Below are 57,671 nucleotides of genomic sequence, written 5' to 3'. Positions count from 1 at the left end.
CGTTGGGTCATGCCGCCTCGGTCATGTTCGGGTCGACACCTCGACGAGCGCCTCGACCATCGCGGAAATGTCGGCTTCCTCGACGTTGAGCGTCAGGGAGATGCGCAGGCGCGATGTGCCCTCGGGCACGGTCGGCGGGCGGATGCCGCGTATGTCGATGCCGCGCGCCTGCAGTGCCGCCGCCACCGCCATGGTGCGCCTGACGTCGCCGATGACAAATGGCTGGATCTGCGATCCGCTGGGTGTCACACCGCAGCGCTCAGCCAACTGGCGGCCCGCGAACGCGATACGCTCATGCAACTGAACACGGCGCATCGGCTCGTCAGACAGCATGGCGAGCGCTTCGCGCGCCGCGACCGCCATCAGCGGCGATGGCGCGGTGGCGTAGATGAACGGCCGGCAACGGTTGACGAGATAGTCGCACAGGATTCGCGGTCCGGTGACCAATGCGCCGGACGCGCCAAGCGCCTTGCCGCATGTATGAAGCGCGACGATGTTGTCGCGTCCCCCGAAAGCGCCGGCCAGCCCCCGGCCGTCCAGACCCCAGACGCCGGTGGCATGCGCCTCGTCGACGACGATGAATGCCTCATGCCGATCAGCGAGCGCGAGCAGGCTCTCCATAGGCGCGCAGTCGCCATCCATGCTGTAGAGGCTTTCGACCGCAATCCAGACGCGCCCCGTGCCGCTGTCGGCGCGCCAGCGCGTGATCGCATCCTCGACAGCATTGACGTCGTTGTGTGCGGCCAGCACGAACTGGGCGCGGCCGGCCTGGGCGCCTTCATGCATGCTGGCATGGGCGAGTTCGTCGAGGACCAGCAGGTCGCCCTTCTGCGGCAGCGCCGTCAGGAGAGCGAAGTTGGCGATGTAGCCGCTGCCGAAGAACAGCGCGCGCTCGGCTCCGAAGAACGCTGCCGCGTCCGTCTCCAGGGCCTCGTGTTCGGGCGCGTTGCCGCGCAGCAGCCGCGACCCGGTGGCGCCAACCGGCGTGCCTCGCGCAATCGCCGCCGCGACCGCATCGCCCAGTCTCCTGGAGGCGGCAAGCCCGAGATAGTCGTTCGACGAGAAGTCGAGCCCGGCGCGCGGCGACAGCGTCCGCAGCCGGTCCTTGCGCTGCAGTCCCTGCAAGGTCGCATCATAGCGGGCGAGGGGTGCCCCGCTCATTGCGCCTCGAGTTCCATCGGCTCGATGCCGAGGCGCCGGAACAGCAGAGTATCCTTGTCCTCGCCGGGATTGTCCGCCGTCAGCAGCGTGTCACCGACGAAGATCGAATTGGCGCCGGCAAAAAAGCACAGGGCCTGCATCTCGTCGGTCATAGCGGTGCGGCCGGCGGAAAGCCGGACATGCGATTTCGGCATCATGATACGCGCCAGCGCGATCACGCGCACGAATTCGATCGGCTCGATGGGCCTGGCGTCGGCCAGCGGGGTGCCGGCGATCGGGATAAGCATGTTGATCGGAACGCTTTCGGGATGCTCCGGCAGATTGGCCAGCGTGACCAGCATGTCGATCCGGTCGATTGTCTCCTCGCCCATGCCAACAATGCCGCCGCAGCAGACCTTGATGCCGCTGTCGCGGACATTGGCGAGCGTGTCCAGCCGGTCGGCAAACGTCCGGGTCGAGATGATCTCGCTGTAATAGCGTTCCGACGTATCGATGTTGTGGTTGTAATAGTCGAGACCGGCCCCTTTCAGTCGCTGCGCCTGGCCGAGGTCGAGCATGCCGAGGGTCATGCAGGTCTCCATGCCGAGCGCCTTGACGCCTTCGACCATCGCGACCACCGCATCCATGTCGCGCGCCTTGGGATTTCGCCAGGCCGCGCCCATGCAGTAACGGGTGGCGCCGGCATCGCGCGCCTTGGTCGCCTCGGCGATGACGCGCCTGACCTCCATCAGCTTCGATGCCTTCAGGCCGGTTTCGTGATGTGCCGACTGGCTGCAATAGCCACAATCCTCCGGACATCCGCCTGTCTTGATGCTGAGAAGCCGGCTGAGCTGGACCTTGTTCGGATCGAAATTCTGGCGGTGAAAGGTTTGTGCCTGAAACAGAAGGTCATTGAAAGGCGCGTCGTGGAGCGCTTGGGCTTCCTCCAATGTCCACATCCTGTGGTGGTCGAAGGATTGAGCCTCGGGCATTGTTTCTTTCGAAATTGCTGCGCGCATTTCCATCCTGTTCCTTGCGTTGTGGCGATACGGGCGCGCCTTTGAAAAGGGCGGATCACGGTCGAGAGAAGCTGGGTAGGCAGGGTCAGCCTCGACGATCAAGGCTCATGGCAGTCGAGACCGATATCGAGGATCGGCGCGCTATGAGTCAACCAGCCGATGGAGATCAGGTCGACACCGGTCGCGGCGACGGCTGGCGCAGTCGTTGCGGTGATCCTTCCAGACGCCTCGGTGATCGCCCGACCGGCGACCATCGCCACGGCTTGGCGAAGCTCGTCGACCGACATGTTGTCGAGTAGGACAGCGTCAGGGGCGAGCGCCAGCGCCTCTTCCAACTGGGCCAGCGTGTCGACCTCGACTTCGATCTTGACGAGATGTCCGACCGTGCTTCGCGCCCGCTCGATTGCCGGGCGAATGCCGCCGGCGATGGCGATGTGGTTGTCCTTGATCAGGATGGCGTCATCAAGGCCGAAGCGGTGGTTGGAGCCACCACCGGCGCGCACGGCGTATTTTTCGACGGCTCGTAGACCGGGCGTCGTCTTGCGCGTGCAGACGATCTTTGCACCATGGCCGCGAACCGCTGCGACGACCGATGCCGTCGCCGTGGCGATGCCGCTCAGATGGCTGAGAAAATTGAGCGCGGTCCGTTCCGCCGTGAGCGTGGCCCAGGCCGGGCCGTTCACCGAGGCAATGATCTCGCCTTGCGCGACGTCGCTGCCGTCCGGCCGATGCACGGTCATTTCGACATTCTGGTCGATCAGGCGGAAGGCGAGCATCGCCAGGTCGAGGCCGGCGATTACTCCCGGCTGGCGTGCCGAAAGCACGGTCGTTGTCCGATGGTCCTTTGGCACGATGGCATCGGTGGTCAAGTCGCCGGCCCTGCCGAGATCTTCGAGCAGAGCCGCCCGCACCAGAGGCTCGAGCATGATTGCGGGAAGCGGCGAGAGGTTCATCATGCGACGCTTTCCAGTGCTGGGGAGGATGCGAGTTCCCGCGCTGCGGCAATGGCCACGTCGAACGTGATTTCGGAACGGCGAGCGACGGTTGCATGATGCGGAAAGTCGGTCCGGAAATGAGCGCCGCGGCTTTCCCGGCGCAGCAAGGCGGCAATCGTGATCATCAATCCAACGGCGGCGGGATCGGACGTCGCATCCTTGCGCTGGGCGACCGGCAACAAGGCGCGTGCAGCCTCTTTCAACGCTTCGCCATCTCGCGTGACGCCGAGCGCACGCGACAGGAGAGGACGCAAAGGCCTTGGATCCGACGCGGTCGGGTCAGAGGCCAACGCTGGCTTTCCGCCGCCGTCAGGTGACCCGGCGACGCTTTCGGCAACCCAGCGCGCGCAAACGACGGCCTCGGTCAGCGAGTTGCTGGCGAGCCGGTTGGCGCCGTGCAGGCCGGTGGAGGCAACTTCTCCGCACGCCCAAAGTCCTGGTATCGATGTGCGCCCGGCCAGATCCACGGCGATGCCACCCATGTGGTAATGCTGCGCCGGGCGGATGGGAATGAGATCACGCGCCGGATTGATGCCGGCCTTGCTGCAGGCTGATGCGATCGTCGGAAACTGCCGCGCGAATGTCGCACCGGGCTTTTCCCGTACATCGAGGAAGACGCGATGGCCGTCGGCAAGATGTCTCCAGACGGCGCGCGCCACGATGTCGCGCGGTGCGAGTTCCGCCTCACGCACGCCGTCGAGAAAACGCCGTCCTGTCTCGTCGACGATGGTTGCGCCTTCGCCGCGAACCGCCTCGCTGATGAGCGGCATCGGACGGCCCGGCCCGTCAAGCGCGGTCGGATGGAACTGGATGAATTCCAGGTCGGCAAGGACAGCGCCCGCGCGCGCCGCGAGCGCCAGGCCCTGTCCGCGGCTGCCCAATGGATTGGTTGAGTCGTGGAACAGCCCGCCGATCCCGCCGGTGGCGAGAATGACCCGTCCGGTGGCGAGGAACACCGGACCCGTCGAACAACTCGCCAGCACGCCGGTGATCCTGCCGTCCTCCACGGCCAGCCGGCGCGCTTCGATGCCCTCGACGACTGCTATTGTCGGCGTGGAGCGCACGGCGGCGACAAGTCCGCGCATGACCTCCCGTCCGCTGCCATCACCTCCGGCATGAACGATGCGTCGCCGGCTGTGCGCGGCTTCCAACCCGAGACGCAGAGCGCCTTCGGGCGTGCGATCGAAGCGGACCCCGAGCCGCGCCAGATCCTCGATCGCGGCGGGCGCGGCGTACACGATGCGCCTTGCTGCTTGCGCATCGCAAAGTCCGTCACCTGCGGCGAGCGTGTCGGCAAGATGGAGCGCCGGTTCATCATCGTCGCCCAGGCTGGCGGCCAGCCCACCTTGCGCCCACGCACTCGATGCGTCCGCGCCAAGCGGGGACCTTGAAAGGAGGACCACCGGCTCCGGTGTCAGATGCAGCGCGGTCATCAGCCCGGCTATGCCGCCGCCGATGATGACCGGCCGGCCGCCGAGATCGCGGACGTCCATGCTCATACGGCCAGCATCCGCTCGACAGCCAGCCGCGCGCGGCCGGCGATCTCGGGTGCGATGGTGACGACATGCCGGTTCTGCTCGAGCGCGGTGCGGATGTTGGCGAGCGTAATCCGCTTCATGTGCGGGCACAGATTGCAGGGGCGGATGAACTCCACATCGGGATGGTCCACCGCGACATTGTCGCTCATGGAACACTCGGTCATCAGTACGACCCGCGTCGGTTTTTGCTGCCCGACATAATCCGACATGGCGGCAGTCGAACCCGAGAAGTCAGCTTCCGCGACTACTTCAGGCGGGCACTCGGGGTGCGCCAGCACCGTCACGCCCGGATGACTTTCGCGCAACTCTCTGATGTCGGCGGGCGTGAAGCGCTCATGCACCTCGCAATGCCCTTTCCAGGCGATGATCTGCACGTCGGTCTGGGCGGCGATGTTCTGAGCCAGATACTCGTCCGGCAGCATGATCACCCGGGGGACACCCAGCGACTCTACAACGGCCTTCGCATTGCCTGAGGTACAGCAGATATCGGACTCTGCCTTCACTTCAGCCGACGTGTTGACATAGGTGACGACCGGCACGCCCGGATAGCGTTGCCTCAGCAACCGGATGTCCTCGGCGGTAATCGAGTCCGCCAGCGAACAGCCTGCGCGCAGATCGGGAATGAGCACCGTCTTTTGCGAATTGAGCAGCTTCGCCGTCTCGGCCATGAAATGCACGCCAGCCAGCACGATCACATCCGCTTCGGTCGACATCGCCTTGCGGGCAAGGGCCAGGCTGTCGCCGACGATATCCGCGACACAGTGAAAGATCTCCGGCGTCTGGTAGTTGTGCGCCAGGATGACGGCGTTTCGCTGCCGCTTCAGATCGAGAATGGCATCGATATCGCCGGCAAATGCCGGCCATTCGATCGGGGGGATAACGCGCCGGACGCGGTCGTACAAAGACGCGCTCGAAGGCAGGATGGCGCTCATCGAGCCTCCGATTATAGTCTGCAAGAATATAAGGCATATATCCTTTATGACTATAAGAGATGTCAAGCCCGCATAAGCGGCAATTTTGTCCCGGCCACCGGCCTCTCATCCAGAATGTCGTGGCGGAAGCGGTAGAGCTGCGCTGGCCGGCCGCCGGTCTCAGTGGTCGTCTCACCGGTCTTTTCAACCAGCTCCTGCTGTTCGATGAGCCGGCGAAAGTTTGGTTTGTCGATGAGCCTGCCGGAGAGTGCTTCCACGGTTCGCTGCAGCTGCAAGAGCGTAAAGAGCGGCGGCATCAGTTCGAACACGACGGGCCGGTATTTGATTTTGGACCGCAGCCGGGCAATAGCCGTTGACAGGATACGGCGGTGATCGGCGATCATGGATTTACCTGGAACCGCTGTAGGCGCGGCTGAATGTCCGCCGCGTACCGCTTCCTCCACCAGCATTGCCTCGTAGAGAAGTTCGTAGCGCTGCAGCGCGAACTCCTCGTTCCATGACCGGTCGTCGAAGCCGAAGGCGATAGCCGTGCGCCGCCGGCGATCGAGCCGGATGGCGGTTTCGTCAGCGCTATCCGCCCATTCCCTCAGGCGCGGCCGCACTTCCAGCACCGCCGCCGGCGCGCCGGAGCGATGATCCTCCCAAGGAAAATAGTCGTACCAGCTTGCCCAGGAAGCGGCGCCCGCATCCTCGATCTGCGTAAGCGCGAGATAGCTGATCGAGATCACGCGCTCCTCGGCGCCGATTCGGTCGCGATCGGCGAAGGTGTAGAGCTGTTCGATATAGCCGAGCGGGTGGCCGGTCTGTTGTTCGACCCATCCCCTGAGGCCGGACTGCAACGAACGGTGAGCGAGTTCGAACGGACCTGATGGCAGGGCATTTGCCTGCGGGATGGTCAGAACGCAGGGGACGTTGTTGTTCATGGCGACGACGACGGCGATCAGGTCCGCCTTGACGTTGTTGCCCTTGCCTCCAGATCTGCGTTGCCTGGTCGGCTTTTCCTGATGGTCCATGATTCCTGATCTGGCTGGGCTAAGTTCCGCTGCGGAAGCAGCTGAACCGATTTAGATTGGTTTTCTACGATAACTGCCGGCGCGTCAACATCACGCTAGGAGGCGGCTTTCCAGCATGACGCCAATCGAATGTTGGCGCGCTTCCCGACGACTTTAAAGGGTTCTGTCGCAAACATTTTGGTAACGGTTGACCGGCATGAGAACGGCGTGCAAGTCCGGAGTTGCTTCATGTTCAAAGGCCGCCACTTCGATCGGTCCGTCATCCTGCTCTGCGTGAGATGGTATCTGGCCTACAATCTCAGTCTGCGTGACCTGGAAGAAATGATGTCTGAACGCGGCATCACCGTCGATCACTCGACTGTCAATCGCTGGGTCGGGCGCTTCACGCGGCTCGCGGAACGTTTCAGCCGGCGGAAGCGAGCCGTGACAGGCAAGTGGCACGTGGACGAAACTTACATCAAGGTTCGCGGCCAGTGGATGTATCTGTATCGCGCCATCGACAACGTCGGCGATACCGTAGAGTTCTGGTTTAGCGAACATCGCGATCTGCTGGCCGCCAAACGCTTTCTGCGCAAGGCCCTGGGCCAGCATGGTCGACCAGACCGCATTGTCATCGACGGCAGCCAGACCAACCGGGAAGCGATCATAGCCTGCGACGGGGAGAATCGTCTGCAAGACAGGTCACAACGAACGGTGAAGCCAATCCGTATCCGGCAAAGCCAGTATCTCAACAATGGGATCGAGCAGGACCATCGCCGCATCAAGCGGCGTATCCGTCCGATGCTCGGCTTCAAATCGTTCCGGTCGGCAGCAGTTACATTGACCGGCATCGAGATGGTTCACATGATGCGAAAGCGACACGGGCGTTTTGCCTTCAATCCGGCGCCAACCCGAAAAGAGCAATTCGAAGCAATCGCCGCCTGAAAATCCGTCTGGCGTAAGACGCTTTCTGCGCGCGAGTAGAGTTTGCGACAGAACCCTTCGAACTCGTCGCGCAACGCGCTGAGCGCACTGTTCCGTTTCCTCTCTGTCCAACGAGGCAAAGCCAAGTACGAACTCCAAGGTCTCGTTCTGCGGCGATGTCACGTTAACTCGCGGCTGTCGCAACGAGGCGCAATTGGCTCTGTGACGGGCTCAGGCAGCGATGCCGGCCTCGGCTTTCCATTGTGCCATGCGCAGCAGATGAATCTCTGGGGGCCCCATGCCTTTTGATCTGAACCCATTCCACAAAGACGCGGATCGCCATGCGATTTGGCCGTGCCTGCATGGATAGCACTAAAAAGCCGCCATATGTCGTCGTCCCTAGGAGGCGAATCCCTAAAGACAGTCCGTGCAGATTTACTATGATATAAAAATATCATACAGTCGATAATATTATTGATGTATCATACGGCGTCATTGTTGGCTAGAGTAGGCGGATTGGAAAATTCAACAGACGAGGACACCAATGGAAACCACTCAGCGCTTGGCATTTGATCCTTCGACGAAGCCGCGGGCTCGCGACCTGGGGCTACCGTTTTCCGGAAAGACCGGTTCCTATAACGCCATAACCGATGTTGCCGGCGTAGAGGTAGGCTATTCAACTGTGATCAGCGACGCGGCGGCGTCAGGCAGAGGACCGGCGCGCACCGGTATCACCGCCATCCTTCCGCGAGGCCGCGCCGGTCCTCTTCGGGCGCCCGTCTGGGCGGGATTCCACTGTCTGAACGGCAATGGCGAAATGACCGGGACGCACTGGATCAAGGAGGCTGGCTATTTCACGGGACCGATCGCGATCACCAATACTCACAGCCTTGGAACCGTTCATCAGTCGATCCTGGAATGGATGATCGACAAGCCTGATACCGACGCCGGGCCCTACAAGTTCATGCTCCCGGTGGTTGGCGAGACATGCGATGCCTACCTCAACGACATGGACGCCTTTCACGTTAACGCCGCGCATGTGAAAGAGGCTCTGGATGAGGCTTCGAGCGGACCGCTGGCCGAGGGGAATGTCGGCGGCGGGACTGGAATGATCTGCTTCGAGTTCAAGGGTGGCACGGGAACCTCGTCTCGGGTCGTCGACGTGCTCGGTTCGGGCTATACCGTCGGCTGCCTTGTGCAGGCGAACTTCGGAATTCGACCCCTCCTCAAAATTCTCGGCGTTCCTGTTGGTGAACACCTCACATCGAGTCGGCTCTTTGCCGGTGAGCAGGGTTCGATCATCGCGGTAGTGGCGACCGACGCGCCACTCATGCCGACCCAGTTGGAACGGGTCGCTCGACGGGCGGGCCTCGGCATCGGCCGGACGGGCACGCAGGCGGGAGATGGATCCGGCGACCTTTGTCTTGCCTTCTCCACAGCAAACCTGACGACCAGTGAGTCAGCCACAGCACCCGCTGTCGGCGGTCTCGCTTTCTTACCGAACAACAGGCTTGACCCCCTGTTCGAGGCGACGGCTCAGGCGGTGGAGGAAGCGATCATCAACGCCATGGTGGCAGCCGAATCAATGGTGGGGCGCGAAGGCAGGCTTGTTGCCGCGATCGAGCACGATGCGGTAAGGGAGGTTATGCGCAACTATGGACGATTGAACGTATGAGCCGCAAGCAAGCGCCCCCGCCAGCGCCTGCCTCGTTTCCCTTCGTTGAGAAGATCAAGGAACGGCAGGCAACATTCTCGAAGGCGGAAAGTGGCATCGCCGCCTATCTCGTCACGAATGTCCGCGACATCCCTTTTGAAACCGCGGCCTCGATCTCGAGCAAGCTCAAACTCAGCCCTATGACCGTCGGGCGCTTCCTGCGTTCACTGGGCTATGAGAACCTCGCCGCTCTTAAGGAGGAACTCGGCAGCACCATCCATCAGATTGCTTGGCTCGTTGGAGAACGATATGAGCGCATGACGTCTGCCGAGCGGTCAAGGAATAAGACGGACAGTGCCGCGCGCGATCGCTCCGCCAGTCTCGATTTGGAATTGAAGGCTGTCATCAGCGCCTATGAGCAGGCTGGCACTGAACATTTCGGCGAAGCGGCGGAGATGGTCGCCAAGGCCGATCGGGTCTACGTGGCTGGCTTTCAGACTGTGCGCGGCCTGGCCATGGACTTTGCCGTGCGCCTCGAATATGCCCGCCCGAATGTCCGCTTTATAGACGGTGCCAGCGGCACCTACAGCGAGTTGTTCGCAGACGAAACCGGAAGGCCACTCCTCATTGTTGTAGACGTCCGACGCTACGCAAAGCAGGCAATGCTCTTGGCCCGGCAGGCGTCGCAGGCGAATATCACTCTTGTCATAATCACGGACTCCGTGTGCTACTGGGCGCAGGAACTCACCGACAAAGTGTTCCGAATTGCCACCGACGTCGATATGTTCTGGGAAAGTAACGCGCCAGTCACAACCTTCCTCGGTCTTTTTGTGGATGAGGTGATTCACCGTCTTGGCCCTTCGGTCAAAAAACGCAGCGAGCGGCTGCAAAAGCTGCAGGACGCCTTTGGAAGTTTTGCCGATTAGCAACCGGAATACGAGCGTCCTGTCGCTCGTCAAGCCGTCCGCTCACTAACGCAAGGCGTCTGTCAGCCAACTGATAACTTGGGGCAATGTTTATTCCCGCGTCCGATGTGGAGGGCGCTCCGATCTCGATCGCATCCTTCGCGATTGCGATCCGCGAAATACTCCCTCAGGCGAGGCTTCAAGCACCAGCCTAAAATTGCCAAAGCACTTGTGGCCATCCAGCAGCGGCCGGCCAACCGACCCCCAGGCGAAAGTGTAGACGAGAACGAGCATCCGAGACTCGAGCGTACGTGATGCCCAATGATACAGCGCCGAGTAGATGGGGCCGTGAGCCGAGCGGAAAGCTTAGACTGTATGTGTCGGCCGCCCCTGAGGACGGCGCAAGCCGATGGTCTCGCATCGTCATCGCGCAATATCCGGCTCTAGCCGGCAGAGCACGCCGTTGCCCCAAGGCTCGCATCGGTCCTGGTCGATACAGCGGAGGAGCTCTCGAACGGCTCTCCCGTCCTGCCAACGCTTGCCTGAGCGCGCGCGGCACTTCTGGCTGTTGGCTATCGCGAGGTCGAATACCTGGAACTTCGCGCCGAAACAGATCTGCAATCGTTGGCAAGCCTTGACCGACCGGCGCGTCTACTTGCGGCAGCTTGGCTCAGCCAAACGCGGCTCATTGACAATGTTAAAGCCTTCTGACGTTTCGAGTTGCAAGAGCCGCACGGTGGAACCACGTCGTCGCGTGAAGAGGATCCGCCAACTGGACGGGAAATCGGACAGGCGTAGCAGGGTTCGCAGATGCCTAATGGCAAGGTCCTGCGAGGGGGCAAGCTCTAGAAGGGACAAGCCCGGTGACAGCCAGTTGTCGAGCGCAACGACGCGCTGCGCGACGAGCTTGCGTATTGCGACTTGGGCAATTGAAATGCCGCCGTTTAGGCGAATCTCTCCCTCAAATACTCGTTCAGAAATATCCCCTCAGGGTCAAGGTTTTGCCTTTGCTTTACAAAGTCGCCATATCTTGAATAAAGCGCTTCGATGTCAGAGCGGTCGAGGGAATTGAGTTTCCCCCAGTGCGGGCGGCCTTTCACACAGGAAAATATCGCCTCGCAATCGCGGATGAACGGCCAGTAGTCTTCGCCCGCAGCACCCGAGACAGATATCATGGCCGTCTTCCTAAGGTGGTAAGGGCTGAGCAAAATTTCATCGGCCGCGACCGTTCTGTACTCGACGGGAAATATCTGGTCAGGGTATTTTGTTTGAATGAGTCTACGAATTTCGCGCAATACGTGCGGTCCTTCATCGTAGGGTACCGCATATTCGCATTCATTGTGATTAGGCATGGGAATGGAGCCTGGAAAAATCCGGTAGCTGGGGCCGATTCGTTCTCCGGGGTTCTCCGCGACCGACTCTGGCTGCGCCGTTGTCACATTGAGAGTTCGGATTTCACAGACGTCTGACTTTTTGCTCGTCACGCCGAACGTGGAGGTATCGGGCAGGCTATACAGGGAGGCTGAATGTTCCGTCGGACACCAAAAAATTCGAGCGCTACGATTGGCGCTGCACAAATCCTCCAGATGGGACATGCAATCCTCGAAGTCTTCTCTCCAAATTTTGTCGTGTAAATCAAACGAAGGCTGGAGCCTCATAGTGATTGCAAGGATGACCCCCGTCATTCCCATTGAAACGGCAGCAGCCTGCAATGCCGGGGCACTTGAAACATTATTCAATTCGACAATCGATCCGTCTCCGATCGCTAGCCGCATTCCTACGATGGGTCCCGCAAGGCATTGCAAGGTGTTGCCGCTGCCATGGGTTCCGGTAGAGACCGCGCCGCTAATGGTCTGGAGATCTATGTCGCCTTGGTTTGGCAGAGCCCATCCTGCTGCCCGCAGTTCCGGACCAATGTCACAAATTCGCGTGCCTCCGCGCATCGTCACAAGGCCGGTCTCGGAGTCTATCGATTCAATTCCAGTCAATCGTTCTGCCGAGATAAGGACGCCGTCTGTTGGTACAATCGGCGTGTAGGAGTGCCCGGTTCCCACGACGCGGACCGTCAGCTTTGTGGCTGCCGCAGCCTTGATTGTCAGCTCACCGCTGGCGAAAATAGGCTGCTGATTGCTCGGGTTTGCGGCCCGAGCTTGTCGGCCGCTCGATCCCCAGCGTCGTTTGCGGCGGAAGCTCACCCGCGTGCAATTGAAAGACTCGTTCATCCAGTTCCTTGTCTGCTTCCGTGAGCCGATGGTTCAGGCGAAGGTAATCCGTCCAGGTCGGGGTGCGGAATGTCTCTGTCCACCGCAAAGGGTCTTGGAGATCGCGCTGGAGTGTCCACTGCCGAGCACCGACGCGGCTATGTACATGCCGCCGCTCGCGCATGAGTCCCATGAAGGCCTCGACATTTTCAACCGAGACCAAATACTCGATCTTGACAACAATGGGACCGCTTCGTGGTTTCAGATCAAGCGCAACTGGCGGCGCGCTGAATTGCTCCAAAGGATCTGGCTCGGAGTCGCGTCGTTCGCGAAGAGGAAACAGCACGCCGACCGCAGCGACCATTAACAGAGCGCCGGCCGAGCCCTCTAGTGCCCAGCTCAGGGAGTGGTTCTCAGCTACCGTGCCCCAGATCCAACTTCCAGCCGCTATGCCGCCATCCACCAAAGCATAGTAGATCGCAATCGTGCGCCCTACCACCCATCGCGGGCTCGCCAGTTGCACGCTGATACCGAGCCCGGACCAAGCGGTCACCCAGCCCGCGCCGCCCAAGGCCAATCCAAATGCCGCAACTGGAATTGAAGAGGTCAGAGCAAGAAGGAGCGAGCACGCAGCGCAGGCGAGAGACGCCAGCCTTATCAGCTGCTCTTCAGACAAATGCCGTCTGAATACGCTGTTCGAGATGCCAGCGAGGACAGCGCCTGTCCCGAAACCGGCCATGAGGGTGCCATAGGCCAGGGGTCCTCCTCCCAACTGATCACGGACAATCAGCGGCAGCAGCGCGAGTATGGCGATGCTTGCCAGTCCAAATAACGTTCCGCGCGCGATCGCCGCTTTGATTTCCGATGACATCGCCGTGAAGCGCAGCCCGTCATAGATCGCCGTCCTCAACGGCTCACGCGGGAGGGGCGAGGAGCGAACCTTCCATTTGCAGCGCCATAGGGTGCCCAGGGGCACCAGGTAGCTGAGCGTGGTCAGCGCGAACGCCGTCAGCAATCCAAACGAAGCAACGACGATACCGCCGAGCGCCGGACCTACAGTCCGCACGGTGTTGAAGCCGACGGAGAGCAGGGTAACCGCGGCCGGAACATCGCGTCGCTCGACAATATCGCCAACCGATGCTTGCCAGGCTGGATCGTTGAGAGCCGCACCGCTGGCGATCAGGAAGCTGAAGCCAAGGATCATCCACGGATCGACAAAACCCAAAGCCACGGAAATGGTCAGCATGGCGGATGCTGTCGCCATAAGGCACCGGCCGGCGAACATGACTCTGCGGCGGCTGAAATTATCCGCAACCGCCCCGATGAAGACGGAAAAGATGAACGCCGGAAGGTTCGATGAAGCCTGCACAAGCGCAACCATCAAATCGGACGTCGAGATCGTTGCCATCAGCCAACTGATGGCAACAGTCTGCATCAGCCAGCCCAGACTAGAAACCTGCGTCGCGAGCCAAATAGAGCGAAAGGTCGAGTTCTGGAGCGGTGCAAACGTGGCCGGCGAAACTGCGTTTAGATCGCCGCCCGCTGTTGTGCTCATTGTTCAACCCTACCTTCAGTCTATTCACAGCTTCGCATGAGGCGGAATGGTTTGCCGCGCATTAATGAAACGGAGATTCCATTTTTGTCGGCTTTTCGATCTTGGTTCGCTGATCAAAGTGTTGAGCGGGCGGGAGTTTTCTTCCGTGATCCAGTTGCTATCCGCTGTTGCCAACGGTGACTTTGGGACAAACGAAACCTGCAGCTTGATCCAGCCCCGTCACGGGAACTCAAAGTTTAACCTGTAGCTTAGCTCGCTGTCTCGGCGGAGCGCTCGCGAAAAACGCCTCCCGACGCAGGAATTCTGCAAAAAGAGAGGAACGCCGCCGATTACGAACTTGCGTCGCATTAAGAGAAGCCTCTTCTAATGACGAATGCCCCGTCCGGCGTGCTCAAGGAGGCCGAAATCGAACGCCTGATGACGGACACGCTGATGGAAAGACTGGCCGCAGCGGACGCGCTGAGGAAGACCGCCGGGAAGAATGGACTCCGGGGCCAGAATCTCAAGGCTGCAGGATCAAAGCGATTCAAGGCCATAGTGAGGAAGGCGGTAAGGGACGTACTGGAGGGCGTGGCGCGCTCCGAAAAACTGGATCCCGCCGCCGTCACATTGCTGGCGTCAATCAGCGCCGTTGTTGCAAGGAAGAGACCCGAGTTGTCGGAGCGGAACATGGAACTCTTGGTGGAGGCCATGCTGCCCGCTAACGATCCCATGTCGGCAGTCCGGTCCAAGGTCGAAGCTGACAATGCCAGGGCGCGTGTGAGCCGAGGAAGTCCCCTGCCTCACGAGCGCCGAGCTAGCTGAACTGGCAGGCCATAGCGCCCGCAACAGGAGCGCGACGGGTTCCCGGTGGAAGGCCGAAAGGAAGACATTCTCCGTGCAGCTAGGCGGCCGCGAGGAAACGAAATTGTTCTGAAATTTGGCGGTAACTATTCCACGCAAAGCCCAAGCGTGACCGTCAAGGGAAAGGTCATCAGCATCGGCAAGAACGTCCCTGTCGTTTACGACGGACCGTCCGACGGCGGCACTAGGACATATATCGAAAAATACGCCGTTCTCAAAATTGGAAATATCAAAGTGCTGCTCACAAACCAGCCCTACGCCTATATCGATCCCGATTATTTCCGGGCCGCGGGGCTCGATCCCGAAAATGCGAAAATCATTGTCACCCGCTCTGGGTATCACTTCCAGCTTAATTTCGCGAAAATTGGCCGCGTCGTCACCGTCGATACGCCTGGAATGACCACGTACAGCATCGACCAGTTCCCCTGGCGCCACGCGCGGCCGTTTTACCCCTTGGACAGGATCGAATATAAGCCGCGCCAATACGTCCAACTTCCCAAGTGAGCTGGCTCAACAAAACCGCGCGTCCAAATTCACGAGCATGTTTGCACTGACGAGGGAAAACCCTGATCGACATGTCGACAACCACTGGCTCCTTCTCGTGAGGCTCAGGCGGGAAGGCGTTCGTGAACGACAAGAAGCTGTTCCGGCACGGGAGGAGAAGCTCGCCGTTCGCAAGCCATGGCGGTCGCAGGCCGGCGATCGGGAAGATGCTGGTGTCGCTAAGCGCTAGCGCTAGTTGCCCGACCGGCGTCGAGGATAATCCTTGCGCCACAGCACATTGCACCCATTCAGTGTCACGTCCGGCTCAATTTTGCAAAAGTCGGCCGCGTTGTCGCGGTGGATAGCTGGGTCACTTCGCACGACATTGACAGGCAATGCGCGGTCGCTTCTCAGGACCAGCTATCGATGGGTCTTACAGAACGCCAGGCCAAATCTGCCGGTTGCTGGTTACTCCTGGATAGGAAAGGAGAAGCTTGCCTTAACCCGGTCCATAACGACCATCGTTTTGAAGCCCTTGATATCATGATTTTCGTAGAAAAATCGGCGGGTAAACTGCTCGTAATCCTCCATGTTCTTCGCCGTCACGATCAAGATGAAATCAGCATCCCCCGTCACGTAATATCCAAGCATCACATCCTTGGTTTTGCGAATTGCAGCCTTAAATCGATCCACAATGTCTGCCCGCTCACGTTCGAGCGACACCAAAACGATCATCGTAAGTTGTCGCCCCACAGCCTTCGGCGACACGATCGACACATCGGCCTCGATTACGCCCGCCTCCCGCAATTTCTTCAGTCTGCGCTGGCACGCTGTCGGTGAAAGGTTTGCAATGTTTGCGAGCTCCTCGGAGGTCAAACGATTGTTGTGCTGAACGGCCTCCAGGAGTGCAAGGTCGGCGTTGTCGAGTTCCATCGGATCATTGTCCTGCGTTGCGGGCCATGTTCTGCAGGATTTCTGCTTAGCCGTGGGCAACTGCGCCGTCAACCGCGGTCTCGGATTGGCTAATTTACACCTTACCAAGTCTCAGCGGGCGACCACGGCATCCTAAGGAAGTTCGGAAGCTTCGCGACCCGCTTCCCACAGAACGGGAGAGACAACGCGCACGGCATTTGAAGGATTTACAATGACCATCAACATCAAAGACATCGCTGAAAAGGACCGCAACTCGGTCCTGCATCCTTTCACGCAGCTCAAGGACTTTGCCAGCGGCAAGCTTGGCGAGCCGACAATCGTCGAGACCGGGAAGGGGATCCGGATCCAGGATGCATATGGCAACCAGCTGATCGACGGTTTTGCGGGTCTGTACTGCGTCAATGTCGGCTATGGCCGCACCGAAGTCGCCGAGGCGATCTCGCGTCAGGCCTATCGTCTTGCCTACTACCATTCGTACGCAGCACACACGACCGACGAACTCGCAATTCTTTCCGACCGTCTGGTGAAGATGGCGCCGGGCAAGATGAGCAAGGTGTTCTACGGTATGTCCGGGTCGGACGCCAATGAGACGCAGGCCAAGCTCGTCTGGTACTATAACAACCTGCGCGGCAAGCCGACCAAGAAGAAGATCATCTCGCGTGAGCGCGGCTATCATGGCTGCAGCGTCGTCGCCGGCTCGATGACCGGCATGAGCTTTTATCATGACCATATGGACCTGCCGCTGCCGCAGGTCGTCCACACGGGCGCGCCGCATCATTATTGGGGTGCGGAGCCCGGCGAAACTGAACGGGAATTCTCTGCCCGCCGCGCCGCCGAGCTTGACCAGTTGATCGAGCAGCTCGGTCCCGACAATGTCGGCGGCTTCATCGCTGAGCCTGTGCTTGGTACCGGGGGCATCACGCCGCCGCCCGAAGGGTATTGGGCAGCCATCCAGCCTGTGCTGAAGAAGCACGACGTCCTGCTGATCGCTGATGAAGTCATCACCGGTTTTGGCCGCACCGGCTCCATGTTCGGCTCGCAACATTACGGCATCGAGCCTGACCTCATCACCGTCGCCAAGGGCCTGACCTCTGCGTACTTCCCGCTCTCGGCGGCGATCGTCGGCGAGAAGGTCTACAAGGTGCTGGAAGACGGCGCTGACAGGGTTGGCGCTTTCTCGCATGGCTACACCTATTCAGGTCATCCAATTGGAGCCGCCGCTGCCAACGCGGTTCTCGACATCGTCGAAAGAGAAGATCTCCCCGGCAATGCTCGCGACGTCGGTGCATTTTTCCAGGCGCAGCTGAAGCAGAAATTCGCGCAGTTGCCGATCGTCGGTGAAGTGCGTGGTGTCGGCCTCATGGGCGCGATCGAGTTCGTGGCTGACCGCAACAATCGAAAGCGTTTTGATCCGGCGCTCAAGGTTGGGGCGCGGATTTCCAAGGCTGCCCGCGACCGCGGTCTTATAGCGCGCGCTATGCCGCACGGCGACATTCTAGGCTTTGCCCCGCCGCTCGTAACAACCAAGTCAGAAGTCGAGGAAATCGTTGCAATTGCCGAAAGCGCGGTCCGCTTCGTGATGGATGAGCTCGTCCGTGAGGGCCAGCAAATCTGAACCTTGGCAGCCGGGGCATTCCCGGCCCAATTGCTTGAACCGATTGTCACCATCTGCCGCATCACCATGGAAACAGGGCAGGGGTCTAAGACCTGCCCTGACCAAAGAATACCGACCGTAAATGCCGGCGTCATCACAGAAGGGAAGGGTAGCCTATGACAGCTGCCAAGCTTCATATCAAAGCGGGCGTGCCGCCCAAATCTGTCTACAACCCCTTTGACGGGTCTTTGATAGGATCGATCGACGTCACGGATGCAGGCGATGCCGGCGAATGTCTCGCCCGTGCCCGGCGTGGTGCAGAGCTTTCGCGCGACCTGCCCAGGCACCGCCGCGCCGCTATTCTTGAAGGCGCTGCGCAGATTGTCGAGCGCAAGCGCGATGTCTTTGCCGAAACCATTGTCCGCGAAGCCGGAAAGACAATCGTTCAGGCACGCAAGGAAGTCAGTCGCTGCGTCAATACGCTGAAGCTGTCGGCAGAAGAAGCCAGGCGCAACGCCGGCGAGATCGTGCCCTTCGATGCTTTTGCGGGATCAGAACAGCGCCAGGGCTGGTTTACGCGCGAGCCGCTTGGCATCATCACGGCAATCACCCCGTATAACGATCCCCTGAATCTGGTGGCTCACAAGCTCGGTCCAGCGATCGCAGGTGGTAACGCTGTCCTGCTGAAGCCGTCGCATTTGACACCATTTTCCGCCATCAATCTTGTCGAGGCTCTTTTGGAAGCCGGCCTGCCTCAGGACGTCATCACCGTTCTTCATGGTGACAGGGAGTTGGTCACTGCCTTGATCTCTGCCCGCGACGTTCGCATGGTGTCGTTTACCGGTGGATTTGCGACCGGCGAGGCGATCAGCCGTTCGGCAGGACTGAAGAAACTCGCGATGGAACTTGGCGGCAATGCCCCGGTGATCGTGATGAATGACTGTGAGTTCGACAAAGCGGTCGAAGGCTGCGTATCCGGCGCGTTCTGGGCCGCTGGACAAAATTGCATTGGCGCCCAGCGCATTTTGGTTGAGACAGCTCTCTATGAGCGATTTCGTGATGCCTTCGTCGCTGGAACAAAAAAACTCAAGGCTGGAAATCCTACGCACGAGGACACGGATGTCGGTCCGATGATCTCGACACAGTCGGCCGAGCGCACCGAAGCGGCGGTCAATGATGCTATTGCCGCTGGAGCCAAGCTGCTGTGCGGCCATCGCCGCGATGGATCGCTTTATCATCCCACGGTGCTGGAAGGCACACCTCGAAACTGCGGCCTGTGGCACGAGGAGGTGTTCGCGCCTGTTGTCATGCTCGCCCCCTTCGACACGCTCGATCAGGCTATCGAGATTGCCAACGAGCCCGAATACGCCTTGCATGCCGGCATCTTCACCAGCAATCTCAATGTTGCACTCGAAGCGGCAAGCAGGATCGAAGCTGGCGGCGTTATGATCAACGATTCCTCCGACTACCGCTTCGACGCCATGCCTTTCGGCGGTTTCAAATACGGCAGCATGGGCAGGGAAGGCGTTCGCTTTGCCTACGAAGAGATGACGCAGCCGAAGGTCGTGTGCATCAACAGACGGTAAGCGGGCGTAACCGGGCTGAAGAGGACCTAGTGGTCGCAGGGAAGAGGCGTTGAAATCTTATGCTGAGGCGGTGCGCCAGCTCACATCAGCACGCGGTGGGTGGAATCACAACCCAAAGTGAAATCCACCTGAGTGCTTTCAAACAGGGGCATCGATAGCTGGGGGCGAGACGTGATTTGTGCCCCAAAATTGCTGATTGAGAGGGCGGTCCGAAGGCATTGAGTGTCCGACCGGCCCTAGGAGGAAACATCAGTGCATGCAAACCTGCTCCCCGAAACCGTCAATGGAAGTGGTGCTGTCCCAACGCCGCAGTGCGTGATGAAGGGCAACTCTGCTGGGTTTCTGGAAAGCGTTGACCAGCACTTCCGCCATGCCATGTCCTTCCTTGACCTTCCGGAGGGGCTATCGGAGCGGATCATTCAGTGCAACTCGACTTACACGGTCCGGTTCGGCGTGCGGCTGCGCGGCCGGATGTACAGCTTCGTGGGGTGGCGATCGGTTCACAGCGAACACTGCGAACCTGTGAAAGGCGGTATTCGCTACGCCTCAAATGCCGATGCCGAAGAGGTCGAGGCAGTGGCGGCCTTGATGACGCTGAAATGCTCGCTTGTAGACGTGCCCTTCGGCGGTTCGAAGGGCGCGCTCAAGATCGATCCACGCGAATGGACATCGCAAGAACTTGAGCGGATCACTCGCCGGTTCACGCAGGAACTCAACAAGCGTGGCCTTATCGGCCCTGGTGTCAATGTTCCCGCCCCCGACATCGGCACCGGTGAGCGGGAGATGGCCTGGATGATGGATGAGTTCCGTCGCGCCAATCCCACTGATGTCATCAACGCGCGCGCATGCGTCACCGGAAAGCCGCTTTCGAAAGGCGGCATCGCTGGCCGCACGGAGGCGACTGGCCGCGGGGTGCAGTTCGCCATTCAAAGTTATCTCCGTGATCCGCGTACGCCAGGGATTATTGGAGGGCGCGACCTGGTCGGGGCCACTGTCGTCGTGCAGGGGTTTGGCAATGTGGGCTACTATGCAGCCAAGTTTCTCGCAGAAGAAGATGGCGCGCGGGTCATTGTCGTTGCCGAGCGCGACGGCTATGTCGCCAACCCTGAAGGCATTCCCGTTGAGGCGTTGAAGCAGCACCTGATACGCACCGGCAGCATCCTTGGTTTTGCTGGTGCTAAATCGTTCGCCGGCGACACGACGGGCATCCAGGAGCAATGCGACATCCTCATCCCCGCGGCGATGGAAAATGCCATCGATAGCGAGAATGCTGAGCGCATCAAGGCGCATCTTGTCGTCGAAGCTGCCAATGGGCCGGTCACCTTCCAGGCCGATCAGATGCTGCGCTCCCGAGGGGTGACAATCCTTCCCGACCTCTATGTCAATGCCGGCGGCGTCGTTATCAGCTATTTCGAGTGGGTGAAAAACCTCACGCACATTCCCTTCGGGCTGATGGAACGGCGGCGACGCGAGCGGCGCAACCTGACGATCGCCCCAGCGCTTGAGCGAATGACCGGCAATCCATTCCCGGCCGACTTGCGCGACGAATTCCTGGAAGGGGGCGCTGAGATCGATCTTGTTCGCTCCGGCCTGGAAGACGTGATGCGCAGCACCTGGTTGAACATCGCCGATCTGCGTGAGGTACAGCCGGAGCTCGGCGACTACAGGACTGCCGCCTATGTGGCGTCAATTCGCAGGATTGCGGCCGCCTACGAGGCCATAGGGATTTGAGCGCCTTGCGAGAAGGTGGGTGCATTTAGCTGAGGTCACTGCTTGCCGCTGCCGTCCGGTCCCCTCCCATTGACCGCGACATTTGCGCGGCGCGCCCTGCCGGTCCAACTCCCGACCGGCAGGGCGCTTTTTGAGGCGCCGGACGGTCAAGGCTTATCACCTGGGAGCGAGAACCTACACAGCGAGGGCTTCGTATACATACGACCGGAGTTCACCGCATCGTCGAAAGGGGTATGGGGTCCGTCTGCGATACGCCTGAGCCTCGCAAAGCTGCGAACGTCGCAATCTCGTAGAGATGGCGATCAGAGCTTTCGACATGTCCGCTGGCCTCGATCCCCGCAGATAGTTGAATCTGCTTCGACAGGTTTGGGAGTCTCCATTCGATCAGATCGGGTCACGCTCTGGTGGTCGCAACGTTTGCCCTAAACTACGAAATATGAAACATATGTTGCACACTAGAGGCGTTTGCGCTAGAGCTATCTTTGTGACGGCCGGACCAACAAGGAGGCCGGTTGTTGCTCGTACGAGCAACCACGGTCTCGGAAGACGCCGCGCCACATGCCAAAGAAACCAACCACAGGGGAAAAGCATGATTAAGTTTGTGGCAATGACGACAATGATCGCATCCGTCGCGATTACGTCTGCCGGATTCTCAAATGTAGCCCGTGCCGGCGAAGTGCTTGACCGCGTGCTTGCCACAAAGACGCTTACTGTGGCGGTCGGGACCGATTGGGGACCCATGTCGCATTTGAATGAACAACACGAACTTGAAGGCGACGATATCGACGTTGCCAAGGGGATTGCAAAATACCTGGGCGTTAACGCGACATTTGTGACACCAAGTTGGGACATAATTGCTTCAGGCAAGTGGGAAGGTCGCTGGGACCTTGCAATGGGCCAAATGACGCCGACAAAAGAGCGGGCTGAAAAGTTCGACTTTGGGATTTACTTCTATGGACCGGTGGTTGCCGTTGTTCACAAGGATAGCAAGGCAGAAAAGCTTTCCGATCTTGATGGAAAAATTATCGGTGTTCCGTCGGGCAACGTCGCTGAATCCTATGCCCATCATGACTTTACTGCCGGCTGGTTGAACGCAAAACCCATAAGCTATCAATTTACCCCCGGTCAGGTGAAAACCTACGGGTCCAGCAATATTGCGCTCGACGATCTTCGCCTCGGAGATGGCGTCCGGCTAGATGCTGTTTTGGGCGACGATACAATTTGTCGCGGAGCGATGAAGGCGGGCTATCCTATCAAGGTGCTTGGCACTCTTTTCTCGGCGCCAGGTGCTGTCGCTGTTCTGAAAGGCGATAAAGAATTTTCACAGAAGGTCGAGGCGGCCCTCCAGAGCATGAGAGATAGCAGAACCTTATCCGAGCGTTCCATCAAGTGGTTCGGAGTAGACTACAGCGTGGATAAGTAAGTCCAGCAAACAGTAGCGGCGGCCCGGGTTGTTCCGGACCGCTAGCAGGCTGTTGAAAAAGTCGGAAATGCCGAGATCTACCATCCCAAACACACCACTTTCTGCGCTTTTGCCGAATTGATTTTCCGCTGGATCTATCGAAAGGGATCGATTTTGCGTGGTAACCATCTCCGGAATCCTATTTCAACAGCCTGCTAGAGGTAGAGGGTCCACATGCTTTATTCAGATACGGTTGAATCTGAGGTGCTCGTCCACAAGCCGTGGTTCGTCGCTTCGGTCTTCGCGGTCGTGCTGGCGATCTTTCTCATGTTCAACCTTGCTGGTACGACGTTCGGCGACCTCGTGCGGCCCGTCATCGGCGATCCTGCGCAAAGCGGATTCTATGGCCGTTTCGTAATCGCCTTCGTGATTGCCGTCATCTTTTGCGCCAATATCGTGCTGATCGGCTTTGCACGGTTGACGGTGCAAATCGGCATCGTGTGGCTCGAGCTACTGCTCCTGTTCGTTGCCTTCTTCAACTCCTTTCACCTCAGTATGCCGTTCATCGCGGAGAATTTACCGTACCTGATCACCCAAGGCGCGATGACAACGATCTACGTTTCGACAATTTCACTCGTCTTTGCATCTCTCATCGCCATCGTCGCTGCGGTAGCAAAACTTTCCAGCAATGGCTTCGCCTATGCCATCGCCAGCTTCTACACGTCGTTTTTCCGTGGCTTGCCGCTCCTGATACAGATCTACCTAATCTATCTGGGGCTGCCGCAACTGGGCATTGTAATTGATGCCGTTCCGTCAGGCATCCTGGCGCTGTCGCTTTGCGTAGGCGCCTATATGACAGAGATTTTTCGGGCCGGCATCCAGAGCATCGATCGCGGCCAGTGGGAAGCCTCCCGTTCCATGGGGTTCGGATTTGGCCTGACTATGCGCAGGATCATCCTGCCACAGGCCCTTCCGGTCATCATTCCTCCAATGGGCAACACCTTTATCGCCATGTTGAAGGATAGTTCGCTCGTCTCGGTGCTGGGCGTGTGGGAACTGACTTTCCTTGCTCGCACGATCGGCCAGCCAACCTTCCATCACATGGAAATGCTGATAACTGCCTCGATCATCTACTGGATCATGTCGGCCTGCCTCGAAGTGGGCCAGGCGCGGCTCGAACGTCACTTCGCAAGGAGTAAAGTGCGATGACCGCCAACAACGTGAGTCGGCTTGCAGGCTTTGCTGAAGCCAGTCGGACCCAGTCGATTGGCAATGTAGAGCTACCTTCACCTCAGCAGTCTTCCAGCCCAAAGCAGGGGGCGATGAATTCCGACAAAATTATCGAGGCGAGGAACGTCTCCAAATGGTATGGCACGTTCAGGGCCTTGACGGATATTAACCTAACCGTCCGCAAAGGCGAACGCATCGTCATCTGCGGCCCCTCCGGATCAGGTAAATCGACGCTGATCCGCTGCTTCAACAGGCTCGAAGCACATCAGGAAGGTGAGATCGCGGTCAACGGGATCCGCTTGCACAGCAAGATGCGTGACATCACTGAGGTTCGCAAGAATGTCGGCATGGTGTTCCAGCACTTCAATCTCTTCCCGCACATGACCGTGCTGATGAACTGCATGGCCGCCCCGATGTGGATAAAGGGTGTGCCGGAAGCCGAGGCAAGGAAAACGGCCTTGAAGTTCCTGGAACGGGTGCGCATCCCCGAACAGGCAAACAAATATCCGGTTCAGCTGTCGGGAGGACAGCAACAGCGCGTCGCCATTGCCCGCTCGCTGTGCATGGAACCTGCCATGATGCTGTTTGACGAGCCCACCTCGGCGCTCGATCCAGAAATGGTTTCGGAGGTGCTCGACACGATGACGAGCCTGGCGCGCGACGGCATGACCATGGTCTGCGTCACCCACGAAATGGGGTTCGCCCGCGCCGTCGCCGACCGGGTGATCTTCATGGACGTCGGCCGGATCGTCGAAGAGGCTCCGCCCAACGAGTTCTTCACAAACCCACAGCACGACAGAACAAAACTTTTCCTGAGCCAGATATTGAAGCATTGACGAATATCGTCGCTGAACGGCGGCCAGACAGGCCAGACTGCGCTGAACCAAGAGAATATCATTCATGCAAGATCGGCATACCTTCGGAATCCTCGAACTCGATGACGGCCTGCCAGCCGAGAGCCACCTGCGCGTGCCGCGACCGGGATCGCTATTCCACCCGATGACCTTCGGCCATCAAGTCCTGACTGAAATTGTTCACGGAGCCTGGCCCGATTTGATTATCCGGGGGGACACTTCGATTCAAGGTGCTTGCGTCGCCGCTGCTAGGCGACTTGCCGACCGAGGTGCCGGCGTAATTTCCGCGGACTGCGGTTTTTTTATTCGGCATCAGCAGGCGATTGCCGCTGCGGTGAATGTTCCTGTAGTCACGTCCAGCTTACTCCTGGTTCCTTCGTTGCTGCGTCAGTTAAGATCCGACAGAAAACTTGCGGTTGTGACTGCAGACTCGACCCACTTTGGCGAAGACCTCCTTGGCCTAGATTGTCCAACTGAGCGCGCTAGAGTGGTAGTGGGCGGCATCGAAGGTGGTGAATACTTATCGAATTCAGTGATGCGCCCCCCTCTCTTGACCAGTGTGAGCCAGATCGAGAAAGAGGTTACCGAATGTATCGTAAAGCTTCGCACTGCACATCCTGACATAGCTTTGCTGCTTTTGGAGTGCACTGGATTCCCATACGTCGCAAACGCGATCCGCCTGAGTACTGGCTTGCCCGTGTATGACATTACAGATCTTTGTCGACTAGCCATTGCTTCTGTGGCTTGAGGAATATTGTTCAAACTGTCGCGTTGATCAGTGATACATTTGCGGTGGCGGGACAACTCAGTGACAGCGAATGAAATGGCTATTTTACAACTTTGCGGGGGCAAGCTGAATATCTGTTAAATGCAGGGGGCGGCGGCGTTTCTTTTTCTCGCGCAAACAACCCGCCCTATTCTGATGGACGTTTTTTTGAGGAGATTTACCTGGATGAACAATTATTTGGCCGTTTCCAAGCCTCATCCGCTTAAGGCTATGGCATTCGATCAGAAAGACTACGACAGCCGTATTCAACGCGTGCGAGAAGAGATGGCGGAGGCCGAGATCGATGTGTTGCTGATCAACATCCTCCCCAACATTTGTTATCTGACGGGCTTTCAGACCCTAGTATCGGATTGGTATTCTTGCTTGATCGTTCCTGCGCAAGGAGCCCTTGTACTCCACGTCTGCAGCCTGGAGGTTGATCTTTGCCGCGTGCACACCAACATTGAGCGCATCGAGTCGATATTGTGGAGCCGGATGGACGAGGCTGGGGCGGCATTAACCTCAATCATAGGCAGTCTAGACGTAACACCAAAGAGAGTTGGTCTGGAGAGCCGTCACAAAGGGCTCACTCCCTGCGCCTATGCGGAACTGAAGTCGGCCTTCCCGAATGCGACAATGGTGGATGCATCCGACATTGTGACACATATCCGCGCTGTAAAGTCGCCCGCAGAGATTGCCTATATGCGCAAGGCCGGGCTGTATTCAGTAACTGGTCTTGCGGCGGCGGAAGAAGCTATCGCCGAGGGCGTCATGGACAACGATATTGCCGCTGCCGCCTCTGCGGCCATGATCCGCGCTGGTAGTGAATATTTCTCCATCGATCCTATAATTCGTAGTGGCGAGTGGCACGCGGTTGTGCATTCGTCGTTTCGAAGGAACAGGCTCAAGACAGGCGACCCGATTATCATGGAGATGAGCGGCGTCCATGAGCGCTACAACGCGCCACTCTATTCCACCGCTGTCTTGGGTCGAGCGTCCGACGACACTCGCTATCTGGCTGATATCGCACTGCACTGTATCGAAACGCTCTACAGCAACCTTAAGCCGGGTCGAACTATGCACGATGTTGTGACGAGCACAAAATCCGAATTAAGGGGCCTGGACGAGCGAACGCCCCTAGGCCCAACCTTGGCCTATCCCGTCGGACTGGCGTTCCCCCCATCTTGGCCGGAATACTCGATTTGGATCGCGGAGGGCTCCGACAAGATTCTCACGCCCGGGATGTGCTTCCATGCTGTCCAGTCGTTCAGAGTATTCGGGGAAGTCGCGGCCGGTTTCGGCGATTCTATCGCCATTACAGACACCGGCTACGAAATCCTCACTCCCCATACTAAACGCCTTCTCGAGGTGTGATCAACTGATCGGGAATGTGTCACTCCTAGGACGATCGCGTGCAAAATCGCGACCATGGGCGCCACATTCCCCAGACCGGCCGCTTGCTTGAGGTGAAGTTACCGATGAAGACCGATCTTCTTCCTATCATCGATTGCGCCGGTTCGCCCCGTCAGCGGGGGTGCGCTCACGGTGAAGCGCTGCGCGCCGTTATTATTGAAAAAATAGCACGATGGCACGATGCCATAGGGGAAGCCTATGGCGTCCCTGCCAAAACGTTCATTCCGCGCTTTATGGCAACGGCTCGTTTCATTGATGCGGTAGAGCAATATACGCCTGAGCTTGCCGAAGAGGTAGCTGGAATCGCGGAAGGCTCGAACATAACCAGCGAAATGGCGTTCGCGCTACAATTTTTGGATGAGGAGTGGTGGTTCGGCAAGTCGACCGCCGACGGGCATTGCTCTAGCCTCGCAATCGCGCCCCGCGGAGACACTGCGACAATAGTTGCTCAAACGATGGACCTGCCGCAATGGCACGATGGCGCGCAGGCGCTGCTGAGACTACAGGATCCGGACGTCGGCGAGACAATGGTCTTCACATCGGCGGGTCTGATAGGGCTGATGGGTATTTCTCACCGCGGCGTTGGCGTCTGCGTCAATACGCTATCGCAACTTACCGTCAGCTCGACGGGGTTGCCGGTGGCGTTCGTGATGCGCGGGGCGCTCGCTTGCACGAGCGCTACAGAAGCAGTCCGGTTCCTTCAAGAGGTCCCCCATGCCTCAGGCCAGAATTATCAGCTTGGAGACAAACACAGCATCGCCACCGTCGAATGCTCCGCGGGCAAAGTAGTGCCCCTCGCGGTTAATTCTGGTTACTCCTTCCACACCAATCATCCGCTCGGAAGCGACGATCAACGTGCGCCGACAATCTCGCTCGCGGGAAGCGATAGTTCCCGTGCCCGCCTGCAAAGCCTGCGTCTCGATCTCGAAGGCATGGAGGTTACGCGAGATCGGGCCAAGTCGGCGCTGACTGCATGTCGGCCGGGCGGCGAAGTTTCCATAGTCGCCACGCCGGCAGCTCGGTCGACGGATCCGATGACTATCGGCGCGGTCGTCTACGAGGTTGGGGAACAAACTTGCCTTTCAGTCTGTGCCGGACCGCCGAGCCACGAGGAGTGGCGGGAGATCAAGGTAGGTAGGTAGCGCCTATCAGGTCACAAAGATCAAGAGCACATCTGTCCACAATCCAAATGCCATTAAGTAGGTGGCCTGCCTCACGCGCAGGAAAGATCGGCTCTTCGGTGCAGCTCCGAAGTGAGGCAAGAGGACAGAGTGAGAGTAGATACTGTCCTGAAGGTTCTGCAAAAAGGTTTGGAGCGAGGCCAGCGCCTGCCCTGAAGTGAGGCGGCTGGATCAGGCTGCACCTCTCCAGGGCTGGGACAGCTCTTGCCGATCTATATGCGGCCGTGAAGCAGGCTGGCGATGTCACGTTAACTCGCGGCTGTCGCAACGAGGCGCAACTGGCCGTGTGACGGGCTCAGGCAGCGATGCCGGCCACGGCTTTCCATTGTGCCATGGCGTCCAGTCGATGGATATGGGTGGCAAGGGCGGAGCGATGGGACCGGGGTGGAACGAAGTGATTGCGGACGGCGGAGAAGACGGCGACGAACTGTTGTAGGCCCCCTGGGGACCGGAAGCCCTGCATCGCTCGCTCTCGACGTCGTAAGGGTAGGTGCGAATTCTCGGCGCGATTGTTGAGGCCCTTGTGCGAGCGATGCTCGATCGCCGGCATGATCTGACGTCGGGCGGCGGCATAGGAGCCGAGTTTGTCAGTGATCATGCGCCGGGGCGGACAGCCGTGCCTTTTGAGAAGACGCCTCAGCAAGCGCCCGGCCACCTTGGTGTCGCGGCGCGTCTGCACGATTTCATCGAGGATATAGCCGTCCTGGTCGACGGCGCACCACAGCCAGTGCTTCTTGCCGCCGATGGTGATCACGACCTCATCGAGGTGCCAGATGTCGCGGCGGCTCGGCTTCTTGCGCCGGAGGCGGCGGGCGTAATCCCGCCCGAATTTCATCGCCCAGCGTCGCACCGTCTCGTAGGAGACGACGACACAACGTTCCAGCAGCATCTCCTCCACCAGGCGCAGGCTCAGCGGGAAACGAAAATACAGCCAAACCGCGTGAGCGATGATCGCAGGCGGAAATCGATGGCGCTTGTAACTGACGGGCGGCTCGCTCATGCCAGCCCATCTACACGGACTGCCGTCACGCCGCGGTTAACGTGACAACGCCCAGAAAACGCCCTCGGTGACCCATTCCAGTTTTCCATTCCGGGGCTCTCATCCCATTCGGGTGCGAAGCTCAACAGGGCGATCCGCACTGCCGTGGGCTGGTCGTCATAGAGAGATTCATTTGAATTGCTGTCGGAAAAATAAAACGTATGTTGCAGATCAAGCCTCTTCGAGGTAGATCACGGCTTCATTGTCCACATTATCCCCTAGGAGGAAGCTGCATGACCGTATCGCGTCGCCCGCCGATTGAGACCGGCGCGCGTTTGCCGCCTAAGATCGCCGAAGCGCAGGAGACACGAGGCTCGATCTTCGCCTTGGATCTCCGTGGCGAAGTCGCGCGGCCGCACAAGGTGGGCCCATTGGATTCGGTGTATGTGCCTGCGCGCGACGGCGTGCGGCTAGCCTTGGACGTCACGCGTCCAATGGGTGACGGCGAAAGTGCGAAGCGCGATACAATTCTGGTGATGACGTGCTATTGGCGCGGCCAAAACGGCGAGCCTTCGAATAGATATGCTGACCTGTTTGTCCCGCACGGCTACGCCGTGGTTGTTGGAGATGTTCGTGGAACCGGCGCTTCTTTCGGCGAATGGCCCGGCCACCGCACTCGCGACGAGATCCTGGACTTCAGCGACGTTTTGGACTGGATCGCTGCTCAGCCATGGTCCACGGGTAACGTGGTCGGCTATGGCCTTTCCTACACTGCCAACTCCGCAACCTGGATGGCGTCGTTGGGCAATCCCGCCCTGAAGGGAGTTGTGGCACGTTTTGTTGATTACAGTATTTATGAGGATATCGATTTCCCGGGCGGAATCCGCAACCTCACGCAACTCCAGTGGGACAGCCAGCTCAAAAACCTGAACCACAATGTGTCTTCCAAGAATACTGGTGAAAGCCAACCCTCGCGGGGCGTTCGTCCCGTTGGGGAGGCGGCGGAACTGACCGCCGCCTTGTCCGAACACGAGAAAGCGCCCTCTCGCCCGCGTCTGCAGCAGAGTATGGACAAGGACGAGTATTTTGGCATGGACGCCTCCGGGTTCGACTGGTCACCACAGACGGCGGCAGAGTGCATATCTCGCTCTGGTGTTCCAATTCAAAATTGGGGCGGTTGGTTCGATTCTGTATCGGCGGAAGGATCTATTCGCCAGTTCCTGCTACAGTCAAATCCGGCGAGCATAATCATCGGCCCATGGAACCATGGTGCCACCGCAGCCACCGACCCGCTCCGTCCCGCCGGTGAGGAGGTCGCTCCCCTCCTCGCGGCCCAGGAGGCGAATTGGGTCCGCTTCGCCGCCGGCTGCTTCGCTGGGGAAGCGGCCGACGAGGGAGGGAAGGTCCTCCACTACTATACGCTCGGGGAGGGCGCTTGGAAATCAACTCGCGCCTGGCCCATTCCGGCAACACGCCAACGTTGGTACACGGCAAGCGGCTCCCGACTCCTAAGCTCATCGACCGACAAGACTGGATTAGAAACGCTGCAGGTCGATCCCGAACTCGCGGATGTGATCTCAAACCGGTGGGAAACTAATGGTGGCGCATTGGAATTCATGGATAAGGTCGATTATGGAGACCGGAGAGAGTTCGACGCGGCGCGCCTCGTCTACACGAGTGAGCCGCTGACGCGGGAGCTTGAGGTCACCGGACATCCTGTTGTCCAATTGGACATCACCTCGACACGCGAGGATGGCGCCTTTTTTGTGTATCTCGAGGCTGTGAGGCCGGACGGGGTGTCCTGCTATATTACGGAGGGTAATCTGCGTGCTCGCCACCGCAAGGTATGGACAGACTCTCCCCTCAGCGTGCTGGGACCGCAGCATAGCTATTTGAGTGAGGACGCTGAACCGCTCACCCCTGGTAAGTCTGCGATCCTGTCATTCACCTTGCAACCGATCTCGGCTCTCATTCCAGCGGGTTATAGTCTGAGACTGGTTCTCGCCGGCAGTGTCAAGGGTACATTCGCCAATGTTCCCGAGGACGGACCACCGCCGTTCCTGAAGTTCCATCACGCCGGCTGCTACATCGACTTACCTATTATTGAACGGTGAGTGGCATCTGGAACTCTTTGACCCGGCGTCTTCATGGCGTTATCAAGCATTCCAATAATGCCCCCGGATCCGGAGGGAAGAGTTGAATCCGGCGGTCACGACGCAAGCTTATCGGCGTGACAGCCGTCAACAGCGGAGATATTTCCGGTCGTTCTGTGTTCGCCGGAATGGGCCGGTTGATAGGCTGGATCGCCGCGCACCTGGCTTTGGAAGCAGGCAGCCCAAACTGCCGGCACCGCGGTGTTTATGCCAGCTCAGGTGATCTGGGATAAAAGAGTACATGCCCTTGAATGTTGCCCTTGATCAATCAGGCCGTTGCTATCCGCAAAAACGAGACGTCCCATTTCTCCTCCTATTCGGTACACCGTGTTCCCCTAGGAGAGGGCCGAAATCTCACCAGCACTCACAATAAGACGCTTGGCTCATACCGGGTGTTATAAAACATTTGTTGCAATAAGTGCCGCATTGCGCTACGCATTCGTTGAAGCGACCAGTCCGGCGCTTCACTTGGAGGAACCCGGTGCCTGCTGCAAAAGCTATGGCGTCGCGAAGCAGCCGGTCGGCGCAAAGCAGATGCAGCTTTACTGCGTCACTCTGTGACCATTGGCGTGACCGTCGTGGTTTCCCGACTGCGATGCAATTGGAAGCCCTTCCCAATGAGCAAGGGTAATAGAGGGAGAACGAATATGAGCATTCTGATAAATCGCAGGCACTTCATGCAAGCGACATCGTCTTTGATCGCAGTAGGTGCGCTGTCTTCCACGGCTGGTGACGCTCGGGCAGCATCAGCGGGTGAGTTGAAAGTCAATATGAGCGGCGGCAATTGGGGCGACGCGGTGATGGAGGCTTATGTAAAGCCCTTCGAAGCTGAGACAGGCGTTAAAGTTATTCCTGTTGTGGCAGACTTCTCATCAACGCAGATCGCGATGATGGTGGACACAAAGAACGTTTCAACCGACGTCGTCAACCTCGGGCAGACCAGTGTGGATCCCCTTACCGCTAAGGGCTACCTTGAGGAAATTGACTATTCTATCTGGAAAAAGGAGGAGCTGGAGGCAGTAGCGGAGTACGCTAAACATACAAACGGCTTTGCCTCGTATGTCTACTCAATGAACATGGCGTGGAACACTAAGAAGTTCCCTTCTGGAAAGTCACGGCCGACAACATGGGCCGAGTTTTGGGATGTTGAAAAATTTCCCGGTGTTCGCTCGCTAACCACCGGCGACGGTGGGGTCGGACCTTGGGAGGAGGCTCTCTTGGCCGACGGAGTTCCCATGGACAAGCTTTATCCCCTGGATATCGATCGTGTTTTTGCTAGCTTGGACAAGATCAAGCCCCATATCCGCAAATGGTGGACGAGTGGTTCCGAGGTCTTGCAGATTATGCGGGACAATATCGCAGATGTGGTGCAGGCCTATGACGGCCGGATAATTTCACTTATTGATGAAGGTGGGCCAATCGAGATCAACCGAAACCAGGCAAAGCTGATGACGGACTACTGGTGCATTCCGAAGGGCAGCCCTAACTCGCAACACGCCCAAAAATTTATCGAGTTTACAGGGCGCGCTGACCGGCAGGCTGCTTTTGCTAAATTAATTGGGCAGGGTCCGACCAACAAAAACGCCTACAACACGATACCCGACGATGTTGCTCGGAAGCTTGCTTCACATCCGGATTATACAGCCTCGAGTTACCCTCTGAATGCGAAATGGTACGTTGAGGTAGGGCCGGATGGCAAGTCTAACAAGGAGCGGCTCGCTCAGCGTTGGAATGAATGGATTCTTCAATAATCCTCAACATTTCACTAGCGTCGGTGGCGCTAGTCCTCTCGGCTACGTTTGCGGCCTCGCTGACTGCAGGCGCCACTTTACTAAACGACCCTGTCTTACCAGGACCGCGCGTCTGGCTGGCGTGTGGTCCTGGCGGAGTATCAAATGAACTTAAACCTGAAAAGTCACCTGCCTACCGAGGATGAAGTGTTGCAGAAACCTCCAGGTCCCACCCAAATCGAATTCTGCAACGTCACAAAGATGTATGGGACCGTCGCAGCAGTTAAAGATATTTCCCTTTCCGTTTTCCGCGGTGAGTTCTTAACCATTCTTGGTCCGAGTGGCTCCGGAAAAACGACAGCATTGATGCTGCTTGCAGGTTTCACGGCACCCAGCCGCGGCGACATTCTGATAGCCGGAAAATCCGTCTCTGACGTGCCCTCATATCGTCGCGACCAGGGGATCGTATTCCAGAGTTACGCTCTGTTCCCGCACCTGACGGTACGCCGCAACTTGGAGTTCCCGCTTGAAATGCGCGGAATTAAGGCTGACGAGAGAACTGCGCGTGTCAACCGGATGCTTGCACGCGTTCATCTAGATGAGTTCGGTAACCGCCTGCCATCGCAGTTGAGTGGAGGTCAGCAACAACGCGTGGCTCTCGCGCGCGCCCTTATTGCCGATCCACCAGTCTTGCTGCTGGACGAACCGCTTGGCGCGCTCGACCGCAACTTACGTGAGCAGATGCAAGTTGAGATCAAGGACCTACACAAGGAATTTGGAAAAACTACAATTTGTGTTACCCACGACCAGGAGGAAGCACTCACCTTGTCCGACCGCATCGTCGTTATGCGAGCCGGTCAAATCGATCAGATCGATACACCGGAAGCCTTATACGACCGGCCGAAAACGCGCTTCATCGCGAACTTTTTGGGTGAGGCCAATATCCTGGAAAATGCCGCGTTCAAAATCGAATCCGACGTCGTGCGGTCTTCTGAGATGGTTGCGATGCTGCGACCTGAGCGCATTAGCGTCAACGCGCGTTCGGCGGCGAGACGCGAGGATGCGGACCAAAGACAATCTGTTTCCGGGACCGTCGAGGATATGATCTATGCGGGACCGCTGAGGAAATACCGAGTGCGCGTGGGGAGCGCGGTGCTGACTGCACGCGAACATGTTGCCTCGGGACAGGAGGTTTTTCGTTCCGGCGATGAGGTTCGCCTTGACTGGCTTCGGTCCGACATTCGGTTTGTCGCTGCCTAACGAGGAGGACGGCATTGATGAAGACGATTCAAAAAATGGGCTTTATGCCAATCCTGCTTACGATGCCAGCCTTGGGCGTCCTATTGGCTGTATTCGGCATACCCTTAATCCTCCTATTTCTAACTAGCATGAATGCACCTGCGCTTTCGCTCGTCAATTATGTGGGATTTTTCGAACAGCGATCATACATCGCGATTCTGTTGCTGACCCTCGAAATAAGCGCGGTAGCCACGGCGATCTGTTTGCTTATCGGCTACCCGACGGCCTACCTAATTGCAGTTTCTGGCAGAGCACGACCAGTCCTTATGGTGCTGGTCTTCCTGACTTGGCTAACAAGCGCTCTGGTTCGCACATACGCATGGACGGTTGTTCTAGGAGACAATGGCCTAATCAACCGCCTGTTGCTAAATGTCGGTCTTATCGACAGTCCGCTGCCACTTATTTACAATCGTTTTGCCGTCTATGTCGGTATGGTCCACATCATGCTGCCGATGATGATCTTACCAATAATTAGTGTCATGATGAGCATTGACAGCTCGTTGATGGCAGCGGCCCGTAGCATGGGCGCCAAACCTTTCACCGCCTTTTTGCGCGTGTACTTTCCACTGAGCATCCCGGGAATTCGAAGTGGTAGCATACTGGTCTTTGTTGTTTGTCTCGGTTTCTACATCACGCCGCAAGCGCTTGGCGGCTTGGGCGATACGATGCTCTCAGCCCTCATCAATTCGCAGCTCACGACCTCTTTGGATCTAGCGCCCACAGCTGCCGCATCCTTCATATTATTGGCAATCACAGTCGTGGTTCTGTTAGCGGTAGGTGTCAACCTCGCCGGTGCGCACAGCCAAGCTGGATCATCTGAGTTAAAGCTACGACCAGACCGACTGCGGGTATTGACCAGAGCAATTCGGTATCTTAACGAGTTTGTCTTACCGCGTCGGGCACGGCGGTGGACGGCGAAGCTCTATCAAACTCAACATTACACTTCCTTGCCGAAAATTGTCGGAGCAATATTCATCGCAATTGTGATGTTCTACCTGCTTTTGCCCGGCGTGATCGTCATCATAATTTCGTTTAATTCGGGAGAGTTCCTTGAGTTTCCTCCCCAGGAAGTTTCTCTCAGGTGGTATTATTCTTTCTTTTCCGACCCTTCCTGGATAGCAGCTACATGGAACAGCTTTCAATTTGGTTTGATAGTTAGTGGTTTATCTACCATCATCGGCACTATGGCTGCTTTTGGGCTCAGCCGCTGCTCGTCCGGCCTGCGTTCAAGCCTGACAATGGTCATCCTGACGCCTATCACCATTCCAGTTATTGTCGTCGGCGTAGCGGTCTATCTCGGGTTAGCAAAACTTGGATTGATTGGGACAAGTACCGGCATCATCTTAGGTCATACAATTGGTGCCATCGGTTATGTCGTCGTAATTGTAATGGCCACTCTCTCCGGATTCGACCGGACGTTAGAACAGGCGGCCATGAGCATGCGTGCCGGACCCATTCGGACCTTCATGCGAGTGACACTGCCCCTGATACGCTCTGGCATAATTGGCGGTGCCTTGTTCGCATTCCTTGCTTCCTTCGATGAAGTTATCGTAACCTCGTTTGTCGGCGGCTATGCAATCCCGACCTTGCCATTGAAGATGCTGGAAAACCTGAAGCAGCAGGTTGATCCAACGATCGCTGCTGTGGGATCATTGCTGACGCTTCTGCCCATTGTTTGGCTGGTAGTTCTCTATTTTACCTTGTGGCGAACCCAGGGCACCTTGCGGAAGCCTGCCATGAATCCGACTTAAGGGTCCACTCGCAGTAGGATCAGTCTGAATGCGAAAGCGAAACTACCGGTCCCATTGTAAGAATGGGACCGGTTACTTCTGGTTCGTTGAACAGTCTCAGCGACAAATACTGAACTTACCAGCAGTGGCCAGGTCTCATGGGCTGATCCGGGCGGGTCCTGGACGCATTATTTTATCTGACACGTTCGTTATTTAGAGAAAGGCGTTCGAAACCAACCCTAGATGGTTTCTTCGTGAGTGCGTATCTCCGTCCTCCTCGGAAGTCTTATTTGAGCAAGCCTCGGAAGGTCAGTCTAGGGCGAACCTCTTCAGGTACCGACTTACGGTCCTCCACTCGTCTGTTTAAATTTTCCGACGAGGGATGGATGCAGCGTATGTGTTCATCGATGATAGATAGCTATCGACGCGTTTAAGTTCTTCAAGCGCGGTCTTGCGGTCATGGCTTGCCAGAAGCCCGCAAAGGACCTCCGAAATTGCCAAGGCGGGTGTGAGTGTGTGGAAAAAGGTGTGGCTCTCGGTCGGGAAAAGAACCGCGTGCTCCGCGATCGTTACGAGAGGCGAAACCTCACTGTCTGTGATCGCGACGACTCCCATTCCTCTTTCTAGAGCTGTCTCCGCAATCTCCAAGGTGTAACGGGAGTACGGGTTTATGGATACCGCAAGCAGAACATCGTCGGCGGTCGCGCGAATAAGCGCATCGCCGCCCGTACCGGCGGGACCATCAAGATGCACGGTCTTTTCGCCCAACAATGTCATCACATAGTGAAAGTGCCAAGCTACCGAATGGCAAGACCGAAGCCCGAGAACGTAAATCTTGCGGGCTCTAGCTAACCGATCGGCAAACTGGCTCAGCCTGGAAAGCGTCTCAGGTTCACAAAGCCGGTCGATCTGGGCCGAGAGGGTCTTGAGCATTCGATACGCCAGACCCTCACCATTCGTTCCGGCTTCGTCTCTTTGCATCGCGCGGGCGGCAAACCCGTCCGCACTAACCCGAATAACGTCAGCGTGCTGGCCGCGAAGGTCTTCGTATCCGGAAAAACCAAGGAACTTTGCGAGGCGCGTCATGGTGGACGGCTGAACCCCCGCATTGCGGGCCAACTCCCGCATGGAAACAAGTGCTACCTCCTGCGGATGTTCGAGAATGTGGCGCGCTGCCTGCTGTAACTGCTCAGACATATCGTCAAACCGCTCAATGATATGGGCGTGGAGAGGACCCTTTTGCAACACTTGCCTCACAATGGCTACGATAAATCAGTTGGACCCTCTCTGGGCCCAAAAGTCAAACTGAGCGAATCCGGTCGTCACAGAATCGCCGTGATCCCCAGTTGTTCGGATCGAAAACAAATGCATCAGGCATCGCTATCATAAAACGATTGTTGCAATTTTCTGCGAAAACTGCAAATCAATAGACATGAAGCACCGGCGCGTCGGCCACAATCAGCCCGAGATCAGTATGACCAAAATCCTTCATCGTTCGATCGGTACAATTTTGCCCAGAGCCGTCGCCGGCGAAGGAATTCACATCACGGACAGCGAAGGCCGAAGCTATATCGATGGCTCAGGGGGCGCGGCTGTGAGCTGCCTTGGTCACAACCATCCAGAGGTGCTCGACGCGATGAAGGCGCAGATGGGCAGGATCGCCTATGCGCATACCTCATTCTTCACGACGGATGTCGCTGAAGAGCTTGCTGAGCAGCTTGTGGAGCTTGCGCCGAAGGGCCTCGATTATGTTTACCTGGTCTCCGGCGGTTCGGAAGCCGTCGAGGCAGCCTTGAAGATGGCGCGCCAATATTTTGTGGAAATCGGCCAGCCTCAGCGACGCCACATCATCGCGCGCCGGCAGAGCTATCACGGAAACACGATCGGCGCCCTAGCAGCTGGTGGAAATGCGTGGCGACGCGCGCAGTTCAAGCCCATCTTGCCGGAGACCCATCATGTTTCTCCTTGCTACGCCTATCGCGATATGCAGCCAGGCGAAACAGCTGAAGCCTATGCCGATCGACTGGCTGCCGAACTCGAGGCTAAGATCGTCGAACTGGGGACCGACAAGGTCATGGCGTTCGTGGCTGAAACCGTGGTCGGGGCGACTCTCGGCGCAGTAGGGCCTGTCGCGGACTACTTCAAGCGCGTCAGGCAGGTCTGTGACAAGTATGGCATCCTGCTGATCCTCGACGAAGTAATGTGCGGCATGGGTCGCACTGGTACGATTTTTGCGCTGGAACAGGAAGGGATAGTTCCCGATCTGTTGACGATTGCCAAGGGCTTGGGCGGCGGTTTTCAGCCGATTGGCGCAGTGCTCCTATCTGAAAAGATCTATCGTTCGTTTGCGGATGGATCGGGTCTGTTCCAGCACGGACATACCTACATCGGTCATCCCATTGCTGCGGCCGCGGCCAACAAGGTGGTTGAGATCCTCAAACGTCCGGATGTGATGGCCAACGTCATTACGATGGGCGACCGGCTCCAGGCGGGACTTGACGCCGCACTTGGTCAATCGCCCCACGTTGGCGACGTTCGTGGTCGCGGCCTTTTTCGAGGTGTGGAAATTGTGGCGGACAAGGATACGAAACAACCCTTTGACCCCGCCCGCAGAATACACTCCAAGATCAAGAAGGAAGCGATGCACCGAGGTCTGATGTGCTACCCGATGGGTGGCACCATTGACGGGGTCCATGGCGACCATGTGCTGCTCGCACCTCCATACATCACTCAGCCCGAGGAGATCGACATGATCGTGGAGCGGCTCGCTGCGGCAATCAATGCCGCCATCGCAGCCTGAGGCGTTGCCATGAGTATTTCACGTAAGACGAAATTTCCTTGTCCGCCGATAGCCGATGAAAACTGGCCTCCCGAAATTGCGGATATGAGGACAGGATTTGCAGGAGCACTCAATGTCTATCGCACCATGGCTCATCATCCGGCCTTGTTGAAGGCATGGGCTCCACTTCGTCAGCATATCGTCAAAGACAGCGCTTTGGGGGCAGTTCGGTCGGAACTCGTAATCTTGCGCACGGCCCATCGTATGGGCTCAGCATATGAATGGGCTCACCACGTAAGTCGCGCTCGTGCCTTGGGCATTTCTGACGAACGAATTCGCGATATGCGGGCATCTCCCGTTGGAGAGGACGGCATAATTGCGCAGGCTGTTGATGCCCTCTTCGATTCAGGGCGCGTGCCCTCAGATATTGAGTGCGCAATCTCATCAGCTATGGGGAAACAAGCAATATTCGACCTGATGGCGACTGTCGGATTCTATTCCGTGCTCGGCTACATATTGATGACGTTCGATACTCCGATCGACGAAGGCGTTGCTGATGAGATCGCAACGCAACCGATCTGAATTGTTGAACCGCAGGTGGGGGTAAATGTGAAAAAAGAACTGCACTTTGAGCTGACCGAGTTTCAAGCTCGTATCAGCGCCGTCAAAAAAGAGATGGCGCACAGAGGGAAAGACATTCTCCTCCTGTCCGAGCCCCCTAACCAAAACTATCTCACCGGCTACAATGCCTACTCATTCTACACGCCTCAAATGGTGATCGTTGCTCAAGATCGCGCCGAACCTATCTGGGTCGGCCGCTTCATGGATCGAGTTTCGGCCACCATGACAACCTATCTCGCGGAAGACAACATCCGCGCCTATTCCGACACCTACGTTCAATCCACCACCCTTTCAGCCTATGATTTCATGGCTGATATCGTAAAGGAAGTAGGGGGGGAAACTGCACGCATCGGGGTGGAGACGGGAGGATATTACTATCCCGCCCGTGGGCATGCTGATCTCACCCGCGCCTTACCCAATGCAGAATTCGTGGACGCTGACCTTCTCGTTGGGTGGATTCGCCTGGTGAAGAGCACGGCTGAGGTCGCCATCATGCGCCAAGCTGGTCAACTTGCCGACGTCGCGATGAAGCGCGTCATCGATATGGTCGAAGCCGGCGTACGTGAATGCGACATTGCGGCTGCAATCTATCACCAACAAGTATCCGGGACGCCAGAGTTTGGCGGCGACTATCCGTGCTGCCCTCCTGATCTTTGCATCGGCGAGCGGTCGATCGCCCCCCACGCGGCCTGGACGGACGACCCTCTGCCGGAGTCCACGGTCGTCAATCTGGAACTGTCAGGATGCAGACATCGATACCAAGTTAATCTCGCTCGTACAATTGTCGTCGGCAAGCCGTCTCCATCTTTCCAGGATCTATCGGAAATAGCGGTCGAAGCATTGAATGTCGGCCTGGAGGCGGTCCGTCCGGCAGAACGTGTTCGGAGGTTGAAAGCGACTTCAGACACGCCCTTGCCCGCCACGGCATTGAGAAGGAATCCCGCATCGGTTACCCAACCGGCATTGGTTTCCCTCCTGCGTCAGGCGAGCGCACAGCAAGCATACGTAAGGGCGATGAAACGATACTCAAGCCCGGCATGGTGTTCCACATGATGCCCGGCCTTTGGCTCGGCAATGTCGGTATTACGATCACGCAAAGCTTTGCGGTTTCTGACACTGGTTTCGAGCCTTTAACGGCAACGCCCCGCAAATTGTTCGTCAAATAGAGGTCGAGTTTCATTATGAACGCGCTAACCAACGACCTGATTTCTGAAGCCGAGCGTGAAGCGGTCGTGCAGATGCGGCACGTTATGCATCGGGAGCCTGAGCTTTCGAATAATGAATGGAAAACCCAGAAGCGGATTATCGAAACCTTGGCACGGTTTGGTTTGACCGAGGTGAAGACGTTTCACAAGACGGGGGTCTACGTTGACATTGAGGGCTCAGCCCCGGGTGCCAATCGTTCGATCGCGCTACGTGGCGACATTGATGCTCTTCCGATCCAGGAAGCCCGCGATGATCTGACTTACCAGTCACAAGTGCCGGGTGTTATGCACGCGTGCGGTCACGACATGCACGGGTCTATCGCCCTGGGTACCGCCCTTGCGTTTCATCGTATGCGTGAGAATTTCTCCGGGAGGATGCGCGTATTCTTCCAGCCGGCCGAAGAAGCGGAGCCGTTGGGCGGCAGGACAGTTGTGGAAGAGAACTTGCTCGCCGGATTTGACGCGGCAGTTGGCTTTCATGTCCGCACCGACATTCCCGCCGGCTCGTATGGCGCACGCGCGGGAGCAGTGACAAAATCCGCCGACCAGTTTTCTGTCGAGTTCACCGGCACGATGGCACATGGTGCCAACCCTCATCTCGGCGTGGATGCCATTGCTATAGCCGGTGCCTTTATCAACGAAGTACAGAAGGTCGTGTCGCGGGAAATGCCGGTTGACGATGGGGCCATTGTGACTATTGGAACCATCCGTGGTGGCGAGGCGACGAACATCATTTGCCCTTCGGTTATGATGACAGGAACGATCCGAACAAGCAGTGCCGAACGGCGAGAGCTGTTAACTCAGCGCGTGCGCCAGATCGCTGACGGTATCGCGGCGGTACACAGGGGGCGAGCGGAATTTAGCTCTCACGCCGGTGAGCCTCCAGTAGTGAACGATGGTGCGATGGTCGCCCTATTCCGACAGGTCGTCGTGCAATCCGAAGGCGAGGAAAGGTATATCGAAGGCTCAGCCAGTTCCGGTAGTGACGACTTCGGCTTCTACTCCGGTTGTCTCCCATCGATCTATTTCTGGTTCGGCAGTAAGGAACCTGGGAACGAATCAGGCGTGCACACGCCGACCTTCGGAGTATCCGACGAAACTCTAATTCCGACGACAGAATTAGCAATCCGATACTGTTGGGAACTCTTGCATTCCTGAACACACTACCCGTCTCCGCCAAGAAGAGCGCCGCGGGAGTGCCGCGCTGCAAGACAAGTCCAGGCGTTTAGTGTCGTCGAGTGAATTATCGTCTGGACCATCGGGAAAGCTCGAAGCTGATCAGCGATTAGCTGCAATACCCCAACAGCCGATAAAGGAGTCAATTCGTGCCATCGCATATCAGTGCCATCCTTGGAATTCTTGAACTCGACGAGGGTTTGCAGCCCGACAGTCATTCCTATCCCCCACGCGATGGGTCCTTGGTGAACCCTGCAACATTTGGCCTGCCCATAATAACGGAGATGGTCGAAGGCGCGTTGGCAGAGACTGTCATTCGAGGAGAGCCTCTGCTTGAAAGAGCCTGTGTGGCCGCTGCCCAGCGGCTAGTTGATAGAGGAGCCAGCGTTATATCGGCTGATTGCGGCTTTTTGATTCGTCATCAGGCAGCAATTTCTGCTGCAGTGAATGTGCCAGTGGTAACCTCAAGCCTGCTCTTCATCCCGACGCTGCTCCGCCAATTAGCACATGGAAAGAAACTCGCCATCCTAACAGCTGACTCACGATATTGCAGCGAAGACCTATTTGGCATCCAACATGTGGACGATCGCAAGCGTGTTATTGTCGGCGGGATCGAGGGTGGAGTGTACACGTGCAACGCCTTGTCCCACCCTTTCGTCAGAACTGAAGTCGATCAGATCGAACACGAGGTCGGCGACTGCGTCGACCGCCTCCGTGCCAAGCATCCCGAAATTTCCACGTTACTGCTCGAGTGCACTGGGTTTCCCATCGTCGCGAAAGCTCTTCGGCGAAGAACGGGATTGCCCACCTACGACATTACGGATCTTTGTAGATTGACGCTTTCCACGGTGGCACTCCCACAATGAAGTCGAAGCATTGTGGCTTCTTCGGCGAAGGATATGGTAATGACCGCTGAAACGCTTCGGTTTGAACTGGCCGAATATAACATGCGCCTGGAGAAGGCGCGCAACGCAATGGAGCAGGCGGGGGTAGATCTGTTGGTCGTTACCGATCCTGCCAACATGCACTGGCTTACCGGCTACGACGGATGCTCCTATTACGTGCCTCAGTGTGTCGTTGTGACGAAAAGCGATGATCCGTTGTGGTTTGGGCGACGGATGGATGCAAATGGTTGTCGCCGCACCGCTTATATCAGCGAGGATAGGATCAGGTGGTACGGTGATGAATACGTACAATCCGACACCCTCCACGCAATGTCCGCTCTGGGGTCGATTATCGCCGATGAAGGGTATGGCTCGTCGATTATCGGTGTTGAGAAAGACAGCTCCTGCTTTTCTGCTGCATCCTTCGAGGCGCTTGCTGCGTCGTTGCCTAACGCAAGATTTCAGAAGGCCGATAGGCTGATAAATTGGCAGCGGTTGGTGAAATCACCTCGAGAGATCGATTATATGCGAGGTGCGGGGAAAATCGTTGAGGCGATGTATCAACGGGTTTCGGAAGTGTTGCGTCCTGGGATCAAGCAGTCTGACGTGATTGCCGAGCTTTCCTATGTGGCAACACGCGGCGTCGATGGCTACTGGGGCGATTATCCTGCCTGCGTGCCGAACCTGGGCGCGGGTGCGGACGCGTCGGCACCGCACCTTACCTGGACTGACCTGCCGATACGAGGCAACGAAGCCATATTTTTCGAGATGGCCGGCGTGCATAAACGCTACCATTGCCCGCTCTCAAGGACATTCTATCTTGGAAAGCCGACCGCTCAGATCTTAGACGCTGAAGCAGCAGTTTTGGACGGCATGCAAGCAGGTCTTGAGAAGGCGGTAGCCGGCAATTGCTGCGAGGACATCGCCAAAGCCTATTCGGGTGCCTTGGCGCGGTACGGTTTCGAGAAGACGAGCCGATCCGGTTACCCGATCGGCATCGGCTACCCTCCGGCGTGGGGAGAAAACTCTGCAAGCTTCCGAGAGGGCGACAAGACGGAACTGCGGCCAGGCATGGCGTTCCACTTCATGTCAGGGTTGTGGTATGGCGACTGGGGCATAGAGATTACGGAGAGCTTCGTTGTCACCGAAGGTGACGTAGAGTTTCTCTCGAGCGTTCCTCGTAAGCTGCTCGTTATAGATTGAAATGGCGTGTCGAAGGTCCAAGGATCAAGACTAGCTGTTTGCTTTCGATGACGCCAAGACTTGGGTGTCTTTGGCGCGCAAGGTCGACTAGCGCGTCGTTGTGCCCACCAGGCGCAACGACCAATGTCACCGCCACACTTGTATTAGAAAATGCTGCGTCACCTTGCTGATCGGATGTGGCCACACCTTCTCGAGCACGGCGATCAAGCCGTAACTCAGCATTGACGAGTTCTTTTCGTAAAAAATGACCACACACACAAAGCAACTCGCCATACGCCAACCAACTGGGTGACGGACTTCACGGGCCGACTATCCGCAAAAAGGGTCTGCCCGTCTGTTGAAATGAATGTTTCAGTATGCAAAGTAATGGGACATATAAGTCATCGATTGAGCCGAGGAGACATCGCATGACAATCACTAGCCAGAATCAAGTCGGTTCGCCGAACGGCTCCGATCCGCGTTTTCCGCCGAGAACTGCTGAGGGAGTACACGGACAGCAATCAGTCTTCAGTTTGGACCTCACTGCAAAAGCTGACGGCAAGAACAAGCTTGGCGAATTAACCTCAGTTTATGTGTCCGCACTTGACGGCGTGAGGATCGCCCTAGATGTCACCCGTCCGATAGGTGACACCGCCGACACCAAACGCGACACCGTCCTGGTGATGACGTGCTATGGGCGGGGCAAGAAGGACGATCCCGTCAAACTGCATAATTGAGGGAGATTATGGATAAGACTTATGAGAACCCGCAAGCAGCTCTCAAAGGCCTGCTGTTCGACGGGATGTTCATTGCGGCTGGCGGGTTTGGCCTCTGCGGTATCCCGGAGCTGTTGATCGATGCAATCCGTGAGGCCGGTACGAAGGACCTGACGATTGCTTCCAACAACTGCGGCGTCGACGACTTCGGTCTCGGCGTGCTGCTGAAGACCCGACAGATCGGGAAGATGATTTCGTCCTATGTTGGCGAGAACGCCGAGTTCATGCGGCAGTATCTGAGCGGCGAACTGAAGCTGGAGTTCAATCCGCAAGGGACGCTCGCCGAACGCATGCGCGCAGGCGGAGCGGGGATTGCCGGATTCTACACCAGGACTGGCGTAGGCACGGTCGTTGCCGAGGGCAAGGAGTCGAAGACCTTCAAGGGGGAGACCTATGTGCTCGAGACCGGCATCGTCGCCGATCTCTCGATCGTCAAGGCCTGGAAGGCAGACACGACAGGCAATCTCGTTTTCCGCAAGACGGCCCGCAACTTCAACCCGCCAGCCGCCACCTGCGGGAGGATCTGCGTCGCCGAAGTCGAGGAAATCGTGCCGGCCGGCAGTCTCGATCCCGATCAGATTCATCTGCCGGGGATCTACGTTCACCGCCTGATCCAGGGTCGGCACGAAAAACGCATCGAACAGCGCACGACGCGCGCAGCAGCTTGAGGAGGCTTTAGATGCCTTGGGACAGAAACCAGATGGCAGCACGGGCTGCACGTGAACTGGAAGATGGAACCTATGTCAATCTCGGCATCGGCATTCCGACACTGGTCGCCAATCACATTCCCGTTGGGGTGCATGTGACGCTGCAATCTGAGAACGGCCTGCTCGGCATCGGTCCGTTTCCGACCGAAGACAAAATCGACGCCGACCTGATTAATGCCGGCAAACAGACGGTGACGGCACTGCCGCATTCGGCCTTCTTCGACTCGGCGCAAAGCTTCGCGATGATCCGCGGCGGCAAGATCGCCATGGCCATCCTCGGCGCCATGGAGGTGGCCGAAAACGGTGACCTTGCCAACTGGATGATCCCCGGCAAACTGGTCAAGGGCATGGGCGGCGCGATGGATCTGGTCGCGGGCGTCAAGCGCGTCGTCGTCGTGATGGACCATACCAACAAGGCGGGCGAATCCAAGGTGCTGAAGGCCTGCACGCTGCCGCTCACCGGCAAAGGCGTGGTTGACCGGATCATCACCAACTTTGGCGTTCTCGACGTCGTCGACGGTGGCCTGAAGCTGGTGGAGCTCGCCGATGGGGTGAGCGATAGCGAATTGCGCGCGGCAACGGACGCCACGATCATCAACTGATCCGGAGCTTGTCGGGTAGATCCCGAACCCGATTGGATCATCAACAGCGGAGGAGCTGCCATGAGCATCCCATCCATCGTTATCGCCAGCGCGGCCCGCACCGCGGTTGGTTCGTTCAACGGTTCGTTTGCCAATACGCCAGCGCATGAACTCGGCGCCGCCGTCATCAAGGGCGTGCTTGAGCGCGCCGGTGTCGATGCGAAAGAAGTCGACGAGGTGATCCTCGGCCAGGTGCTTGCGGCGGGCGAGGGCCAGAACCCGGCCCGCCAGGCTGCCATGAAGGCCGGCATTCCGCTGGAAGCAACCGCCTGGGGCATGAACCAGCTCTGCGGATCGGGCCTGCGCGCCGTCGCACTCGGCATGCAGCAGATCGCCACCGGCGACGCAAAGATCATCGTGGCCGGCGGCATGGAATCGATGTCGATGGCGCCGCATTGCGCGCATCTGCGCGGCGGCGTGAAGATGGGCGACTTCAAGATGGTCGACACCATGATCAAAGATGGTCTGACGGATGCGTTCTACGGCTACCACATGGGGACGACCGCAGAGAACGTCGCCAAAAAATGGCAGCTGACCCGCGAGGACCAGGATTTATTAGCGCTCGGTTCGCAGAACAAGGCCGAAGCTGCACAGAAGGCCGGCCGCTTTGCCGACGAAATCATTCCCTTCATCGTTAAGGGGCGCAAGGGCGACGTCACCGTCGACCAGGACGAATATATCCGCCATGGCGCAACGCTGGAATCGATGACCAAGCTGCGCCCGGCGTTCGACAAGGAAGGCACCGTCACCGCCGCCAATGCATCGGGCTTGAACGACGGCGCGGCTGCGACCCTTCTGATGAGCGAGGCCGAAGCTAGCCGTCGCGGCATCCAGCCCCTGGCGCGCATCGTGTCCTGGGCAACGGCCGGCGTCGATCCGCAAATCATGGGCACAGGCCCCATTCCGGCATCTCGCAAGGCGTTGGAAAAGGCTGGCTGGACTATTGCCGATGTCGAGCTTGTCGAAGCTAACGAGGCATTCGCGGCACAGGCCTGCGCCGTCAACAAGGACCTTGGCTGGGATACGTCGATCGTCAACGTCAACGGCGGTGCGATTGCCATCGGTCACCCGATCGGTGCCTCCGGCGCCCGCATCCTCAACACGCTGCTGTTCGAGATGAAACGCCGCGGCGTGTCCAAGGGCCTTGCCACTCTGTGCATTGGCGGCGGCATGGGCATCGCGATGTGCATCGAAGGGATCTGAAAGGAGGGTGCGTCATGGCCGGGGCCGAGTTCCGTCTTTGCGATGTATCGCTTGACCGGTCGTCCGGTGGCCAGGACGCGCGAGTTGAACGGGAACAGGCGATCGCCATCATTGATCTCCTCGAATGCAACACGTTCATCCCTGTCGGGCACAGGGGCGGCCCCTATGGTCTCAAGATCGAGACCGCAGACGGACGGTTGGCACTGCACGTTACCGACGACAACGGCGTGCATGTCGTTAGCCATTATCTCTCGCTCACGCCGTTCCGGCGGCTGCTCAAGGACTATACCCGCATCTGCGAAAGCTATTACGACGCTATGTGCCGGCCGGGACCTGAGCGGCTGGAGGCAATCGATATGGGTCGCCGTGGCATCCACAACGAAGCGGCTGAGCTGTTGAGAGAGCGTCTCTCCGCCAAGGTCAGCATCGACAAGGACACGGCGCGTCGCCTGTTCACGCTGGTTTATGCGCTCCTCGTCCGCAATGCCGAACATAGAATTCTCTCGAGTTGAACAGCTATTAGATCGCTGCCGCTGACGGATGGTGGTCGGCGCCCCGGTCAATAACCCTGGAAGGAAGTACCAAGTGCATGCAACGTCACCGCAGCCGACGTGGGTCGGCAAACATCAGGCTCGAACCGATACTTCTCAAGCTGTGAGGCGCGCGTGATGCAGGTCAGTTCCGCAGGCTTCTTGGAAAGCGTCGACCAGAACTTCCGCCATGCCATGTCCTTTCTTGATCTGCCCGAAGGACTGGCAGAGCGGATCATCCAGTGCAACTCGACCTACACGGTCCGCTTCGGTGTGCGCCTGCGCGGGCGCATGTACAGCTTCATCGGCTGGCGCTCGGTCCACAGCGAGCATTGCGAACCTGTGAAGGGCGGCATTCGCTATGCGTCCAATGCCGATGCCGAGGAGGTCGAGGCGCTCGCTGCATTGATGACGCTAAAGTGCTCGCTCGTCGATGTGCCCTTCGGCGGCTCCAAGGGTGCGCTGAAGATCGATCCGCGCGAATGGACGCCGCAGGAACTCGAGCGCATCACCCGCCGCTTTACCCAGGAACTGAACAAGCGCGGTCTGATCGGTCCTGGCGTCAACGTTCCGGCTCCCGATATCGGAACCGGCGAGCGGGAAATGGCCTGGATGATGGACGAATTCCGTCGCGCCAATCCGACCGACGTCGTCAATGCGCGCGCCTGCGTCACCGGAAAACCCTTGTCCAAGGGTGGTATTGCCGGTCGGACGGAGGCCACGGGCCGGGGCGTGCAATTCGCCATCCAGAGCTATCTTCGCGACACCCGCACGGCCGGGCTCGATGGCCGGCGCGATCTCAAAGGCGCATCGGTCATCGTCCAGGGCTTCGGCAATGTCGGCTATCACGCTGCCAAGTTCCTGTCCGAAGAGGACGGGGCACGCGTCACCGTTGTTGCTGAACGCGACGGCTATGTAGCCAATCCCGAAGGCCTTTCAATCGAGGCACTCAAGCAGCACCAGATCCGTACCGGCAGCGTTCTCGGCTTCGAAGGCGCCGAGTCCTTTGCCGGCGATATGACCGGCATCGAACAGCGCTGCGACGTTCTCATTCCCGCTGCGATGGAAAATGCCATTCATGCTGAGAACGCGGAACGCATCAAGGCACACTTGGTCGTGGAGGCGGCCAATGGTCCTGTGACCTTCGAGGCGGATAAGATCCTCCGTTCCCGCGGCGTCACCATTCTTCCCGATCTCTACGTCAATGCCGGCGGCGTGGTCGTCAGCTATTTCGAGTGGGTGAAGAACCTGACGCATATTCCGTTCGGGCTGATGGAGCGGCGGCGGCGGGAACGGCGCAATCAGACGATAGCCGCAGCGCTTGAACGGATGACTGGCAAGGAGTTTCCCGCCGATATCCGCGACGAGTTCCTGGAAGGCGGCGCTGAGATCGACCTTGTTCGCTCCGGCCTCGAAGACGTCATGCGCAGCACCTGGTTGAACATCGCCGATCTGCGTGAGGTACAGCCGGAGCTCGGCGACTACAGGACTGCCGCCTATGTGGCGTCAATTCGCAGGATTGCGGCCGCCTACGAGGCCATAGGGATTTGAGTGCCTTGCGAGAAGGTGGGTGCATTTAGCTGAGGTCACGGTCCCCTCCCATTGACCGTGACATTTGCGCGGCGCGCCCTGCCGGTCCAACTCCCGACCGGCAGGGCTGAGGGTATCGACCCAACGCCGCTATGAGTTCGGGTCATGTGGCAAACGCTTCGACGCCTTGAGCGTACTGCAGGCTTCGGCGGCCTTTGAACAACTGCAGCCGTGGGCCGACAAACGCCCGCGGCTCTGACCGGGTCCAGATTTGCAAGTGGGGCCACTAGGGATTCATGCGCCGCTAACTGGCTCGGCTCAGTCGGGACGTGCGCCGAGGCCCTGCATTAGGTTGCCCTTAGTTTGGATTTCAGAGCGGCCATGGGCCCGCAATCTTGGGCACGGACGAAACGGATTAGCTTGGCCACGTCGTCTCTCAGCGATTGGACGAGCTTTTCAAGGCGAGTACTTTCCTCGTGCTAGCGTGGTGCCACGTCTTCTAAGCCTTAGCGATCATGACCGCCAACGATCTCGTCCGACTGGTCATCCTAAATCTCTAGATGGAGCATGCAGCTTAGGCTCATAAGGTCCTCACATCTCCTAAGATTGTTGGCGTTGCTCCTTTTAACAAAAAGCCCACGGGTGGCAGAGGCCAGTGGGTTCGGAACTGAGGCGACGGCGGCTAACAACGCGAAAGGACCTGACTTTGAGAGTTGAGACAGTTGACGCATTTCTGCCTTGTGTGTACCAGTTGGCGCATGAAGCCGATGCAGGATAGCGGCCTGAATAGAGGGAGGGAATCGCCCGTGTCTTGGGCGCGCCCGGGAGCGTTCTCGTTGGGCTACGTGCGCCTTGCCATCGCGTAGCGGCGCAGAAACACCGGCGGAACCACAACACCACAACATGAAAAGCAATTTCTCCAGCCGCAGCATTTTGAAGGGACGCGCAGGCGCACCTCACTTGGTACTTGTCTGCCGCCTTGGGGGCGAGCGCCCCCTTGGCCCAGTCATTCAATAGTTTGCAGCGACTCACGGAAAACAGAGGCCTCATATGTCCAAAAATCACATCTCCCGCGTCCGCGCCAAGGGCGACGCCTTCTCGGTCGGCTTCACGCTCGGTCAGGCCAGTGCCGCTGGGTTTCGGGAGCGCGCGCTGGGTACCGAGCACTTTCGAGCCCTCGATGCCCGTTGGCGGGGATCGGAATATCTGAAGACACTGGAATCCGCGGCCCGCGCGGCCTATCCCCGCTACATGCACGAGATCGAGGGAATTGCTGCGGGCGCCGGGCAGGATTTCGAGACGGTCTTTCTCTGGAACTGCCGGGCCAACCTACGTCTGCCCGAGGACGTCTCCCCGGCGACGAAGGCCGTCGCCGCCACGGGCTGCACCTCCTTGTTAATTCCGGCGGAAGGCAACGGCCCAGCGGTTATCGCCCACAACGAGGACGACGCGTCGGAGTTTCTCGGCGCCTGTCTCTGGGTCGAAGTGGAGCCCGACGAGGGCCTGGCTTGGAGCGGCTTCACGACTCCCGGCGTGCTGCCGGGGAGCGCATTCGGCCTGAACGAGGCCGGGCTCGTTCAGACGATCAACAACATCACCCCCAACGATCTTCAGCCCGGCGTGCCGCGGTCTATCATCTGCCGCGCGATACTCGATGCGAGAGGGCTGGACGAAGCAGTCGAGATTCTGAGGCGAAAGGACCGGGCCAGCGGTTTCCATCACAATCTCGGGGAGGCGAAGACCCGTCGGCTCGTCTCTGTCGAGGCGCCGGCCTCAGGCTGCGCCGTTCGTGAGATCGCCTCGCCTCGAGCTCACGCCAATCACCTGCTTTGCCGGGAGTTCGACGGCCTGAAGCAGACGATCAACCTCTCTTCGCGCGACCGGCAGGAGGCGGCGGACCGAATGATCGCGGAAGGCGTCCTTGCCGGAGGTGCGGAGGCGGTGCTCTTCGATGAGACCACCCCGATCTACAAGAACCGACAGGAGGACGGCTCCCAGACGCTGGCCACGAGCGTCTTTGCCATTTTCACTGACCGGGTCGAATGGCGCGTGCACGCTGCTCGCGACGAGCTAGACACGTTGGGCGGCACGATGCGCGTGGTGTAGTGCGGCGTAACGACTTTTGAGCGGGGTAAGAGCCTTCTCTGAGAGGCCGCGGGGGCGCGAGCGTTATGCGACAGCACCAGGGGATTTGCGTGATCAGACGTTGTCTCGGGCCTACAATCGCCGTGAATACATGTATCGGGAGAGAACTGCATGAGCTCTGAAGCACCATTGCATGTCCACAGCAGCATAGGCTTCGGGATCGCCACCCCCGTGCCCTCGGCCACGGCCGCAGCAAACGCTATGAGGCTACAGGGCGGCAGCGTCTTCGACATGTATCTTGCCGCCCTAGCCTGCGCTTGGGTCGCGGATCCGGCCAACTGCAGCCCTTTTGGCCGCATGCAAGGCGTTTTCTCCGTGGCCGGCGAAGTCGGATGTCTAAATGCTCCGACTGCGATCCGGAGCGTGCCGGAATCGACTGTGCCTATTCCGGGCAATATAGCCGCGTGGTTCTTCTTCAAACGTAGCGGCCGACTGCGCCTTCCAGTGCGTGCTCTGCTCGCCCCTGCTACCGCGCTTGCCCAACAAGGATTTGCACCCACCATGGGCTTGAAGATTGCTATCGAAAGCGAGGGCCCTGCATTGGGTGAACCGCTCAAGGCTATTTATCTGGATGAAACCAGTGCGCCTCGCGAATGCGTCCGAAATCCGGAACTCGCAAATCTACTTCAGATCCTGGCGGAATCTGAAAGCGAGGATGATTTTTGGCGCACTCTGCGAGCGAGGAACCCTGGACCTTGGCGCCCAGAAGAAACTCTCGGCAACCCCGTCCGTCAGCGAGCTCCACGCACGCTCGACCTTGACCCCGACGGGCCGCCTCAGCGCCTCCTCACGACTGGAGCTATCGAGACCTGGGGGACGTGGACCTTGCTTGGCGCGGCGGTGACCGTCGAACTCCGCCGACGCCGCGAGCTGAGTGATTTTTCCCGGGCCATGGAGGCCTATGTCCTGTCCCTTATCCTCTTGCTTGATCAGATACCTTTCGCAGTCGGCACCCTCGAACCCAAGATCGCGCGTCCTTCCGTCGAACTCGATATTTCGTCGGAAGCCACGGCGATTGCAGAACGCGTTATCCGGCTGCTAGATGCGCCTGTCGAAGCGCTGTGGAAGGACTTAAGATCGACCTACTTCCACGGACCGGCCAGTTGGACCGATGACGCCAACACCAATCATTTCGCCATTGCTTCGGGCGACGATTTCCTATCGTTCACAACCTCGATCGGCCCCTGGTTTGGCTCGAAGCTGTCTTGGTGGGGCGCGGCGCTGGGCTTTAGCTACGCAATGAGATCAAATTCGCGCTACGAAGGCCAGACACACGATGTCACCGAAATGTCGCCACTCATTCTCGAAGAGGCCGGCAGGCCCATGCTCGCCATTGGTTCGGCCGGGAGCGAGCGCATTCTGGGTTCTCTCACCTATCTGCTGTTCCTGAGGTTTGGCCTTGGCTTTGGCGACGACATGGCGGATTTGATGGGGAAGCCCCGCGTCTTCCCAAAAGACGGCAAGCTCCGCATGCACCCAGATTTTTGGCCCGATGCGCGCGCGCATCTTGAGGCTCGAGGCTTTGAGATCTCGCCGACGGCGTACGAACCCTACACCCACGTGGGAATGGTGAATGCCGTGGAGCGTCTCGACAACCGTTGGTTTAAGAGCGGAGCCGACCCGTCGAGCTCAGGCAGCGCGCTTTGAGCGCCCAACAGCGCGGGTGGCCCCGGGTCGAACCGAAGAGATGCGACGGGCATCACGCCCAGACGTTCGTTGAACCCGCTCGACTCTAAATGAAGCTCCTCCGATGACCGGCTCTGAAAGCGAAGATCCGGAGCTCGGTCATCGAACCTCTGGGGGACAATATACACGAGTGGTGGGAAGTGCTGCGTAGGCCATCGCGCGGTCATTCTGGGGACGCAATCGAGATCAAATGCAGAGCAAATCCGGCATCTATTTCGGAAGCCGCCGTGGCGATGTTCGAGATGTTGAATGATCCTGGACGGTGCTCCAGATCGAGCCACTAGAGTCCTGATTCAGGTTTAGCGACACCTCCTGGCATAGTTTCCGCTCTGAGCGCTTGCCCCAGAAGAAGGCGACAGTCAGCCTCCGCCAGTCCGGGAACGATCGAACCTCGGCCCGTGTAGCTGTAGAAGCCCTGATGGTCTACACGACGCCCTTACCAGCTCGTCTATGTGGGCGACAGCGTCGGAATGGTTTTCCATGTATGCCGATCACACTCGTATCATGCTCGCCATGATGACATATATGGTATGCGGTGCGCCGCAGGCTGGAATGCACTTAAAAAGAGCGAATGCTCCATGAGGGCGATCGTTGGCATTGACCCAAGGATATTATTAGCATCCACATTATAGCGTTGTTTTCATTGCTAAAAATCAAAGTTCCATAAGATAGATTATGCAACTTTAACGTGTAGGAGCTAAGTTAAAATGTCCGGGTTTGGCAAAGTAGGAATGTCGCTCCTGCTTGTGCGCTGCCAATCTCTCCGCCTCCGACGGTGCGGGAGATTGCAACTTGGGACTTGTTCTGATGAGCGAACGCGAGCTGAAGCGTATCGAGGTTTTGTCGAAGGTCATTGAACGACGCATCTCCACTGCGTCGGGCGGGAAGATCCTGGGGCTCACGGTTCGCCAGACCCAACGATTATTGAGGACATTCCAAGACGACGGTGCCGCGGCTCTCCGGCACAAGGCGCGCGGCAGATGTTCGAACAATCGCATCGTCGATAACGTTCGCGACTTCGTCCTGGAGCTCATCCGCGAACACTATGTCGACTTTGGTCCGACGCTTGTCCGCGAGAAGCTGCTCGAGCGACACCAGATAGCGGTCAGCAAAGAGACGCTGCGCAAATGGATGACCGAAGCCGCCATTTGGACATCGCGACGTGAGCGTAAGAAGCAGCTTCACCAGCCACGGGGCCGGCGCGACTGCCTCGGCGAGTTGGTGCAGATCGACGGCTCGCACCATTGGTGGTTCGAGAACCGCGGTCCCAAGTGCGCCCTGCTCGTCTACATCGATGACGCGACCGGCAAGCTGCTGCATCTCCGTTTCGCCGGTTCCGAGAACACGTTCGATTACCTGATCGCCACCAAGGCCTATTTGCAGGAATGGGGCAAGCCGATCTCATTCTACAGCGACAAGCATGGCGTCTTCCGCACGGCGCATGGGTCGGAGAAGGATCGAACGACCGGCCTGACGCAATTCGGCCGTGCGCTCTACGAGCTGAACATCGACATCATCTGCGCCAACACCCCACAGGCCAAAGGCCGTGTCGAGCGGGCCAACCAGACGCTGCAGGACCGACTTGTGAAGGAGCTGCGCCTGCGCAACATCAGCACGATCGAGGCGGCGAACGCCTACGCGGCCGAGTTCGCTGCTGACTTCAATGTCCGCTTCGGCAAAGAGCCGCGTAATCCCAAGGACGTGCATCGTCTCCTCGCGGACCATGAGAAACTGGACAGCGCCATGTGCCGAAAGGAGTTCCGCACGCTGTCGCAGGCTCTGACGCTGCGCTATGACAAGGTGCTGTTCATCCTCGACCCGAGTGCCTTTGCGAAGACTCTGATCGGCAAGAAGGTGGTCGTCTGCGACTATCCTGACGGTCGGCTTGAGATCATGGAGGGCAGCACGTCCCTGCCCTACAGGACATTCGACAAGCTGTGCTCGGTTCACAGATCGGAGATTGTCGAGAACAAGCGCCTGGACGAAGCGCTGGCGATGGTCGCCGAGATGCAGGCCGGCCGGGATTTGCAGCGCAGCCAGCACGGACCACGGCGAACCGGGCAGACGAACCACATGTTCGGCATCCCGGATGGCAGCCAGAGCAACGGCTATGTGAAGCTGGGCGCAAGCCTGGCCGAAGGACGGATTTCATGAACGATCCCGCTGTGATCGCCCGACGAGAACAGGCGCTGGCAAAGCTGGAAGCTGCGGAATAGGCGTCGCTGTTAGACTGGATCAGCTAGCACTGGGCGTGTTAGTTAGCTGACGGTTCGCTCAAAAAACAACAAATTGGCCGCCCCCTTTGAGAAGCCGAGCTTTGAATAGAACGGAACCAAATTGTCCGGGCAGTAGAGCTCAAAGCTGGTAACCCGTCCCAGCGTCGGGTGTGTCACGACCCGGTCCAATATCGCTTCTCCGATTCCCCGCCCACGATAAGCTTCATGGACGATCACATCGAATATGAACGCTTTGAAGGTGTAGTCGGTCAGAACTCTTGTGAAACCTATCAACTTTCCTTCGGCCGAGCAGCACCCCAAGCTCAGGTCTGAATGCCTGACCATCGACATGACATCCTCGAATGTTCGGCCTTTGGTCCACCATTCCCTTCTGTAGAGGTCGTAGAGTTCGTCCTGCCGTGCGCCCTCGAAGACTTCGATCCAATCAATTTGCATAGCGAGTCCGACCGTTAGCCGGGATCATCCTGATCATTTCCATCGCCAACCTCTTTAACGTTCCCCGCCACGATATTCCATCCACCCACCATCGAGAACTGCGAGCAACTGCCATCAAGCATGGCGCCAAATCGCGCGCCTTCACGCCGAATGAACCAAAGCCTCACTCCCAGATCTTGTTTTCACAGCGTTAAGTTTACGGTGCCGTCGGCGCAATCTCACATTTAAGTGCAGTGCGACAGATGGCCTGCAAGCTCCTCGAACGAGAAGTTGCCATCAAAGCTGACAGGCCGGAACAATCGCGAAGTGGGGCCGTCTCGGTGAGTGGTCATGATTCAATTAGTCCCATCCTCGACCTTCTGGATATGGGCGGATATCGCGGCGCCCGACTCTGATTTCATCATAGAGGGCGGCGGCGCGCCTCGCCTTTCATGGGATTGGTTCTGTCCTAAGGGCGCGGCTGATCGGGGCACCGACCATGCTTGCCTGTCTCGCCTTGCCTCAAGCTGCAAGCGTGTTCTCTACAAGCTTCACCCAGAACGACGTCCCGTAGAGAACCGCCTGATCATTGAAGTCATATGCCGCGTGGTGCAAACCGGCGCTGTCGCCATTGCCGCACCAGATGAAAGCACCCGGTCGGTCCTGCGCCAAGTCGGAAAAATCTTCCCCACCCAGTATCGGCGGTGTCTCGACCACGTTGTCGTCACCGGCCACATCCCTGGCGACATTCATCGCAAGCTCGGTCGGCACGGGATGATTGAAAACAGCGGCATTGCTGCCCTCGATCTTCAAATCGATCTTCGCGCCAGTAACCTGGGCGATGCCGGCAACCACCTCAGCGATCCGTTTCTTGACCAGCTGACGAACCTCCGGAGTTAGAGCGCGCATGCTGCCTCGCAACTCTGCTGTCTGCGCAATCACTCGCTGCGTGGTGCCGGAATGGAATTCGTTAAACGAAATCGCCGCCGATTCCAAGGGATCGACGTTCTGCGTCACGATTTGCTGCAGGGCGGTGATCAGCTGCGCGCCGGCTAGCATCGCGTCGATGCATTTATGCGGTGTCCCGGGATGGCCGCCGCGGCCTTCGATTGTGATCTCGATACCATCCGTTGCTGCCATCACCGGGCCTTGCCGGATGCCAAAGGCCCCAATCGGCATGCCCGGAAGGTTGTGCATGCCATAGACTTGCTCGATATCAAAACGGTCCATCAGGCCGTCCTCGATCATCGCTTGCGCGCCCGTACCGATCTCTTCCGCAGGTTGGAAGATCAACACCGCCGTACCGGCGAAATTCCGGGTTTCGGCAAGGTAGCGCGCCGCGCCCAACAGCATCGCGGTATGGCCGTCATGACCGCATGCATGCATGAAGTCCTTGTTCTTGGAGGCATAGGGCAGACCGGTCGACTCCTCGATCGGCAGCGCATCCATGTCAGCCCGCAACCCGATCATCTTGAGGTTGCCATTGGTCACGGTTTTCGCACCCTTGATGACGCCCACGACACCGGTCTTGCCAATGCCGGTCACTACCTCGTCGCAACCAAATTCGCGCAGGCGCTCAGCGACGAAGGCGGAAGTGCGGTGTTCATCGAAGCCCAGTTCTGGATGTGCGTGGATGTCGCGGCGCCAGGCTGTGATTTCATCATAGAGGTCGGCGACGCGATTGAGGACTGGCATGTGAATTCCCTTCTTGCGATACGCTAGGTTGGATGGTGTCGAGCCTTTGGCGATTCTACGAATGAAAATTAGAAGCGGTGTCGTGTGGCTCCGCTGGTGCGATAAACCGAAGGGGGACTATTCCGCAGGTCCATAGTTCACAGTTCACGTCACTCGTTCGAAACGGGCGCCAGCGGATCAAAGCGAGCAGCAGGCGCGGCACCGTAAACTTAACGCTGTGAAAACAAGATCTGGGAGTGAGGCTTTGGTTCATTCGGCGTGAAGGCGCGCGATTTGGCGCCATGCTTGATGGCAGTTGCTCGCAGTTCTCGATGGTGGGTGGATGGAATATCGTGGCGGGGAACGTTAAAGAGGTTGGCGATCGGGTCGTGGACGGAAACGAAACGCTGAAGATGTCGCGCTGACTTGAAGCGCTTCATGATCCTCTCCCGCCGTCGGATGGGTTGATGAGAGTTCTCCGCCCGATTGTTCAGGCCCTTGTGCGAGCGATGCTATGCT

The 57,671-nt window shown here is 58.2% G+C and carries 46 protein-coding genes and 4 pseudogenes (1 of these 50 running past the window's edge); 35 read left to right on the top strand and 15 right to left on the bottom strand.

The features are described 5' to 3' along the window. The 7 genes from bioD to AC1D05_RS24210 form a co-directional block, all read right to left on the bottom strand. Nucleotides 1-11, bottom strand: the start of a protein-coding gene (gene bioD / locus AC1D05_RS24240) for a dethiobiotin synthase (RefSeq protein ID WP_477444262.1). 625 nt of this gene lie to the left of the window's left edge; the window shows 11 of its 636 coding nt (coding positions 1-11); its start codon is at nucleotides 9-11; its stop codon lies off the left edge, out of view. Between the two features lie 10 nt (nucleotides 12-21). Beyond that, nucleotides 22-1,161: an 8-amino-7-oxononanoate synthase gene (locus AC1D05_RS24235; RefSeq protein WP_477444261.1), complete on the bottom strand. Its 1,140-nt coding sequence runs from the start codon at nucleotides 1,159-1,161 to the stop codon at nucleotides 22-24. After that, the gene (gene bioB / locus AC1D05_RS24230) at nucleotides 1,158-2,099 is read right to left on the bottom strand and encodes a biotin synthase BioB (protein ID WP_477444388.1); all 942 of its coding nucleotides are present in this window, start codon (nucleotides 2,097-2,099) and stop codon (nucleotides 1,158-1,160) included. The genes AC1D05_RS24235 and bioB overlap by 4 nt, the downstream gene beginning before the upstream one ends. A gap of 158 nt (nucleotides 2,100-2,257) precedes the next feature. Next, nucleotides 2,258-3,112, bottom strand: a complete 855-nt coding sequence (nadC, locus tag AC1D05_RS24225) for a carboxylating nicotinate-nucleotide diphosphorylase (protein ID WP_477444387.1) — start codon at nucleotides 3,110-3,112, stop codon at nucleotides 2,258-2,260. After that, nucleotides 3,112-4,653, bottom strand: coding sequence for an L-aspartate oxidase (locus AC1D05_RS24220; RefSeq protein ID WP_477444260.1), 1,542 nt, complete (start codon nucleotides 4,651-4,653; stop codon nucleotides 3,112-3,114). Before AC1D05_RS24220 ends, nadC begins: the two co-directional genes overlap by 1 nt. Then, nucleotides 4,650-5,624 (bottom strand): quinolinate synthase NadA, encoded by a 975-nt coding sequence (nadA, locus tag AC1D05_RS24215; RefSeq protein WP_477444259.1) that lies wholly within the window; start codon nucleotides 5,622-5,624, stop codon nucleotides 4,650-4,652. The genes AC1D05_RS24220 and nadA overlap by 4 nt, the downstream gene beginning before the upstream one ends. Nucleotides 5,625-5,686: 62 nt before the next feature. Beyond that, nucleotides 5,687-6,637, bottom strand: a complete 951-nt coding sequence (locus tag AC1D05_RS24210) for an NUDIX hydrolase (protein WP_477444258.1) — start codon at nucleotides 6,635-6,637, stop codon at nucleotides 5,687-5,689. A 228-nt stretch (nucleotides 6,638-6,865) separates the two neighbouring features. Between AC1D05_RS24210 and AC1D05_RS24205 the strand changes: the two genes are divergently transcribed. The 4 genes from AC1D05_RS24205 to AC1D05_RS24190 all read left to right on the top strand — a co-directional run bounded on the left by AC1D05_RS24205 (nucleotide 6,866) and on the right by AC1D05_RS24190 (nucleotide 10,810). Continuing rightward, on the top strand, nucleotides 6,866-7,561 hold the full coding sequence (locus tag AC1D05_RS24205; RefSeq protein WP_477444257.1) for an IS6 family transposase: 696 nt from the start codon (nucleotides 6,866-6,868) through the stop codon (nucleotides 7,559-7,561). Nucleotides 7,562-8,084: 523 nt separating this feature from the next. Beyond that, on the top strand, nucleotides 8,085-9,215 hold the full coding sequence (locus AC1D05_RS24200; protein WP_477444256.1) for a DmpA family aminopeptidase: 1,131 nt from the start codon (nucleotides 8,085-8,087) through the stop codon (nucleotides 9,213-9,215). Next, nucleotides 9,212-10,120, top strand: a complete 909-nt coding sequence (locus AC1D05_RS24195; protein ID WP_477444255.1) for a MurR/RpiR family transcriptional regulator — start codon at nucleotides 9,212-9,214, stop codon at nucleotides 10,118-10,120. The genes AC1D05_RS24200 and AC1D05_RS24195 overlap by 4 nt, the downstream gene beginning before the upstream one ends. A gap of 540 nt (nucleotides 10,121-10,660) precedes the next feature. Continuing rightward, the gene (locus tag AC1D05_RS24190) at nucleotides 10,661-10,810 is read left to right on the top strand and encodes a pantoate--beta-alanine ligase (RefSeq protein ID WP_477444386.1); all 150 of its coding nucleotides are present in this window, start codon (nucleotides 10,661-10,663) and stop codon (nucleotides 10,808-10,810) included. 233 nt (nucleotides 10,811-11,043) lie between these two features. On the opposite strand, the gene AC1D05_RS24185 is transcribed toward AC1D05_RS24190, so the two are convergent. Then, nucleotides 11,044-12,294: a D-arabinono-1,4-lactone oxidase gene (locus AC1D05_RS24185; RefSeq protein WP_477444385.1), complete on the bottom strand. Its 1,251-nt coding sequence runs from the start codon at nucleotides 12,292-12,294 to the stop codon at nucleotides 11,044-11,046. Then, nucleotides 12,200-13,855: an MFS transporter gene (locus AC1D05_RS24180; RefSeq protein WP_477444254.1), complete on the bottom strand. Its 1,656-nt coding sequence runs from the start codon at nucleotides 13,853-13,855 to the stop codon at nucleotides 12,200-12,202. The genes AC1D05_RS24185 and AC1D05_RS24180 overlap by 95 nt, the downstream gene beginning before the upstream one ends. A 366-nt stretch (nucleotides 13,856-14,221) precedes the next feature. On the opposite strand from AC1D05_RS24180, the gene AC1D05_RS24175 reads away from it, so the two are divergent. Beyond that, nucleotides 14,222-14,659 (top strand): hypothetical protein, encoded by a 438-nt coding sequence (locus AC1D05_RS24175; RefSeq protein WP_477444253.1) that lies wholly within the window; start codon nucleotides 14,222-14,224, stop codon nucleotides 14,657-14,659. Between the two features lie 45 nt (nucleotides 14,660-14,704). Further along, nucleotides 14,705-15,202: an MlrC C-terminal domain-containing protein gene (locus AC1D05_RS24170; protein ID WP_477444252.1), complete on the top strand. Its 498-nt coding sequence runs from the start codon at nucleotides 14,705-14,707 to the stop codon at nucleotides 15,200-15,202. A 447-nt stretch (nucleotides 15,203-15,649) separates the two neighbouring features. On the opposite strand, the gene AC1D05_RS24165 is transcribed toward AC1D05_RS24170, so the two are convergent. Next, nucleotides 15,650-16,114, bottom strand: a complete 465-nt coding sequence (locus tag AC1D05_RS24165) for an Lrp/AsnC family transcriptional regulator (protein WP_477444251.1) — start codon at nucleotides 16,112-16,114, stop codon at nucleotides 15,650-15,652. Between the two features lie 211 nt (nucleotides 16,115-16,325). Here AC1D05_RS24165 and AC1D05_RS24160 point away from each other — a divergent pair, with 211 nt between their 5' ends. The 9 genes from AC1D05_RS24160 (at nucleotide 16,326) to AC1D05_RS24120 (ending at nucleotide 27,832) form a co-directional block, all read left to right on the top strand. Beyond that, nucleotides 16,326-17,729 carry an aminotransferase gene (locus tag AC1D05_RS24160; protein WP_477444250.1) on the top strand — a complete coding sequence of 468 codons (1,404 nt, stop codon included), beginning with the start codon at nucleotides 16,326-16,328 and terminating at the stop codon, nucleotides 17,727-17,729. A 155-nt stretch (nucleotides 17,730-17,884) separates the two neighbouring features. After that, nucleotides 17,885-19,294 (top strand): aldehyde dehydrogenase family protein, encoded by a 1,410-nt coding sequence (locus AC1D05_RS24155; protein WP_477444249.1) that lies wholly within the window; start codon nucleotides 17,885-17,887, stop codon nucleotides 19,292-19,294. 375 nt (nucleotides 19,295-19,669) lie between these two features. Further along, nucleotides 19,670-21,025 (top strand): Glu/Leu/Phe/Val family dehydrogenase, encoded by a 1,356-nt coding sequence (locus AC1D05_RS24150; RefSeq protein ID WP_477444384.1) that lies wholly within the window; start codon nucleotides 19,670-19,672, stop codon nucleotides 21,023-21,025. 589 nt (nucleotides 21,026-21,614) lie between these two features. Continuing rightward, nucleotides 21,615-22,448, top strand: a complete 834-nt coding sequence (locus AC1D05_RS24145) for a transporter substrate-binding domain-containing protein (RefSeq protein WP_477444248.1) — start codon at nucleotides 21,615-21,617, stop codon at nucleotides 22,446-22,448. Between the two features lie 213 nt (nucleotides 22,449-22,661). Next, complete coding sequence (locus AC1D05_RS24140) at nucleotides 22,662-23,636, top strand: amino acid ABC transporter permease (protein WP_477444247.1); 975 nt, start codon at nucleotides 22,662-22,664, stop codon at nucleotides 23,634-23,636. A gap of 113 nt (nucleotides 23,637-23,749) precedes the next feature. Further along, nucleotides 23,750-24,493, top strand: a complete 744-nt coding sequence (locus AC1D05_RS24135; RefSeq protein ID WP_477444383.1) for an amino acid ABC transporter ATP-binding protein — start codon at nucleotides 23,750-23,752, stop codon at nucleotides 24,491-24,493. Nucleotides 24,494-24,557: 64 nt separating this feature from the next. Continuing rightward, on the top strand, nucleotides 24,558-25,259 hold the full coding sequence (locus AC1D05_RS24130) for an aspartate/glutamate racemase family protein (protein WP_477444246.1): 702 nt from the start codon (nucleotides 24,558-24,560) through the stop codon (nucleotides 25,257-25,259). 204 nt (nucleotides 25,260-25,463) lie between these two features. Then, a complete protein-coding gene (locus AC1D05_RS24125; RefSeq protein ID WP_477444245.1) occupies nucleotides 25,464-26,651 on the top strand; it encodes a M24 family metallopeptidase in 1,188 nt (395 codons plus the stop codon). 38 nt (nucleotides 26,652-26,689) lie between these two features. Continuing rightward, nucleotides 26,690-27,832, top strand: coding sequence for a C45 family autoproteolytic acyltransferase/hydolase (locus AC1D05_RS24120; RefSeq protein ID WP_477444244.1), 1,143 nt, complete (start codon nucleotides 26,690-26,692; stop codon nucleotides 27,830-27,832). Between the two features lie 334 nt (nucleotides 27,833-28,166). On the opposite strand, the gene AC1D05_RS24115 is transcribed toward AC1D05_RS24120, so the two are convergent. Next, nucleotides 28,167-28,871, bottom strand: a complete 705-nt coding sequence (locus AC1D05_RS24115; RefSeq protein WP_477444243.1) for an IS6 family transposase — start codon at nucleotides 28,869-28,871, stop codon at nucleotides 28,167-28,169. A 272-nt stretch (nucleotides 28,872-29,143) separates the two neighbouring features. Between AC1D05_RS24115 and AC1D05_RS24110 the strand changes: the two genes are divergently transcribed. From AC1D05_RS24110 to AC1D05_RS24095, 4 genes are all read left to right on the top strand, one after another. Beyond that, the gene (locus AC1D05_RS24110; RefSeq protein ID WP_477444242.1) at nucleotides 29,144-30,964 is read left to right on the top strand and encodes a CocE/NonD family hydrolase; all 1,821 of its coding nucleotides are present in this window, start codon (nucleotides 29,144-29,146) and stop codon (nucleotides 30,962-30,964) included. A 686-nt stretch (nucleotides 30,965-31,650) separates the two neighbouring features. Next, on the top strand, nucleotides 31,651-32,754 hold the full coding sequence (locus tag AC1D05_RS24105) for an ABC transporter substrate-binding protein (RefSeq protein WP_477444241.1): 1,104 nt from the start codon (nucleotides 31,651-31,653) through the stop codon (nucleotides 32,752-32,754). A 144-nt stretch (nucleotides 32,755-32,898) separates the two neighbouring features. Beyond that, complete coding sequence (locus AC1D05_RS24100) at nucleotides 32,899-33,993, top strand: ABC transporter ATP-binding protein (RefSeq protein WP_477444240.1); 1,095 nt, start codon at nucleotides 32,899-32,901, stop codon at nucleotides 33,991-33,993. A gap of 17 nt (nucleotides 33,994-34,010) precedes the next feature. Next, complete coding sequence (locus AC1D05_RS24095; RefSeq protein WP_477444239.1) at nucleotides 34,011-35,783, top strand: ABC transporter permease subunit; 1,773 nt, start codon at nucleotides 34,011-34,013, stop codon at nucleotides 35,781-35,783. 342 nt (nucleotides 35,784-36,125) lie between these two features. Here the strand turns inward: AC1D05_RS24095 and AC1D05_RS24090 are convergent, their stop codons facing one another. Then, the gene (locus AC1D05_RS24090) at nucleotides 36,126-37,010 is read right to left on the bottom strand and encodes a MurR/RpiR family transcriptional regulator (RefSeq protein ID WP_477444238.1); all 885 of its coding nucleotides are present in this window, start codon (nucleotides 37,008-37,010) and stop codon (nucleotides 36,126-36,128) included. 226 nt (nucleotides 37,011-37,236) lie between these two features. On the opposite strand from AC1D05_RS24090, the gene AC1D05_RS24085 reads away from it, so the two are divergent. The 15 genes and pseudogenes from AC1D05_RS24085 to AC1D05_RS24015 all read left to right on the top strand — a co-directional run bounded on the left by AC1D05_RS24085 (nucleotide 37,237) and on the right by AC1D05_RS24015 (nucleotide 55,043). Then, a complete protein-coding gene (locus tag AC1D05_RS24085; RefSeq protein ID WP_477444237.1) occupies nucleotides 37,237-38,562 on the top strand; it encodes an aspartate aminotransferase family protein in 1,326 nt (441 codons plus the stop codon). A 9-nt stretch (nucleotides 38,563-38,571) separates the two neighbouring features. Continuing rightward, a complete protein-coding gene (locus tag AC1D05_RS24080; RefSeq protein ID WP_477444236.1) occupies nucleotides 38,572-39,123 on the top strand; it encodes a carboxymuconolactone decarboxylase family protein in 552 nt (183 codons plus the stop codon). Between the two features lie 93 nt (nucleotides 39,124-39,216). After that, nucleotides 39,217-40,328, top strand: a pseudogene (locus AC1D05_RS24075) (M24 family metallopeptidase). A gap of 15 nt (nucleotides 40,329-40,343) precedes the next feature. Beyond that, nucleotides 40,344-41,525 carry a M20 family metallopeptidase gene (locus tag AC1D05_RS24070; RefSeq protein WP_477444235.1) on the top strand — a complete coding sequence of 394 codons (1,182 nt, stop codon included), beginning with the start codon at nucleotides 40,344-40,346 and terminating at the stop codon, nucleotides 41,523-41,525. Nucleotides 41,526-41,692: 167 nt separating this feature from the next. After that, entirely contained in the window at nucleotides 41,693-42,409 is a 717-nt protein-coding gene (locus AC1D05_RS24065) for an aspartate/glutamate racemase family protein (protein WP_477444234.1), read from the top strand. A gap of 39 nt (nucleotides 42,410-42,448) precedes the next feature. Then, nucleotides 42,449-43,630 (top strand): M24 family metallopeptidase, encoded by a 1,182-nt coding sequence (locus tag AC1D05_RS24060; protein WP_477444233.1) that lies wholly within the window; start codon nucleotides 42,449-42,451, stop codon nucleotides 43,628-43,630. A 407-nt stretch (nucleotides 43,631-44,037) separates the two neighbouring features. After that, nucleotides 44,038-44,346, top strand: coding sequence for a hypothetical protein (locus AC1D05_RS24055; protein WP_477444232.1), 309 nt, complete (start codon nucleotides 44,038-44,040; stop codon nucleotides 44,344-44,346). 8 nt (nucleotides 44,347-44,354) lie between these two features. Beyond that, a complete protein-coding gene (locus AC1D05_RS24050; RefSeq protein ID WP_477444231.1) occupies nucleotides 44,355-45,053 on the top strand; it encodes a CoA transferase subunit A in 699 nt (232 codons plus the stop codon). A gap of 11 nt (nucleotides 45,054-45,064) precedes the next feature. Further along, nucleotides 45,065-45,694 (top strand): 3-oxoacid CoA-transferase subunit B, encoded by a 630-nt coding sequence (locus AC1D05_RS24045; protein WP_477444230.1) that lies wholly within the window; start codon nucleotides 45,065-45,067, stop codon nucleotides 45,692-45,694. A 60-nt stretch (nucleotides 45,695-45,754) separates the two neighbouring features. Next, a complete protein-coding gene (locus AC1D05_RS24040) occupies nucleotides 45,755-46,936 on the top strand; it encodes an acetyl-CoA C-acetyltransferase (protein ID WP_477444229.1) in 1,182 nt (393 codons plus the stop codon). 14 nt (nucleotides 46,937-46,950) lie between these two features. Further along, nucleotides 46,951-47,448 carry a UPF0262 family protein gene (locus AC1D05_RS24035; protein ID WP_477444228.1) on the top strand — a complete coding sequence of 166 codons (498 nt, stop codon included), beginning with the start codon at nucleotides 46,951-46,953 and terminating at the stop codon, nucleotides 47,446-47,448. 156 nt (nucleotides 47,449-47,604) lie between these two features. Then, the gene (locus AC1D05_RS24030) at nucleotides 47,605-49,017 is read left to right on the top strand and encodes a Glu/Leu/Phe/Val family dehydrogenase (RefSeq protein ID WP_477444227.1); all 1,413 of its coding nucleotides are present in this window, start codon (nucleotides 47,605-47,607) and stop codon (nucleotides 49,015-49,017) included. Nucleotides 49,018-50,046: 1,029 nt separating this feature from the next. Beyond that, nucleotides 50,047-51,102, top strand: a complete 1,056-nt coding sequence (locus AC1D05_RS24025; protein ID WP_477444226.1) for a C45 family autoproteolytic acyltransferase/hydolase — start codon at nucleotides 50,047-50,049, stop codon at nucleotides 51,100-51,102. Between the two features lie 150 nt (nucleotides 51,103-51,252). Further along, nucleotides 51,253-52,788, top strand: a complete 1,536-nt coding sequence (locus AC1D05_RS24020; RefSeq protein WP_477444225.1) for a gamma-glutamyltransferase — start codon at nucleotides 51,253-51,255, stop codon at nucleotides 52,786-52,788. An 846-nt stretch (nucleotides 52,789-53,634) separates the two neighbouring features. Beyond that, nucleotides 53,635-55,043, top strand: a pseudogene (locus AC1D05_RS24015) (ISNCY family transposase). Nucleotides 55,044-55,085: 42 nt separating this feature from the next. Here the strand turns inward: AC1D05_RS24015 and AC1D05_RS24010 are convergent. Further along, complete coding sequence (locus AC1D05_RS24010; RefSeq protein ID WP_477444224.1) at nucleotides 55,086-55,499, bottom strand: GNAT family N-acetyltransferase; 414 nt, start codon at nucleotides 55,497-55,499, stop codon at nucleotides 55,086-55,088. A 41-nt stretch (nucleotides 55,500-55,540) separates the two neighbouring features. Here AC1D05_RS24010 and AC1D05_RS24005 point away from each other — a divergent pair. After that, nucleotides 55,541-55,653 (top strand): annotated as a pseudogene (locus AC1D05_RS24005) (IS6 family transposase); the annotation flags it as partial. 347 nt (nucleotides 55,654-56,000) lie between these two features. Here the strand turns inward: AC1D05_RS24005 and AC1D05_RS24000 are convergent. Further along, nucleotides 56,001-57,173 carry a M20 aminoacylase family protein gene (locus tag AC1D05_RS24000; RefSeq protein WP_477444223.1) on the bottom strand — a complete coding sequence of 391 codons (1,173 nt, stop codon included), beginning with the start codon at nucleotides 57,171-57,173 and terminating at the stop codon, nucleotides 56,001-56,003. A gap of 249 nt (nucleotides 57,174-57,422) precedes the next feature. Beyond that, a pseudogene (locus AC1D05_RS23995) lies at nucleotides 57,423-57,664 on the bottom strand (DDE-type integrase/transposase/recombinase); the annotation flags it as partial. Nucleotides 57,665-57,671 lie beyond the last annotated feature (7 nt).

Source organism: Mesorhizobium sp. P2_E9, assembly GCF_056403815.1.
This window is presented reverse-complemented; position numbering and strand designations above follow the sequence as displayed.

Coding starts and splice junctions, on each gene's coding strand:
- AC1D05_RS24235 (WP_477444261.1), bottom strand. CDS start 1,161: ATGAGCGGGGCACCCCTCGCCCGCTATGATGCGACCTTGCAGGGACTG.
- bioB (WP_477444388.1), bottom strand. CDS start 2,099: ATGTGGACATTGGAGGAAGCCCAAGCGCTCCACGACGCGCCTTTCAAT.
- nadC (WP_477444387.1), bottom strand. CDS start 3,112: ATGAACCTCTCGCCGCTTCCCGCAATCATGCTCGAGCCTCTGGTGCGG.
- AC1D05_RS24220 (WP_477444260.1), bottom strand. CDS start 4,653: ATGAGCATGGACGTCCGCGATCTCGGCGGCCGGCCGGTCATCATCGGC.
- nadA (WP_477444259.1), bottom strand. CDS start 5,624: ATGAGCGCCATCCTGCCTTCGAGCGCGTCTTTGTACGACCGCGTCCGG.
- AC1D05_RS24210 (WP_477444258.1), bottom strand. CDS start 6,637: ATGGACCATCAGGAAAAGCCGACCAGGCAACGCAGATCTGGAGGCAAG.
- AC1D05_RS24205 (WP_477444257.1), top strand. CDS start 6,866: ATGTTCAAAGGCCGCCACTTCGATCGGTCCGTCATCCTGCTCTGCGTG.
- AC1D05_RS24200 (WP_477444256.1), top strand. CDS start 8,085: ATGGAAACCACTCAGCGCTTGGCATTTGATCCTTCGACGAAGCCGCGG.
- AC1D05_RS24195 (WP_477444255.1), top strand. CDS start 9,212: ATGAGCCGCAAGCAAGCGCCCCCGCCAGCGCCTGCCTCGTTTCCCTTC.
- AC1D05_RS24180 (WP_477444254.1), bottom strand. CDS start 13,855: ATGAGCACAACAGCGGGCGGCGATCTAAACGCAGTTTCGCCGGCCACG.
- AC1D05_RS24175 (WP_477444253.1), top strand. CDS start 14,222: ATGACGAATGCCCCGTCCGGCGTGCTCAAGGAGGCCGAAATCGAACGC.
- AC1D05_RS24165 (WP_477444251.1), bottom strand. CDS start 16,114: ATGGAACTCGACAACGCCGACCTTGCACTCCTGGAGGCCGTTCAGCAC.
- AC1D05_RS24160 (WP_477444250.1), top strand. CDS start 16,326: ATGACCATCAACATCAAAGACATCGCTGAAAAGGACCGCAACTCGGTC.
- AC1D05_RS24155 (WP_477444249.1), top strand. CDS start 17,885: ATGACAGCTGCCAAGCTTCATATCAAAGCGGGCGTGCCGCCCAAATCT.
- AC1D05_RS24150 (WP_477444384.1), top strand. CDS start 19,670: ATGTCCTTCCTTGACCTTCCGGAGGGGCTATCGGAGCGGATCATTCAG.
- AC1D05_RS24145 (WP_477444248.1), top strand. CDS start 21,615: ATGATTAAGTTTGTGGCAATGACGACAATGATCGCATCCGTCGCGATT.
- AC1D05_RS24140 (WP_477444247.1), top strand. CDS start 22,662: ATGCTTTATTCAGATACGGTTGAATCTGAGGTGCTCGTCCACAAGCCG.
- AC1D05_RS24135 (WP_477444383.1), top strand. CDS start 23,750: ATGAATTCCGACAAAATTATCGAGGCGAGGAACGTCTCCAAATGGTAT.
- AC1D05_RS24130 (WP_477444246.1), top strand. CDS start 24,558: ATGCAAGATCGGCATACCTTCGGAATCCTCGAACTCGATGACGGCCTG.
- AC1D05_RS24125 (WP_477444245.1), top strand. CDS start 25,464: ATGAACAATTATTTGGCCGTTTCCAAGCCTCATCCGCTTAAGGCTATG.
- AC1D05_RS24115 (WP_477444243.1), bottom strand. CDS start 28,871: ATGAGCGAGCCGCCCGTCAGTTACAAGCGCCATCGATTTCCGCCTGCG.
- AC1D05_RS24110 (WP_477444242.1), top strand. CDS start 29,144: ATGACCGTATCGCGTCGCCCGCCGATTGAGACCGGCGCGCGTTTGCCG.
- AC1D05_RS24105 (WP_477444241.1), top strand. CDS start 31,651: ATGAGCATTCTGATAAATCGCAGGCACTTCATGCAAGCGACATCGTCT.
- AC1D05_RS24100 (WP_477444240.1), top strand. CDS start 32,899: ATGAACTTAAACCTGAAAAGTCACCTGCCTACCGAGGATGAAGTGTTG.
- AC1D05_RS24095 (WP_477444239.1), top strand. CDS start 34,011: ATGAAGACGATTCAAAAAATGGGCTTTATGCCAATCCTGCTTACGATG.
- AC1D05_RS24085 (WP_477444237.1), top strand. CDS start 37,237: ATGACCAAAATCCTTCATCGTTCGATCGGTACAATTTTGCCCAGAGCC.
- AC1D05_RS24080 (WP_477444236.1), top strand. CDS start 38,572: ATGAGTATTTCACGTAAGACGAAATTTCCTTGTCCGCCGATAGCCGAT.
- AC1D05_RS24070 (WP_477444235.1), top strand. CDS start 40,344: ATGAACGCGCTAACCAACGACCTGATTTCTGAAGCCGAGCGTGAAGCG.
- AC1D05_RS24060 (WP_477444233.1), top strand. CDS start 42,449: ATGACCGCTGAAACGCTTCGGTTTGAACTGGCCGAATATAACATGCGC.
- AC1D05_RS24055 (WP_477444232.1), top strand. CDS start 44,038: ATGACAATCACTAGCCAGAATCAAGTCGGTTCGCCGAACGGCTCCGAT.
- AC1D05_RS24050 (WP_477444231.1), top strand. CDS start 44,355: ATGGATAAGACTTATGAGAACCCGCAAGCAGCTCTCAAAGGCCTGCTG.
- AC1D05_RS24045 (WP_477444230.1), top strand. CDS start 45,065: ATGCCTTGGGACAGAAACCAGATGGCAGCACGGGCTGCACGTGAACTG.
- AC1D05_RS24040 (WP_477444229.1), top strand. CDS start 45,755: ATGAGCATCCCATCCATCGTTATCGCCAGCGCGGCCCGCACCGCGGTT.
- AC1D05_RS24035 (WP_477444228.1), top strand. CDS start 46,951: ATGGCCGGGGCCGAGTTCCGTCTTTGCGATGTATCGCTTGACCGGTCG.
- AC1D05_RS24030 (WP_477444227.1), top strand. CDS start 47,605: ATGCAGGTCAGTTCCGCAGGCTTCTTGGAAAGCGTCGACCAGAACTTC.
- AC1D05_RS24025 (WP_477444226.1), top strand. CDS start 50,047: ATGTCCAAAAATCACATCTCCCGCGTCCGCGCCAAGGGCGACGCCTTC.
- AC1D05_RS24020 (WP_477444225.1), top strand. CDS start 51,253: ATGAGCTCTGAAGCACCATTGCATGTCCACAGCAGCATAGGCTTCGGG.
- AC1D05_RS24010 (WP_477444224.1), bottom strand. CDS start 55,499: ATGCAAATTGATTGGATCGAAGTCTTCGAGGGCGCACGGCAGGACGAA.
- AC1D05_RS24000 (WP_477444223.1), bottom strand. CDS start 57,173: ATGCCAGTCCTCAATCGCGTCGCCGACCTCTATGATGAAATCACAGCC.